This window comes from Chryseobacterium herbae (genome assembly GCF_025154075.1).
Classification (GTDB): domain Bacteria; phylum Bacteroidota; class Bacteroidia; order Flavobacteriales; family Weeksellaceae; genus Chryseobacterium; species Chryseobacterium herbae.
This window is the reverse complement of record NZ_JAOAMU010000003.1, coordinates 273713-331383: the sequence shown is the minus strand read 5'-3', so window position 1 is coordinate 331383 and position 57671 is coordinate 273713. Positions and strand designations below refer to the sequence as shown.

Genomic DNA, 57671 nt, shown 5'->3' with positions numbered 1-57671 from the left:
TGAAAAAGAGATGCATAAATAAAAAAGAGAAAGTAACAAGAGTTACCCTTGAAAATACAGCTCCTGTTTCTGAATGCTTCTTACTATTGAATGTGTAATCACTGAAGTGAAGAGCGCTGAACCTGCTATGCCAATGGGAGGTGGAATACCTGGAATGATGTAACGGTCAGCGACCGAGGCAAATTAATATACTAACCGTTCTATTTTATAGGGCGGTTTTTTTATGTATTAACTGTTTGAAAAAGGGAGAGGTCTTCAAATTAAGAAAGGGCTTTATATTTTATTATTTCACCACTAGTAGAAATACCTACATTCTTTTTGGGTAATAAATACGGTATTATAAGCGCTTACATTCCCTTAATTTTACAGATACAATAAAGAAATTCTTTTCTTAAACAGGTAAACCGAAAACTGTAGAGAGTAGGTAAAAAGTATTAAAACTCAATTATTATGGCAGGAGATGATAGCAGGATACATGGCTACAATGCCGTTTATCGCGTGCAACAGCCCCTTAAGTTTCACTCTTTTGAGCTGGATAGTAAGAACAAACCAAAAAATTTTATCTACCAAAAGATAACCGTTGATGGGCCCGGTGCTTTAGTTGATGATCATCAAGGACATATTGTACCCCAAAATACACTCAATCTTGTATTAAATCCTCTTATGAAGGATATGGCAACAAATTGTAATAATACTTCCCAGGTTGAAAATTTTATTAAGAATTCATGGATGCAGTCTGTTTATGATTATGGGAAAAAAATTGGTGCCCCCATGTTTATTTTTGATGATCATGATCCTGAAACTAAAGTAGGAGGTTTTTTCTCCATTGTGACCTGGAACCCGGTTAATATTTGCAGAGCCCCTGAAGATAAAAACAGAGGTGGCGTCCCTGGTGAAACTATCGATAATCAGGTTGAGCAATATCTTGCTAACCATCAGGCAGATCAAGGGGTTAATGCAGCATGGCTTTCAAGTTTGCAGTCTCTTATGAAGGATAGTAAAAATGTAGAGAAAATAAAAGATTATATTACGAAATGCTCCGATACCCTATCAGGACAGGTAAATAAAGGTATTGGCTATTATGCATTTCCCTGGAAATATGCTGGAAAAGTTTTAAGTCCGAAATAGACATTACAAATTTTATATCTGGAATGCTTCTTACGAGTGAATGTGTCATCACTGAAGTGAAGAGCGCTGAACCTGCTATGCCAATGGGAGGTGGAATGCCGGGAATCATGTAGCAGCGTGTCGCTGAGACAATTTAATATATCAACTGTTCTATTTTTATAGGGCGGTTTTTTTGTTTATTATATTTAAAAAGATTTATATAATATGGTTTTCCGTAAGGAACTTTTGTTTTAAAATTTTAATTTCGTAAAAACTTATAAAGAAATCATTCTAAAGCTTTTATCTTAAAACCTGATAATCAACAGACTGCCTTAAAAAAAACTATCAAAAAGTCTACAGAAAAAATTAATTCAATGAAAATTTGTCACATTATAGGTAAAAAAAAAGACCATTTTAGAAATAATCAATAATGGAATAAAAATTGAGAATACTAAAATGGTAATGAATTGAATACCTTTAAATTTCTGATATCCGAATTGAGACCTCAAATATAGGAAAATTTATAAAACTTCAATCACCGAGAAATCTCACTCGGATTGTTGAGTATAAAATATATCTTATGAAAGATACATTGTACTATTTAAGTTATGATTTGATCAAAAATAAAGATTATCAAACTTTGTACGCCGAATTACAAAAATATGGAGCAAAAAGAGTTTTAGAATCTGTTTGGTGTTTTAAATATTTTGACAATAGCACTGAGGCCTTGAGAGATCATTTTATAAAATTTATAGATAGTGACGATAGACTTTTGGTGATAAAATCAACTTATTGGGCTGGTAATAACCTTATGTTTAATCCAAATAATCTTTAAAATTAATAAGAGAGTCCTAAAAAGACTCTCTTATTTTTTTTGCAAGTACACTCCATACTACCTAACGAAAGGTTTCGTAGTTTTTTGTTTTTAATTTAAAGATCCCTTCATTTTTTAAACCTTAGTTATATACTAATAACAAATCTAAGTAATAACCTCCAATAAATACTCCCTATCTTTATAACTACTTAACTTAATTTATAATTTTGCATACATTAAAAAAGTTTGTATATTTATATATATAGCTATAATTAAAATAATTTGTATTCTAATATAATGACCATACAAGAACAATTAGACAAAAATAGAAGAACTGTTTCCTTTGATAATTATGATATTACAGTTCGTCAGCTTTATCTTATGATATCAGAAAAACAAATTGAGTTACAACCCGAATATCAAAGGCATTTTATATGGGATGAAACTCGCCAATCTCAACTTATTGAATCTATATTTCTAGGTATACCTGTTCCTAATTTATTTATGGCAACCAATAGTGATTCAACCTGGGAAGTTATTGACGGATTACAAAGATTGACAACTGTAGTTAATTTTATTGGAGATGAACCAACAAGATTAAGAACAAATGCTAAATCTCAAAAACTTAAACTCGCAGGCTTAGAAAAACTGAGCTCAATGAATGGTAAGTACTTTGAAGATTTACCAATGTCTGTTCAGCAAATGTTTTTTACAAGGCCTATTAGAGTTACTGTTTTAAATGATAAAAGTGACTTTAATGTACGTTATGATTTATTTGAAAGGTTAAATACTGGCGGTGTAATTTTACATCCACAAGAAATTAGAAACTGTGTTTATATAGGTGATTTTAAAGATTTCATAATTAAATGTAGTACTAATGAAGATTTTCTTGCATCTGTAAAAATGACTGAAACATCTGAAAGAAATGGTAATAGGGAGGAATTAGTTCTTAAATTTTTTGCTTATTTTGAAGATAGAAATCTTTTTGATCATAGTGTAAAAGAATTTCTAAACTCTTACATGGAGAAGAAAACTAAAAGATTTGACAATAAAAACGAACTAAAGAAAATATTTGATGAAAGTTTTAAAATAATAAATAGATTACTACCTAATGGAATTGTTCGAGGAAATAGAGTTAATATCACTCCACTAGTTCTTTATGAAGCTATCGCAGTTGGCGTTGCCGATCTTATTAAGGAAAATCAAGAAAATAGAATAACCGCTATAAAACTTCAAACTCTACTAAATGATAATATTCTTAAAAGCTTAACTACCGGTGCAACAAATTCAAGAAATAAATTGAATGGTAGAATTAATCATGTCAGAAATTTTATGTAAACTTTCCTAATGCCTTATAGAAATTTAATTTCAGATATTCTCGATAGGTTTAATGAAACCAATAGCCTTCTAAATATTATTAAGTCAAATGAATTGGCTGTAATACCTCCTGCCAATGAACCTATAGAAAATAAAATACTAAAAGGCCTTTTTTATGTTAGTTTATATTCTTGTATTGAGTATACATTTAAGGAATTATCTATAAGAACATTATCGTCAATTAAGAGTAAAAATATTCTTTATGGGCATTTCGAAAATAAATTTTTGACAATTGCTTTATCCTCTAGCCTTCAAACAATTCGCGATTGTAATTCTAAAAAATTCCTGGATAAAGCGTCAGATATCTTTCTATTATCAGAAAGTAATGATGTTGCCATTTTTAATGAAACATTTGTTGATCAATACTTACAAAATATTTGGGGTAAATCATTTAATCAATTAACAAAAACATTTGGCATAGTAACTTTTTTAATCACTCCAAGGGAGATTACAATTTTTGATGAAATTGTTGAAAACCGTAATATAGTTGCACATGGTAGAGAATTATCATCAACCATAGGTTCCAGCCCCAAGTATACTGATTTAAAAAGCAAATATGATATTATTTTTGATACGCTAAATAGATATGTTATTCACTTTGAAACATTCTACAACAATAAGGAATTTGTTAAAATAACAGAAAGGGGAAGCTATTAATTATATATAATAACCCTACAATGCAAGTCTCCCGACTTTGAGCCAATAAAATAAAAACAATCTAGTTAAAAATAAGCTCCAAAGTCTGAAGACTTCGGAGCTTGGTTATTATTCTATTTTAAAATCAAATAATTCTTGAGGATGAACTTCTATGCCTTTAGACAGTTTCTGTATGGTTGACATTCTTTTATCAAAGCAATTAATAAAATTTACACATCAACCCAAATCCACCAGCTCCGGCAAAGAAACCTCCAACGCATTGGCTATTTCAAGCAAAGTATAAAGTGTAGGATTTACTTTACCGTTTTCCAGTTTTTCAATAGCCTGACGATCTTTGTTACACGCACGGGCAAGATCAGACTGGCTCCAGCCCTTCTGCTGACGAAGCATAACAATTTGCTTACCCAATTCAATCTTTAATTTCGCTCTGGTCATAAACCAAATGTCAGCTAATTTGTTGACAAAATTGTCATATAAAAGATTGACAATTTAAAATTTCACAATACATTTGTCGCATAATTACACGACAAATGATCAATTCAAAAAAACTTAAAATCCATACGAGATATCAGGCAAGAACCTGTGGAATGATAACTACTGATAAAATGTGAAATAAGAATTGCATCATAAATCTTAGCTTATGATCATATTGAATTACAAACCCTATTGTATGAAACTAAACATAGTCGTATTTTGTTTCCCGTAATTTGCATAAGAATTGCTGAGAACGGATTTTAACAAAAACAAGTTTGTTTGTAGGCAACGGAGAAAGTATTTGATTATAAATAACTCTGTTTTAAACCAAATACAAACTACGATAGTGAAAAATATATGTGAGCCGAGTTTCGTAATTTTGCCCTTATATCATCATGTTTCCATCTTTGTAAAAAACTAAAAAAACCAATTGATTCATGATTAAATTATATACTTTAATAGCAACAGTACCACTATTCTTCCTTGGTTGTACAAAAAACGATATGAAATACAGTGTAGGTCAGGAATGGAAATACAAAACCCGTCCTATGGAAGAAAAGTCTACCCTTAAAATTTTAAAGATTGAGGAATATCCTGCAACTGGAAAAGTAATTCATATTTCCGTTAGTGGTCTGAAGATGAAAAACCCTAGCAGTCCTACAGGCTTTTCAGAAAATCTCAGTCATATTCCTATATCGGAAGAAGCTTTAAATAAAAGTGTCACCAAGTTACAAAATGATACCCGTAAAATACCCGACTCGCTTGAAACAGATGGATATTCTTATTGGAAAAAGGAATTTGATAAAGGAGATGCAGGAATATTTGCAATTCCGCTTTCTGAAATTGTAGACTCAATGGAAAACGCTATCATTTCAGGAAACTTTAATAAATAAAAGCATACTTTCCCTCGCTGGCGAAAGCATCTTAGTTATGGCCATTTAAAAACAAAAATTCTATTTAAAACGATCAATCAAAAATGAGAAAACTCACTATCCTACTAATTTTTATTTTCACAACTTCTTTAGTATTTGCTCAAAATCAAAGATTTACCTATGAATATTCTTTTAAAATGGATTCTTTAAACAAGGAAAACGTTGAAAAAGAAATCATGAATCTTGATATTACCAAAGAGGGTTCCAACTTCTACAGTGCCTTGTTAATCAGTAGAGATTCCCTTTTTAAAGCACAATTTGAGCGAGGAAAAGCTTCTCAATCTATGATCTTTGATATGAGAAAAGTTAAACAGACAAAGGTTAATTTCCGGGTTTCCAAGGACTATCCCAATTTAGAAACGATTTATCATACGTCTATCAGTGCCAGCAACATCGCTTTAAAAGAGCAGAATAAAATAAACTGGACTATTATTCCGGAAACAAAAACCATTGAAGGTTTTAAGGTTCAAAAAGCAACCACCACTTTTGGCGGAAGAAATTGGATCGCCTGGTTCACGAATGATATTCAAATACAGGACGGACCTTACAAATTTTGTGGTCTTCCCGGTTTAATTTTAAGTGTCGGAGATGATAAAGGGGATCATATTTTCAATCTGGTTGGAAGTAAAAAACTCAATTATGAGCCCTTAATAATCAGTTCAAGTATGAAAGAAATCTTTGTGACCAATGAAAAGTTTAATCAACTCTGGAGTGAATATAAAAAAGATCCCGCAAAAAACATAAGGGTCATGCACAGTTCCTCAGAAATGTCAGAAACCTTATTTTCTGATGCTAATGGAAGTCCACTTACAAAACGGGATCTCATTAAAGGAAAAGAACAGCGGGCACAGGAAAGTTTTAAGAAAAATAATAATTTTATTGAACGAGAATTGTATAAATAATAGAATTTCCCTACGCTGACATGGGAATTTATACTAACAATGAATGCTAAATTTGTAAGCCAAACGAAGTTTTAAATAGTACTTCTAGCTAATATTGTATTGGTAAAGATCAAGTCCAAATTTAGATCTGCAAAGTCTCTTCACATAGCACTAATAAAATAGTCCTAACCGTCAGTATAAATTGCATCAAACTTACAATAACAATGAAAAAACTCACATTACTTATTTTTATATGTTTAGCCCTAAATTTATTTTCACAAAAACTTCTCGTTAATGATTTAAAAATCGTTGATTACGAATTAATATCAGATAATAAAATTGAAATAAAATCTTATACAACAATAGATAAGAAAGGAAATTTAACTGTCTATTCAGATAGCTGGGATGGTAAAAATTATTTCCAATATCAATTAACTTTGGAAGAAATCAGCCAAATAAATTCGTTGGCAAACAAAAATATTGAATCTTTTGTCAAACAAAAACAACTCAATAAGAATGAATACTTCGCAGGAAACCCAAAATTTATTTCCTACACATTTAAAGGAAAAATTTACAGTCTTTGCTTTATTGAGCCATTTATGAATAATGAATTTATGAACATCATGAAAATTCTGAATTCAAAAATATACAAACATGATGAAAACGCTAAAATTCCATTGCTGACAAATGATTTCAAAAAAATTGAAACTGAAATTATCGAAAGAAGCAAAATAGACAATTACTTACCTACAAAAGCAGTTATTATTCAAAATTAGAAAAACAAGATTTAACTATGAAAAATGGATTCTATCTATTAATTTTCCTTTTAAGTTTAAACTCATTTGCTCAGGCTGGACCACCTCCGGTAGCCTATCCAACTGAAGAAAATAAAATTTTAATTGACAAACTGATTGAAACTGCTGATTTAAAAAAATATATTTATAATTACTTCATTGATAGAATAGATCTCGTATCAAGACTCGAAAAATGGGATAAAAACAAAAAGAATGAAATCATTAAAAGTATTCAACTTGAAAAAATGGATGATGCTATCTATAATTCATTCAGTAATTATAAAAAAGATGAATTACAAATACTAATTGATTCATTCACTAAATTGGAAGTAAAAAGAAAGTTGGATATTATTCCAATGCCTTTGATTTTACAAGTGAGAATGGAAGGATTTTCTAAATCATTGATTAAAGGTGACTACTTATATTTGAATGAAAAAAAGTAAAGCATTTCTGTAAAAACAAAAAAGAAATAGGGTAAACCTTATTCTTGTCTTTTGTAAAAAACAAAAAAACAATTGATTTATGAAATTATATGCCCTACTCCTTTCATTTTTGAGTTTATTGTCAGCTCACGCACAAATACTTCATTTTCAAAATCTCGCCAATATGTCTGCAGGCAGAGGTGCCACAACCAGTGTAATCGTGAATGATCATATTTATGTGAGCAATGGGTATCAGGAAAAAGCAAGTGATGCAAAGTATGTTGAAAAATATAACATTACCAATAACAGCTGGAGTGTTCTCAATTCTACGCTACTTCCCAAAAGATTTGCTAATTCAGAGACTTACAATAATAAAATTTATATTTTTAACGGTTGGGGAAACAGCCATCTTGAAATTGTAGACCTTGAAACCAATACAATAACGAAGGGGGCTGTTAATCATTCCTATACAGGGAATTCAGGTTCAGCAATCTATAATGGCAAGATATATGTGTTTGGTGGCAGCGGACTAAATGGAGCGGCAACCACTGTATTTTCTAATAAATTCCAGTACTATGATATTGCTTCAAATACCTGGAATCCATTACCCAATATGCCCACAGCCAGAGAAGCAAAAGGCAAAATTGTTAATGATAAGCTTTATGTCATTGGTGGTTTTAACGGGACCCCATCTCGTCTGATCAATGTATACGACCTCAATACTAATCTTTGGATCGATAAATATACGATGCCTGTTGGTATATCCGGACACGCATTAGCTGTAGCCGGTAATAAAATTTTTATTGTAGGCGGTTTTAATAATCAAACTTTCCTGGCCTATTTTGATACTGTAACCAATAAGTTACATCAGTTATCATCCAATATGATTCCCAGAAGACACGCTGCAGCGGAAGTATACAACAATAAGTTATACATCATCGGTGGAAGTACAACGTCTCTCACCAGCTCAGCTATTAAAAGCATACAAGCGGCAGATATTAACGAAAGTGTGCTTTCTACTAGTGCAGGCCAATGAAAATAAATACCTTTCCAGTTTCATAAAGCCTCCGTACTTTGTGCAATAAATAAATCTGTATAAAATATACTCTCAAAATTTCGTTATACTTAATAAAACCAAACTCCATGTTTAAGACTCCGGACATCCCCACTGACAATCTATACAAATTCATATCCATCTTTGGATTGGCCATTTTCGCACTAGCAATTTATATTTTCGTAAATAATCAACAATCCTTTGAGAACAGTATTATCAATAGTAACATAAATCATTCAAAAATTCTTTTGGAAAAATCTCAGAGTGATTCGAAAAGAATCATTCTGGACGAGAAAATTGAAATGCTTCGAATAAAAATAAAAGTCAATTACGGGATAGAAAATACTTTAAAAATCTCTGAACCGGAGTATTCAAAAATAAGTAACAAAGAGGATTTTGAAAAAGATTATGAAAAACTGAAAGCATTTGAACTAGATAATTTATTGTTGGGTGATAAAGCCTTTCATATTGAGAAAAATCTAAAGAAAAATCACGAAAATATTAATGTATATACAACGATTCCCATGCTCATCTTATCAGTCATAGGGATCGCATTAATGATTGCTGGATTTTCACTATGGTATAGCAGAACACAGAAATACTACGATAAGCAACTTAGACAGTAATTACTATACTAAAAAGCATTTCGCTTATCAACAATAAAAAATAGGTGAAATAAGATAAAGCCGTTCCATTTTCCAGAACGGTTTCTTTATTTTTACAACCACAAAAAAGTGAACAAGACATGAAAATAGAAACAAAAATTGATGAAGCCTTTAAAAACACTTTTCTACTGCCCAGAGAAAAAACAGTCACTCAATTCCTGATCGATGTTTTAAGTTCAAAATATAAATTCAGGGAAGATGATAAAAAAATTGAGGTAATCAGTTTGTACTATTATGCTTCAAGCCCGCTAAGCTTTTTATTTGCTTTGCCCAATTATGAATATTACTCTCCGGATAAAACTATTCAGATGGCAGAGCTTCATTTGAAAGAGCATTCCTTTGAAGACTACTCCTCTACTGATGTTCAGGAATTATGCAAAAAGGTGCTTAATGAAAATAATATTGATTATTCTGCCTATCTTGATGAAGATAATCAATTGGATTACGCTCATTATTGGGAAAACCAGTTCGGTTTGGAAAGTGACTTCCTAATGAACTGCTGGAGAAATGCCAAAGAACAAACCCAGTCTAAGATGATCGGATTTTTAGAATCTTCAGATGGTGCTGGTGGAGTGTTTGATATGGATAACGGCTTTGATTTTCCTTTCGATGTGGATATGGATGAGTATCTTCGGTCTCATGGATTTGTTATTGAAAAGGAGGCTTAAAAAACTTTAAAACACCAAAAAAAATGATCAACAAAGACAGTATAGAAATTCCAAAAGTTAACTTTGATTCCGAGGGAACATTGATAATTACGGCATCTGAAAAATCTTCCAATCATGATTTTGACTTTTATGAAGGGAAATGGAAACTGCACAATAAAAAGTTAAAAACAAAATTAGATCATTGCACAGAATGGATCGAATTTGAATCTACCCAGGAAATGTACAAGGTTTTAAATGGAATAGGAAACATAGACAATTATCTGGCAACCTTTGATGGAAGTCCTTTTGAAGGAATGTCTGTTAGACTCTTTAACCCAAAAACAAAATTGTGGAGTATTTATTGGGCTGATTCCAATGAGGGAGTTTTACAGCCGGCAGTTGTGGGTTCATTTGACAATCATATTGGACATTTTTTCACAAAGGATACTTTTAATGGAAAGGAAATCATTGTTGTTTTTCGCTGGGATGTAAGAGATCTTGAAAATCCTGTTTGGAGCCAGGCTTTTTCAGATGATCATGGAGAATCCTGGGAGTGGAATTGGTATATGTATTTCAGCAAATTTACCAGGCAGTAAAAACTGTCCCTGCAATGTAGAATCGACACTGCTCACACTAACTTTGACCGCTTGAACCTTGTTAAATATAAAAATTAACGTATATTTTGAATGAAAAAAATACTTCTAATTACTTGTATACTTTTAGTTCTGACTTTTCTTAACTATCCTGTTTTTGAAAGTGAAGGAATATCTTATCTCATTATTTTCATTTGTTTCGTTACTATTTGCTTTTCAGGCGCAAAATTATATTTTCCTAGTGACAAAGATGATTATGATTCTATTGAAAAAGAGATCGATGAACTGGAGCAATCGGATGGGAGTTTTCAATATACAAATGAAGGATTTTACAATAAGCAGAAGAACCCATTGGAGCTTATCAAGTGGGATGAAATTATTTCAGTACATTCATTTAGTATTCCAATTTCCAATCACAGAAGCGAAACAGGTCTGGAAATAATTACCGACAAAAATAGTTATGAATTCAATAGTTACACACTTGGAATAGAAAAACTAACCAATGAGCTGTATAATCATCTTCCGGATTGGCAATTAAATTCTCCCACTATTAGAATTAATAATCACGGACTAAAAAAAACAAAATTGTATGAAAGACACCATGAAAAAAACATTTGAATTCCTTAAACAACTTGAAAAGAACAACAACCGTGAATGGTTTACAAAGCACAAACCGGAATTTGATTCGGTGATCAAAAACAACAAAGTTTTTTTCACGGACATTTACAACGAGCTTCAGGAACATGATAACTTAAAAGGCATTCATATTTTCAGAATTTACAGGGACGTCCGTTTTTCTAAGGATCCTACGCCATATAAAAACAATTTCGGGGTTGGCTTTTCCCGTTCAAAACCGATGTTGAGAGGTGGGTATTATATTCAACTGGAGCCTGGAAACAGTTTTGTAGGTGGCGGATTCTGGGGTCCGGAAGCTAAAGATCTACTTCGTATTCGTAAAGAATATGAAATTAGTACCACAGAAATTGACAAGATCACCTCTGATGAAACTTTCAAAAAATACTTCGGCGAAATCGAAGGTGATGCTGTAAAAACAGCTCCGAGAGGTTTTGATAAAAATCATCCTGCCATTGATCTGATCAGAAAAAAACAATATGTTGTGATGAGGAAATTTACGGACAAGGAAGTTCTATCAGACAGTTTTCAGAAAGAAGTCCTTCTCACCTTATTGGCCATGCGTCCTTTCTTTAATTATATGAGTGAGGTCCTGACGACAGATTTAAACGGAGAACCTTTATTTTAAGCAGCAACCGTGTACAATATCAAAGCCGTTCTATTTTCCAGAGTGGTTTTTCGTTATATTTACTTTCCTTAAAATGAATTCATGAAGGCAAGATTTGACACCATCATCCTGTATGTTCAAAACGTTGAATTGCTTAAAAATTTCTATGTTGAACACTTCAGTTTAAAAGTAATTGAAGAAGATTCCGGCTGGGTTCTTTTGAATGCAGGAGCCGTCAATATAGGGCTTCATAAAATCGGGGATCTGTATCTAGAGGAAATAGAACCCGGTTATCAGTTTGATAATAATACAAAACTCGTTTTTGAAATTGATGTAGATATAGAATCGGCGAGGAATGAATTGATTTCAAAAAATACTGAAATGCGAGAGATCAAAACCTTCGAAAATTATAATTTCTGGCTATGCGACGGGACGGATCCGGAAGGAAATGTGTTTCAATTGAAGGTAAAAAAATAAAATTCAGAATCGCTGATGATATGGTTCAGCAATAGAACATCATTATACTATGAAAAAAATATTTGGACTTTTACTGTTTTTATTAGCATCTCATTTTGCATTCGCTCAAAAAACTTCTGAGATTGAGCAACAATTAAATACTGTTTTTCAAAAAATAAGTCCCGAAAACAAAGGTACTACAGAGGATTATGATTCTCTGTCTGCGGCCAATCTAAAATTTGAAAAACTGCTTCTGAAATATACCGGATCAAATTCCGAGACCTTACACTATGATTTCAAAGTTCTTAAAAAAAACGGATTAATCATGACCACTTCTGAAGATGGAAAGTTCAGGATTTATTCATGGGACACATGGACCGGTGGAACGATGCATTACTTTAGGAATGTTTTTCAGTATGAATCAAACAAAAAAGTCTATTCTGAAGCCACGGAAATAGAAACTGAAGGTGATGCACAATCTTTTTATTATCAGATGAATGATATCCTTTCGCAAAACAAAAAATATTATCTCGCTCAAAATAAAGCCATATTAAGTTCAGGATTGAGTTATCACAACATCAAAGTCTTTTCTATTGATGACGGAAAACTCAATCATAATGCAAAGTTGATCAAAACCCAAAGTGGAATTAAAAATCAGCTGGGCTATGAAGTGGATCTTACGGCATCCTCCAACAGGGATAATGAAATCAGCAATTATAATATTGAATATGATCCCAAAAACAAGATCATCAGTATTCCATTAATTCTTGAAAATTACAAAATCACCGATAAAAAAATCCGATATCAGTTCAAGGGTAAATATTTTGAGAAAATGTAATTATCCTGTATTAGACCAAGCTATTAATTATAAACTATGAAGATTGTTTTTAGAGAACCAGCCGAACCATTTACATTTTTCAGCTATTCTGATTTTCTAATTTTGATCATTATTAATCTGATTCTGTATATTCTGATCAAAAAGAAATGGCTTAAATTAAACAAAATAATTATTGGACTGTTTTTTCTCATTCTTGCTCCCGGAATTTCTACTCAAATTGAACTAAACAATGTCCACAATAAATTTGAAACCGTCGATGGGTTTAATGTTTTGTATCTACTCTTTAAAATTCCAATCTGGTGGATCATTGGAGTATTACATATTTGTTTGATTAATATAAAAATTAAAAATTATCACCAGGCAGAATAGTACCTCAACTAATACAATCATTCTTCACAATGCAGGAATTATTAAAGCAAATTGAAATAAAGAATTCATATCACGGGTTTAAAATATTAAATCCCGCAGCAGATAATAAAATAGTAGAACTGGAACATAAAATAGGATGCAAACTTCCCGAAGATTTCATTCAGTTTTATAGTTTATGTAATGGATTTGAGTGTTTGGAAGATATATTCAATTTTCTGTCTGTAGATACCATATTAGCGAATAATGATTATGGTGATCATTGGTTTTTGTTTGCTGAATATACGATCTTTTCAGACTCCTGGGGTTTAAGAAAAAACGAAAATGGAGACTTTGAATTTTTCAGTTCCATCCATACAATTTCTTCCAGTTCACTTATAGAGTTTCTGCAGGCATTCTCTAAGGGAAACGTTTTTGGAAATGATGGAATATATGATTGGGAAAAGAAATACACGAAAAACAATCCTACCATTCAGCCTTAATATCCTGACAGTATTTTAAAAGCAATTCACAAAAGGCCTTAATCATATCAACAAAACAATCGTTCTGAATATCAGAGCTGTTTATTTTTCAGAATCAGCTTATTTTACTTATTTTTATGTTCAATAACCCATTGATCACAAAATCATTATGCCTCATTTTATTATCGAATGCTCAAAGGATCTCCTTCAGCAAAGAACGGCGGACGAAATAATGGATACCATTTATAAATCGGCGGATTCAATAGGATTGTTTGCTCCCAATGACATCAAAGTCAGACTTCAGCCCTATGAATATTTTAAGCTTGGAGAGCAAAAGAATAACTTCCTGCATGTTTTCGGGTATATCATGGAAGGCCGCAATACGGAACAGAAGGCCGAACTGTCAAAGAAAATCTGTGCTCAGATAACCGTTTTATTTCCGGATATTTCTTTTCTATCTGTCAATATCAGTGAATTTGAATCTGCTACGTATTGCAACAAAGCACTCATCAATCCTGAAAATACAGATCAGAATCGTCATTTTGGATTGTAAAAACCTGGCTGGAAATGGCTGAATATGTAATATCTGTGTCTCTGAAGTTGTTTTTTAATAAAGCCCGTCATGAAAAATTTATACAGTCTCTGCCTTTTTCTTTTGATTTTTACTTTCTGTACTGCGCAGAAAAAGCCGTCACAGGAACTGCTCAAAACTCAAAAAGAATTAACTGAAAAACTGGTAGAAATCAGTAAAACAACAAGCTTTAACGGATTTGGAGTGGCACTCGTTAATGACCGGGAAGTTTTATATCAAAACGGTTTCGGAATCGCGCATGTAAATCCCGTTCAAAAGTACGATGAACATACGGTTCAGAATATCGCATCGGTCTCCAAAACACTTATCGGTATTGCTATTCTTAAAGCACAGGAACTGGGAAAACTGAAACTGGATGACCCAATCAATACATATCTTCCGTTCAAAGTAATCAATCCTAAATATCCCGATATTCCCATCACCATCAGACAACTGACCACACATACCTCTTCTATCAATGATAATAATGAATATATGACCCAAACGGTTGTATTAAAAGATACTGCTGATCTGGCAAAAAATCTGAAGATTGATATTTCCCCAACCAAATTCAACCCTCCTTCCTCTAAAATTTCCATTGAAGAGTTTTTGAATCATGTTCTCAGCGAAAAAGGAAAATGGTATTCGAAGGATATATTTTTGGATAAAAAGCCCGGCGAACTGTTTAATTATTCCAATATCGGAGCTACTTTGGCTGCTTTGGTGCTGGAAAAAGCGACAGGAATTCCTTACGATACTTTCACTACACAATATATTTTCAAGCCATTAAAAATGGATCATTCAGGCTGGAATTTTAAAACGATAAATTTTTCAAAATATACACGAACCTTTATCGATAAACAAACGCCTTATCCTTATTATTCACTCAACACCTATCCTGACGGAGGAATGCTGACCACTTCCGATGACATGAGTAAATACCTTCTCGAACTGATGAAAGGGTATTTTGGAAACGGAAATATTCTATCAAAAGAAAGTTATAAAGAATATTTTACACCCCAACTGAAAGCGGAAAACTTCCAGGACAGAAGCAACAGCGAATACAGCGATGAATATAATATGGGTATCACTATGGGATTCGGATCTACCGGAAATTTCGGACACACGGGCGGCGATCCGGGTCTGAATTCCGTGATCTGGTTTTTTAAAGAGAAAAAAATGGGCAGATACCTCATCGTAAATACTGACTGGGATAATAAAATTTCGGGGAAAGATCAAAAAGCTATCTATGATCTGCTTGATGAATATTTTATCAAATTGGACGCGATCAGCAGGTCTGAAAAGTAATCTTTTATTTTTAAAGGATTTTCATTCAGTTCAAACCGAAAAAGAAATACATTTGTATAAATAATCGTCTGATAACCAGACCTGAATATGGCCATTCATCAACTATATCATGTTTTCAAAGACTGGCGGAAACTATTTTTCTTTTTCGGCTGTAGTCTTACTGTGCTGATGATGGTGAATATTTATTTAGATTATTTATTAACACAGTTACAAAGCAGCTCTTTTTATTTCTCCGAATCGCTTCTTTTCAGTTCTTTCTGGCTTTTGTTTACCCCTTTGCTGTGTGTTCAGTTTTATCTGATCAAAAAAACAAAAAACCTTACACTGGGTCTGTTGATTATTAGTTCAGCTATTGTAGCTCATTTGACAATCTACCCTATCTTCATATGGTTCCTTTCAAAAATATTCTATGATCACACCTTTCCCTATGGGCAGACTTTTAGCTTTGGAATAACTGCTTACCTGATTAAAACCGTGCTTGTCTACAGTTCGTCTTTTATCATATTCACCATTTTAAAGAATAAAGTCCAGACTCATCAGCCAGCTCCTGAAGAAACGACAAAACAGAATACCATAACCTCCATGGTAGTTTCGGAAGTGAATCATAAAAAGATAGTCATAGAAGTCTGTGATATTTTTTATTTTTCTGCCAACTCTCCTTATATCAATATTCATCACCGTTCTAAAAAATATCTTCACAGTGACACCTTAAAATCATTGGAAACACAATTAAGCAGCGATCAGTTTGTTCGGATCCATAAATCTCATATTGTGAATATTCATCACATCATTTCTTACCAGTCCAGACAAAACGGGGATTATGATATTACGCTTTCAGACGACACGATCCTGAGAGTAAGCCGCAATTATGCAAAAGATTTCAAATCAAAACTGGAGAGCCTTCATCTTACCTCAAAATAAACTCGTCTTACTTCATTAAATTTGAAAATCAATGATTTAAGTGATCAATTTTGCAGAAAAGTTTAACACTATGAAAACATTGATTGTATACATTATGATGCTGATTCCTTGTTTAGGATTCATGAGCTGCAACGGACAGACCTCAGAAAAAAAGGGAAATACTAAAATGGTAGGTGGTGGTTGCGACGGCTGTGAAATTATGTACGTTGGAATGCCCAAAGAAATTCATTCCGAAGATATAAGTCCCGGCTGGAATGAAAAAGGTCAGAAATTAATCGTATCCGGAACCGTATTTCAGCAGGACGGAAAAACACCCGCCCCCAATGTTATTATCTATTACTGGCAAACGGATAACAACGGCTATTACTCACCCAGAAAAGGCATGGATAAACGGGCAGAACGTCACGGACACATCCGGGGATGGATAAAAACAGATGCAGCAGGAAAATACACCATTAAAACGATCCGTCCCGCGCCTTATCCCGGCCAGACGTTGCCAGCACATATTCATTTATCGGTAAAAGAACCCGATATTCCCAATGAATATTATACTGATGAAATCAATTTTGAGGATGACCAACTTCTTGTTCCTTATTTCAAAAAGTACCCACAGGAAAACCGTGGTGGAAGCGGCGTTGTAAAACCTTTGACGAAAGGTAATATTCAGATGGCAAAGCATAATATTATTCTTGGCCTCAACATTCCTGACTATCCTAAAAAATAATTTTCGCCCTATTTTTTTGTAATAATCTGAAAATAGTATACATTTGTATTATAATTAAATGAATATTCATTTAATTATAATTAACTGATAATAAAATAAATATGCGTAACCGGGATCTTAACAAAGAAAACAGTATAAAAGAGAAAGCTATTGAAATCATTGTAAAAGATGGATTGGATGGCTTTACGATCAATAAACTGGCGAAAGCGTGCAATATCTCTGTAGGGACGCCTTATGTGTATTATAAAGATAAAGATGATCTCATCCTGAAACTGGTTATTGAAGAAGGAAACAAAATGGAAACTGAAATCAATGAGGGATTTGATCCAAATTCTGCTTTTGAAGAAGGGATGCGCGTACAATGGACGAACAGATATAATTATGCTATCACAAATCCTTTGGTCCTTCCCTTCTTTGAACAGATCAACAATTCTCATTACAGCCATCAGTTTATTGAAATGTTTAATGAAAATCCGGGAACATTTATGAGCGAATTCAAGAACAATCTTTTACATTTTATCTCTAATTCCGTGAAGTGTGGAGAACTCGATGAATTGCCATTCGAAATTTTCTGGTCAATTGCTTTTGCCCCGCTACACAACTTATTACACTTTCATCAACAGGGAAGAAATATCAACGGGTTACCTTTTGTTTTGACAGATGAAATGGTATGGACTACCTTCGAAAAAGTCTGCAAAGCATTAAAAAAATAAAAAGTAGAATAATAAAAAAGTACAATGATATACTCATTTTTAATGATCGGCCAATCTAATATGGCAGGTCGCGGATTTCTTAATGAAGTCCCTCCTATTTATGATGAAAAGATAAAAATGTTGAGAAACGGCAAGTGGCAAATGATGGCAGAACCAATGAATTATGACCGTTCTACTTCGGGAATCAGTCTGGCTGCCAGTTTTGCTTCTTCATGGCGTTTATTCCATAATCAGAAAGATGATATTGCACTGATTCCGTGTGCGGATGGCGGTACAAGTCTGGACGATTGGTCGGTGGAAGGTCCATTGTTTCAAAATGCGGTTCTTCAGGCCAAAGCTGCACAAAAAATAAGCAGTTTGAGCGGTATTCTGTGGCATCAGGGAGAGAGTGACAGCAATGGGCAAAAACATCGGCTTTATATAGAAAAATTCGCCCTGATTATAAAAACTTTGAGAGAGGAATTGAATGCTCCGGATCTTCCGCTCATTATTGGAGGATTGGGAGATTTTTTACAGGAAGGCATGTATGGTCAGTACTTCAATGAACATCATGAAGTGAATGCAGCACTGATGCAGTTTGCAAAAGATCAGCAACACTGTTATTTTGTTTCTGCCAAAGGTTTGACGGCTAATCCCGACAACATTCATTTCAATGCTGTTTCCCAGAGAAAATTTGGGGTCAGATATTTTAAAGTCTTCCAACAAAAAACTCATATTTGGGAGGCATTACAAGATGAGGATCAGATCATAGAAACCATTCATCAAAAACCCTTGACGAAAAATGAAAAACACGAATTACTTCAGTATCAATGGGCAATGGGAACTATAAATGCGGATGAATTTCAGGCTCAGATAGCGAAACTTAGTTGATATTGGGTACGGGATACGAGGTGCGGGTTTGGGAGTTGGAGCGTTTTAGGGCTGGAGAGTTTCGGGATACGAGGTACGGGTTTTCTGATGCCTAAAATCTTCTACCATCCCTTCACTTGCGAAGCAAATTCACCATTCGCCATTCACAATCTTAAAAAGCTCAATAGTCTGACGTCTCACGTCTGACATCTGATATCTGATATCTGATATCTGATATCAAAAAAATCTTCACTCTTATTCTGAAAAAACAAAATTCAATGGGGATTTTATTTATTTTTATATCACCTAAATCAAACTAAATATTAATCATCATGAATTTAAAAACATTAATCAATCACAGTGTTCAGTACAATAATTGGGTGGTCAATAAGTACATTGACTGGCTTTCCACGAAGTCTGATGAACAGCTTAACCAGGAAGTTATTTCAAGCTTTCCGACGATCTTAACCACTTTACACCATATTTGGCAGACGCAGCAATACTGGTGGGGTTATATCGCAGAAAACGGTGATTTCGATTTTGCTGAAATTTCTGCGGCCAACACTAAGGAAGAGATATTCAACGGGATTAAAAACAATTCCCAAAAGCTGGTAGATTATGTGGAAAGTTTATCCGAAGAAGATTTAACGAAAACTGTAAAAATTGAATCTCCGTGGTTTCAGTGTGACTTTTCCAAGTATGAATATATCCAGCACGTGATTGTTCACGGAGCTTATCACAGGGGACAAATCGTAACGATGGGCCGAAACGTTGGGATTACAGATGCGCCTATGACGGATTATAATTTCTGGAATGTTTATAAAAGTTCGGAGGTAGAACAAAATTAAGACACAAAAGAGGCTTCAAACTTAACTTAGCAATCCATTAATGATCAAAAAAATACTTATCCTGTCTGCTGTCTATGCATTGCTCATTACAGGAATCACTTTAACAATGTCGCAAAAAGGGGACGGTTACCTGATTGCAATTGTTATTCTAAGCCTCATTTTCGCCTTTTTGGTGATTCGTATCGTGTATAAAAGAAATATTTCCGGGCTTAAAAAGGAAAATAATAACATAAATTACACTAATTCAGGGACTCAAAATTTAAACAAAATCTCAACCAAACCATTTCTGTTCGGACTTGAGAAGAATATTATTTCCGATCAGGAATTTTATTTTGACAATGAAAATTTTTACGCCGTTAATAGCCATCAACAGACCGCAAAATTTAATTTAAAAGATATCAATGAAATAAGTAAAACCTCCGTTCAAATTAATAACAGCCGTATCTGGCAGGTAAAAATCAACAATAACGGCGAAGAAATTGTCTTCAAATTCGCACACAACTACACCATCTGGAATAAAAATTTTCTTGAATTTTACCGGAAAATTGAAAAGCTGAATCCTTCTGCCATACAATCAAAATGGAGCATTTGGACCATGTAAAATCGATCCTCCATTATGTAAAATGAAAGTCAATCCTATTTTCTAAAAAATATCATATTATGAGTTCTAACCCTATTGAAGAAACTCCCATCTATTACCACGGCACCAAAGCAGATCTTAAAACCGGTGACCTCATCGAAATTGGTTTCAGTTCCAACTACGGTACAAAAAGAAAAGCGAAATATATTTATCTTTCGGCTACGCTGGAAGCAGCAACCTGGGGTGCAGAGCTGGCTTTCGGGGATGGGAAAGAAAGAATTTATATTGTAGAACCGACGGGACCTATTGAGGATGATCCCAACTTAACGGACAAAAAATTCCCGGGAAATCCTACAAAATCTTACCGTTCTTTACACCCGTTTAAAGTGGTTGGGGAAGTTACAGACTGGCAGGGACATTCACCGGAACAGCTGAAAACGATGAAAGACCATCTGGAAAAGCTGAAACAACAAGGTATTGAAGCTATTGAAGACTGATAATATATAACAAGAAAGATGACAGAATCCGAACTTTGGGAAAAAGAATTAACAACAATATGGGATCGGTTGCGAACCACTTCCAATGATGAATTCATTGACCAGATCAAAAAACATACGGACAAAATTTCTGCCGATGAACCGAATGGTATTGCAGATTTCGAAAGAGCCTGCGCGTACGACTCAACCGGTTTTGAAAAAAACGCGGAACCGCTTTACAGATCTGCTTTAGCTTCGGGGCTCACCGGATTAAGGAGAAGAAGAGCCCGAATTCAACTGGCAAGCACGTTGCGAAATAACGGAAAACTCCAAGAAAGCATTGAGATCTTAAGGGAAGAAAAGGAAAACTATTCCGATGAACTGGATGATGCTGTCCATGCTTTTCTCGCGCTTTCACTTTCATCGATTGATCAGGATAAAGAGGCATTGTCATTGGTTTTGGAGTCGTTATCAAAGCATTTGCCAAGGTATAATAGATCTGTGTATAATTATTCGAAGGAACTGATAAAATAAAAAACTATTGGATTCAATCCATAAAAAATAACCAATACATGTTTATACAGGAAGTATCAATAGATATCAATTCAAAAGTAAATAAAGATGAGCTTTTTCAGGAATTCAACTTACTGATGTCGTTTTATAGAGGCAATGGACAGACTCAGGGAAGGATTGAAAGTCAGTATATAAATAAAAACAAGATTGTTGCGTTGCCTTTTACGCTTGAAAAAAAATCATTGGATAAGAAAAATAATAACACTTATGTCACCAGGCAAATTGAAAAAATAGAAACATTAAGTAAATCTTCAATTTCAATTAAAACCGTTGGAAAGACCCTTGAAGATTATAAGGGAGGTTGTCAATGTAAAAAATCTGATTTTTTTATTTTGATAACCACTTACATCTCCATTGATTCTCCGATAACCTGTGGAAACTGTAATCAATCTGTTCCCTTGTATAAATTACCAAAATATCGTGATTTTGGATATATGCCGATCTTAAACTGGGAAACCAATTATCAGTCCTGTGACAGACTACAGATGAATTGTGAAGTTGGAGAACGTTGGTCGCTAAATCAAATGCAGGAACTGAACAGCCAGCTCTCAAAACAGGGAATTGAAATTTGTGAGAAACTTCAGGAACTGACAAAAATCCCAACATTTTATTTCCTCTATAACTACAGGAAGTACAAATCGGACCAATCCAATCGCCCTTGTCCAGGCTGTGGAAAAACATGGAATTTAAAAACTCCACATGATTATTTTTATGATTTTAAATGTGAAGACTGCAAAATAATATCGACTCTTTCTCCCAACTCTTAATGACAGGAACATGAATATATCTGTAAAAAATATTGCCCAAATTTTAACCGCTGTATTCCTCCTCTCCTGTGAAAGCGATAAAGAAAAACTTTCAAAAGCTGAAAAAGACTGTGCTGCACAAACCAAAATTGATGGCTTGCCTATTTCTTTCTTCGGATATTTTCCAAAAGATGCGGACAGCATTCATATTCAGATAAAAAGAGGAAATCAGATTTTTAAAAATTACGGCGACAAAATACCCGATCTTATTTCGGATTCCTTGAGGCATCAGAGAAATTATTTTCTAAACAATGAAATACTTTTAACGGATACCGTATTTATAAAAATCAAAAATGAGCCGGCTAAAAAGATTTATGGTTTTAAATATCTTGTCCGTAGTCATAATACCATGATGAATAAAGACTGGGGCTGTGATTTCTATGAACTCATTGTAGACGGCAAAATCAATCAGGGCGCAATGGTAGACTTTACCATTAAAAACTGGAAAATTATTGACAGAAAGGACTTCGGAAACTATTATCATAGAAGTCTAAAGTAGGGAAGCCTGAAGCTGGAAGAGTGAAGCTACTGAAAACCTAAAGTATAACTCCCACGTAGTTTTATTAATTTCAAGACCACTCCATTGAATTTTATGGTAAATATTAAAAATGAATCACTAATAGTAACTTCCCTCCTCCTGCTTCCAGCCCTGAACTCAGATTAAATTAATCCATACCAAAACTAACCCATTCTATTTCTTTTCGTAATTTAACACTCCGGAAAAAGTTCCGTCACACCAAAAAATCACATTATGAAAACTGCCGGCTATATCAAAATGAAGCTTTCTATTCTGCTATACTGTCTGTATTTTCTGTTCAACTCCTGTTCAGGACCGGAACCGGCATCAAAGATTACAGATATTTCTGATCTGAAAGCGGAAATCAGCATTTACCAAAAATTGACGGATGAAAATGACAACAGCATTTCTGTAGTCCTCCGTGATAAGAACGGTAAAATGTTCGGCAATGACTCTGTGAATATATGGGTGAATGGCAAAAAGGCAGAATACAAAATCGTACAAGAGTTGTATTACAACAAAAACTATCTGTACCATGCTGAAAAGATAGCCCCGGAAAATAGTCAATACGATCTTCAGATTCAATTGGCCAACGGTAAAAAATTTTTCCTGGGCAGTGTTCCTTCCCTGAAATTAAGCAGTGCAAGAAATATTATTTATGAAGAAGAAGCCTCTTTAAATAAGGATTTTTCTATTCACTGGTCTGGCCTTCAGGATGTCAATATGCTCTACTTATCTAAAAGTGTTAAAGTAGAGAACAAAGAGAAAAATAATATCGAAACGTTTATGCAACAGCCGGGAGACACCATCAAGATCGGTCCGGCAGGAGATTACACGCTAAAAAAAGAAGAATTCTTCAAACCTGGTGAAACGTTGGATATCCTTGGGTTTGAATTCACCGCTGAAAAAACCGGAACGATCAATCCTAAGCTGTTAAAAGGAAGCAGCATTAAGATCAGTGGAAACCATGACGAGCATGCAAACTTCAAATAAAAAAGTAATTTTTTTTTAAGACAGGATATTCCCGTATCGAGTATCTCAAACTTTATTTAAACATCAATTATGCAAAACACTACAATCCAGGAAGAATGGTTCTCAAAAGGGGAACGTTATGCAACAGAAATTAATGAAATGGTTGATTTCGGTGAAAAGAACGGCTGGGAAAACTGGAAAGGTGAAGAACCTGAAGACAAGAGATCAAATCTTGCGGAAAGCGTTTTTAATCTGCTTAAAACAGCCAATCAGAACGGAGATGTTGAAAATTTCAGAGCGAATTTTCCGCCGGCTCACACCCCTATCATTCCTTTACTAGAAAACAGGTCGCAGAGCATTGAGCAGCTTCATTTTATTTCCGGTGAAAAGATCGTTTTCATGACCGGAACTTCTTATGAAAAAAGACAGGCTTATCTGCTGGATCATGGTCAGGTGACTCAACTTGACGAAAATATTCAGGCCATTGGAAAATCTAAACAGAATGGTGTTTTTGCCACTGCAACTCCCGGTAAAATATCAATTTATAAAGGCTGGGAAGGAGAACTCATCAACGAATTTGAATTGAACCAAACTGCAGAATTAGGAATTACGGAACTTATCCCGTTCAATGATGGAAGCAAAGTTGTGCTGGTCACGTCATTCGGAATCTACCTGATCTCTCAAAAAGAAGAAAAACTGATCCATCCAATGAATGAAGATGACGAAGAAGACTGGACCCCGGACATTGATATGGAAAATGCCACCGTTTCTAATGACAATTCCTACATGGTGGTGGGAGACCAAAGCTATGATCACAGGATTTTAGATGCGGAAGGAAATACTTTAGGCTCGATCGGAGCACAATCCTCCTACCCGCATTTCTGTCTGTTTGCTAAAGATGACAGCCAGCTTATTACTAATTCATGCCACTTTTACAACGGGATTACCATAGGCATCAATTCCGATCAATATGAAGGTGCCGATATTGAAGCGTATACAGAAAGTGATGATTATACCATTATCGATGAGGAAATGAGAGTATATTCCGGTACAGCTACAAAAGAGTACTACATCCTGGGCGATGCTTACGGATACATTAAAGCATTTGATAAAGACGGAAATCAGTTGTGGAGATATTTCTTAGGTTCCTCGATCTCAGGAATGACCCTTTCGGATGATGAAAAAACACTTTGGGTAGCTGCGCATTCCGGGATTTTGCACCAATTAAAACTGGACAAAGGTCAAAGAGATACCCACACCATCGGAAACGGAAATCATTACGAAGAATTCAGGCTGCTGATCTGGAAAGACGAGCCACAGATCTGGAAGTGGTAAAATTTTATAACGCAAAAACGCTCTGCCTTCAGAGCGTTTTTTTATTTTTACAATAACTAAACCTAATAAATAAACATGAAAAAAGTAATTCTTGACCTGGCTGTTACTCTGGATGGATTCATCGAAGGGCCCAATGGAGAAACGGACTGGTGCATTATGGATGATGATATGAATTTTGACGGATTCCTCGACAGTATCGACACCATTTTTTACGGAAGGGTCAGTTATGATGCGTGGGGAAATTATCAGCCGGAAGACAATGCAGATGCTGAAGAAAAGAAACTCTGGGCATCTGTACATGCAAAAAACAAATATGTCTTTTCAAAACAGGTCAGAGAGGATTCCAAAGCGGTTTTTATCAACTCCGATATTGCTGAAAAAGTAGCAGAAATCAAAAAACAGGAAGGGAAAGACATCTGGCTTTACGGCGGTGCCAGTCTGATCAAAACCTTTATTCAGCTTCATCTTATCGATGTATACAGAATTTCTGTTCACCCTGTAGCTTTAGGAAGCGGAAAACCATTATTTGAAAATATGAAAGAGAGACTGGAACTAAAACTCACCGCTACCCATACCTTCCGATCCGGAGTGGTACAGCTCATCTATGTACCGAAACGCCCATAAACTAATCTTCATAAAGGCCCAATAATACCGGGATTTCAGCACACTTTGAAGATCTCTTTTTGTACATTAGCTCTTTAATCACAAACCGCCTATACAAACAGAAGAATATATTAATCATGGAAAAATACGCACAATCGTCAGACGGACAGAAAATTCATTATAAAGAAAGCGGTCAGGGAAATCCTACCTTATTATTTGTACACGGATGGCTCGGCAATGCAGAATGGTGGAACAGCCAGGAGGCCTATTTCAGGAATACCTATCACATTGTACAAATGAGTCTTGCCGGACACGGTCTATCCGATACATCCAGAAAAGAATGGTCGAGTGAGCTGTATGCGGATGATATCAAGGCAGTCGCTGATCAAATTGATTCATCAGAAATTATTCTTGTAGGACATTCGATGTCAGGAGCTTATGTTTTGGAAGCTTCTTTACAAATCCCTCAGATTAAGGCTCTTATTCTGATTGACACCATAAAAGACCTTGATGAAGCCTTTACAGATGAACAGGCTGAGCAATATCTATTTGTACACTACCGCAATGATTTTAAAAATGCGGTTGAACATATTCTTCCTCAATATCTTTTTGTGGAAAACACACCATCTGATGTACGAGAAAGGTTACTGAACGAGTTCCTTCAAAACACATCGGAAGCAGCCATTGATCTCCTCAGACCTTTGTATAAAAAAGATTTCAGGGAAATTGCTTCAAAAGTTCAGGTCCCGGTAAGAGCTATCAATTCAGATAATTCTCCTACGAACATTGAAAATAACAGAAAGTATTTAAAAGATTATAACTCCATTGAAATAGCCGGAACCGGTCATTATCCGATGCTGGAAAACCCGGAAAAGTTTAATCAATTGCTTGAACAGACGATCAAAGAACTGATTTGATTTATTCGCACTAATTCCCTATCATGCTTAATATGTCCACAAATAAAGAAGATCTTTCGCGAAAAGAAAGAACCGAGGAAATCCTCAAAAAAGAAGGGATTAAAATTAATTTCAACCTTCCCCATATAGAAACAGAAGAGGAAACGACCCTGAGAGCTTCTGAAGAAATAGCCAGAAGGCTCACTGTTCTTGCGGTCACCAATCTTATCGCTTTTGATTCCATCGAGCCGGAAGAGGCCATTGATTATCTTAAAGAATATCATCTCTGGGACTTTGTGACTCCGGACGAAAAGGATTTTCTAAATGATCCCACAGAACATAAAAAATCTCAGGAAAGCTGGAAATGTGAATGCATCTGGGTTTTATTTTGGGCCTTAAAAATCGTTGACACCCTACCCTTTCCTGATGAATTATGCGATCTGAATGATATTCCGGCAGAACATTATCCGGTGGGTGGTGACTTAGATCCCAATGATTTCATCAATGGACCGCATGAAGTCCGTTCAAAATCAGAAATCCTTGATGCGGCTGATTTGTACTACAGATATGATTGGGCCTGTGTAGATGCCCGTTTAAATAATATCGAAATGGAAACCATCGATCCGGGTATTGTGTATGAAAGACATTATGCCTTAAACTGGCTGATCACTTATATGGATCAGGATTGGGATGATGTTTCATGTGATACTTAATCTATTTCAGCTATGACTATGCAGGAAATCATTGACAAATTCAGCAGCCTTTCAGAAGGAAAACTCACCGCTCAGGAATGGCTGAGCTGGTTCAACGATCATAAAGATGATGTAGAAAAAATATGTGGAAGAACGGCCTTTCTTAAAATAAAACCTAGGGAAAGTTTCAGCGGGGTCAGAAATCTGTACATCGGACAGCTGGGCGCTTTTGACTGGCTGAAGTCTGTGAACATAAATGCTGATTTTTCCGATCTTTATAAAAAAGGCTGGGAAAGAGAATTTGATGATTTCTGTAAAGCAGAAAAACAAAAAGAAAAACAGCTTCAGAAAGACGTTGAAAGTAAATTCGGCTATTTAAAAGACAGTTATCCGAAGTTTTTCAGACAATTAACCAAATCGTACAGTGATTCTGACATCATCGAAGCCGGTGTACAGCAGGAATTTATCCAAAATAAAGAAATAGAACTTTCTATCCAACTTCCTGATGACCTTATAACATGGTACTGGAATGTATCCGTTTTACAATTAGAAGGGCTGGAAATGGATTGTAACGAATTATCTGTCGAAACTATTCAGAAAAAGCAATATCTCGTTCTGGGTGAATTCTGGCTGTATGGAGACGGAGATCAATTGCTATACAATCTGGAGAATCAAAATATTTACGTACTTGCCCACGAAAATGCACCTCCGAAAGTGATAAAAATCGCGAATTCACTGTCTGATTTAATAGAGAAGAAAATAGTCTTTTATTTAAAGGAATACGAATAAGAACAAAAAGATCAGCAAAATAAGTTCAACTAAAAAATACAATTTAGAATGTACCAATGGAATTATTTTTACGGAGCCATCATGCTGGACTCTGATTACAATGGATTTTTGGATTTCGTTCAGAATAAAATGGAGGACAAAAATTACTATTATTTTCATCCGGCCATATTTTCACAGGCTATTCAGGAATTTCCTTATTACTATGATAACATTCTTATTTCTTTTGGAAGAACAGCCAAATGGTTTCTTGAAACTGAAAATCAGCTCAATGAGTTTATACAGGAATTTGAAAATATACTGCATCATATAGATTTTCAGTACGTTCAGATAAAAGTAGGCGGAGTTTATTCTGATTACTCTTTCTTTTGGTTAAATAAGAAAAAAATCGTTAATACAACAGGAGGCAGCTTTGAGACCACCATGGAATATGTGATTGAAAACAAGATCCGTTTTTTTGAAAGTGAACATTTCTATTTTGGATTAGGTGAAATCAATCTGTCTACCGGATGGTGTGACAAAAGCTACGATGAAGATGATCTGAAATCTTTTGACCTTCAATATCCGGGATTTAAATATCCGGTTTAACCGATATTCTGTGCTATTCATTCTTCATCGATAAATACTATCAAAAATCCCTTCTCCAATTCAAAAAACTTCCCGAAATTTGCGGTCTGTGCGTTAAATATAATCAATGAAATAAAATTTTAAATCAAAACATACAGTAAAACTTAGTATAAGTTTTCTTCGGGGCAGGGTGAAAATCCCTACCGGCGGTTACAGTCCGCGACTCCTTTCTTCGGAAGGGACTGATTTGGTGAAATTCCAAAACCGACAGTTAAAGTCTGGATGGGAGAAGAAAATGAAACGGTCAGTAAGATTCCTTACGGGCTTATTGTGCCGTATTTCATTTCCATGTACCGAAGACTATTTTAACTTTTAAAAGTAAAATAACATGGAAAAATTATTAGAACAATTTGGAGCGACCTCCACAGAACGTGTAGAAAATGCACTTCTAAAACTACAACAGGGAAAAGGAATTCTTTTAGTAGATGATGAAAACCGTGAAAACGAAGGCGATATCATCTTTCCCGCATCCACCATTACAGAACAGGACATGGCACTTCTGATCCGCGAATGCAGCGGTATCGTGTGTCTTTGCATTTCGGAAGAAAAAAGCAAGCATTTAAATTTGCGTCCGATGGTGGAAACCAACAATTCAAAAAACCAGACCGCATTCACCATTTCTATCGAAGCCAAAGAAGGCGTTGAATCTGGTGTTTCAGCAAAAGATCGTGTAACAACGATCAGAACCGCCGTTGCAGAAAATGCACAGGCAGCACATATTGCAAGCCCGGGACACGTTTTCCCACTGATTGCCAAACAAGGCGGTGTTTTCGAAAGAAGAGGCCATACCGAAGGCAGTGTAGATCTTGTAAAAATGGCCAATCTTGGTGATGATGCCGTACTTTGTGAGCTGACCAATGAAGACGGTTCAATGGCAAGGCTGCCGGAAATCGTGAAGTTTGCATCCCTGAAAGAGATGAGCGTAGTCACTATTGAAGATATCCACGCGTACCGCAAAATCATGAGCAACTAGGAAGAATATATAACGCACAGAACAGCCATCCGATCATACCGGATGGCTGTTTTATTTAAATTATTCATTAAAAACAAGTTAACATAAAAACTAATATCTGTTTTTATTTATCTTAGTAAAAATTTTGACCATGAAAACATCACTACTCTTTTTGCTGGGTATTTCCGGCGCACTTTCCGCACAGATCACTCTGACCAAAGCGGCCAACGATCCTTTATCAGGCGATACTGCGAATCATTATACGGTAACGGGAACCGTCAACAATACCGCTACAGGAGCCAATGTTACCTTTTCAAACGGCAGTCTGGTACAGGGAACATCTTCTCCAACGGTCTATTCGACACCTTCTGCGGCAGAAATCACCACATTTCCGGGTTCTACCATCAAAATGGCTAGCGGGGCAACCACTATTTTTTATAAATCCTCAACTACCAAACTTGAAATCACCGGAGTAATCAATCCTGAAGCTACGCTGAACTTTTCTGTAGACAACGGTACATACATGAATTATCCTACCGCTTTTGGAGTTACTCAAACCGACAATGCCAGAGGAAATTTCACCTCATCTGTGGCTAATGGATTTTTCAGCGGGACAATGGGCACACTAGCCGATGCCCACGGAACGCTAATCATCGGCAGCAGAACTTATACGAATGTACTGAGAGTAAAATTTACACAGAATTTTAATTTATATTCTCCGTTTGATGTTGCCTTAACCAATCCGATCGGAACTTTTACCAATACCGCTTATTCTTATTATGATGGCAGTCACCGATATGCATTGCTGACGTCTACCAGCGGAAACATTTCGGTTCCTTTACTGGGTATCAATCAGTCTACGTCGAGTGCTGTGGCTCTGGGTGAGACCTTTTTAGGAACGGCAAATACTGCAAAAAAAGAAAATTTCACTGTTTATCCTAATCCGGCACAGGATTTTATCGGATTTAAAGGAAATACAGGAAATTATACAACAGCCAATATCTACAGTTTAGACGGAAAACTGATCAAAACATCAGATCTGAAATCCGGAAAAGTACAGATCTCTGAGCTTCCGACGGCTAATTATTTTATCCAGGTTTCCGGAAAAGATGCTAAGACAGAAACGGTGAAGTTTATCAAGAAATAAAACAAGATACATTACAAAAGCAAACAACCCCGTTCAGGATTCCTGAGCGGGGTTATTTTTATGAACTATTTAATCTTAAAAAGTAGCAGCCGGCGCTGTCGAGTTATTTAATTTCCTTTGTAAATCTGTCTTTTTCCCTTTTGAAAAATCATAGCTTAGTCCTAAAACAAACATGGATTTATTATTCATGATCTGCCCTACGCGGGAATAATTAACCAGACTTTCTTTTAAGCTTTTTGTTTTGTATTCGGAAGGCATTCCAATCCAGTACATTCCGGTTGAAAACGTCCATTCTTTATGTTTATAGTTGACAAATACATGATTTTGGTTTTCATTAATCACCAAAAAGGCACCACTCAGGCTGTACACGGGAATATTAAGCTGATATTCAAGGCTGAATGATTTATATTCGGAAGACAGGACAAAATTATTTCCTATATAATTATTTTTGATCAATGCTCCGCTACTGGTTCTCACGGTTTCTGAAGTTGGTGAAATGACTGCTTTCAATACCAATAATCTGTTTCCAAAAGGTTTATAAGAACCCGTTAACTGAGCTCCATATTGTTTAGAGTTCTGAGCATTTTCATATGTTAATGCATAACCGCCTAACGCAGCATCCATCACGTAAAACTGATTGATCGCGCGATTGGTATAATTGTAAAAAAGATTCGCATTAAAATCAAAATATTTATTGTTGAATGAATACGTTAAATTATTCCCCCATGTCTGTTGCGAGGTAAGAAAAGGATTTCCCCGCTGTACAATATTGGGAGCCTGCTGAACAACATTACTACTCAAAGCAGCACTAACCGGACTTTTGGGTTTATAGCTGCTTGAAAAACGGAGAGTTTGGTTGCTTTTCAGTTGATAACCCAAAATAATCTTTGGAACGAAAGACCATTCATCAAAAGTATTTTCTGCACTCTTATTGTGAATATTAATCAGTCCGGCGCCTATCCGGTAATTAAATTTCTTTACTTTTCCGGCAAATTCAGAATAGAGATACTGTTCAAGATAATTGACACTATACTCTGAAAAGCCCGATAAATTCGAGAGATCATTAGAAATAGAAGTATTGGAAACACGGTATCCTGATGAAAACTTGCCGGTTTCAAAATCATGGGTATAAGCCAGTTCTCCTACAAATCCGGTTTGTTTCGCTTTCAGATTCATATCATTATCAAAAACGGATTGACCCGAAGAAATGATCCATTCTTTGGCAAATTCAGAAGTATTGGTTGTAAAACGATTGGCCACAACATTTAAACTCAACTCATCTTTCTTACTGATATTCTTTGAAAAATATACATCCAGTGTAGGCGTTACATAATCTGATCCCCCATTTTTTAACATCTGATGCTCTTCAGAAAAGGCATCTTTGGTGAAAATACTTTGCCCGCTTCCTTTGAAGAAACTGCTGAGAATATCCATATTCAATTTCGCCTGAAAAGCATAATTGTCCGGAACCACACGTGTATAACGCAAAGCTAGATTTTGAAAAGTATATCCAAAATGATCTTTCCTCTCCTCATCCGAACGATAATGCTCTCCTCCTAACTGATAATCATAAATACTATGAACCCTCCTGTCATCATAATCTCTGAGATTGATAGAATATTCTAAACCGAAATCATTTTTCCCTTTTGTATAATTGGCATAGGCCGATCCGTTTATAAATCCGGTGGTCAGACCACTGCTCAGATCCGCACCAAAAACATATCCTGTTTCAGCGGAACGGGTTAACAGGTTGATAACAGTATCTGCTCTGGAAGCCCATCTTGCAGGCGGAATATCATAATACTCCACTTTGATCACTTCGCTTGGCTGTACACTTCGGATTTGCATATCTGTAGCTTCAATACCATTGATCAGAAATAATGTAGTTCCTCCTTTGATACTTTTAAGCGTATTGGAAACAGGATCAAGCTGCAGTTCCGGTAAGGTCTTTAACAAATCTTTTGCATAACGTGCTTTTTCCAGAGCTTCTTTATCAAAAGTATAAACTGCCTTATCCGCGAATTGTTTTTTACGCTGTGCTTTCAGAATGACTTCCTGGATTTCTTTGGTGTCAGACTGGCTGATCGTATCTTTTTTTACATTCTCCTGCGAAAACACCAAGGTTCCGGAAAGAAACAGTAAAGAACATATCACTTTTTTCATATCAGAAATAGAATTAGAATGTTTAAATAAGACAGCTGATATTCAATAATTATTACATACCTGACGATGCTATCAATTATTCTTATTATATTCCCATCGAATAACACAAACAACAATCATATCTTTATTTTTAAGTTAAATATCAAACCATATTTAAATTTTGGTAAATTTTTGCCCGTTTTTTGCTGATACCTTTCTACACCCACAAAATATAACCTCATGAAAAAGCTTCTCATCTTAATTCCCTGTTTCCTGCTTTCCGAAGTAGATGCACAGGAAGTTCAGGCTGTTCCCTCGGAAAAACTGAATATCATTAAGACCAACGTTACAGCGTACGCATTCAGAAATATCAACCTGTCTTACGAAAGAGCAATCACACAGTGGTTCTCTCTCAATATAGGTTTCGGAACAATGACACAGGGGAAAGTTCCCTTCATTAATGCTTTTTTGAAAGATGAAGATGAGAAAAGATTTCAGAATTTGAGGGTAAAAGCTACCAATTTCACCATCGAACCCAGATTCTACATCGGGAAAGGCTATGGAAAAGGATTCTATTTTGCCCCTTATTACCGGTATTCCGATGTCACATCCAACAGTTTTGATTTCTATTATGATTATGACGCTATTGACGGAAATACCTACCAGATCCCATTGAAAGGTCAGGGAAGCACAAGCGGAAACAGCGGCGGACTGATGGTTGGTGTACAATTTTTCTTAACCCGAAGCCAAAATCTGGTCCTTGATTTCTGGATTGCGGGAGCTCATTACGGAACGGGAAAAGGAGACTTCACGATGACCAGCGATTATGTCCTGACTCCGGAAATGCAGGCTCAGCTTAAAAAAGAAATTGAAAACCTGGATATTCCGTTTGTAGATTACACCGTAGAGACAAATGCCAATGGCGCTAAAGTAAAAGTGGACGGGCCGTGGGCTGGTTTCAGAAGCGGGCTCTCGATTGGATACAGGTTTTAAACCCATAATTAAAAATACCGTTCTTGATTTTCTGAACGGTTTTTTTATATCTTTAAACCGGATAACCGTTTATCCTGTTTAATACTTTCGCATGAAAATTCTCATCATAGAAGACCATAAAGATCTTGCGTCCAATATCACAGACTATCTTAAAAAAGAAGATTACGTCTGTGAAGTCGCTTCTGATGCGAAAGAAGCTATCGATAAAATAGAACTTTTTGAGTACGACTGCATTCTTCTGGACCTCATGCTTCCCGATGGAAACGGGCTGGATATTCTGAAACATATTAAAAACTATGCTCCCGGGGCCAGTGTCATTATTGTTTCTGCGAAAAATTCTTTAGACACCAAACTGACCGGACTGGATGACGGCGCCGATGACTATATCACCAAACCATTTTCACTACCCGAACTTCACTCCAGGATAAAAGCGGTGCTCAGAAGAAAAACACCGGAAGCCAACCGCATTCTAAGCTTCAATGAAATTAAGATTGATCTGGAATCTAAGGAATGCAGAATCAATGACCAACTGGTCAATCTTACAAAAAAGGAACTGAACCTGCTGATCTATTTCATCAACAACCAGAACAGAATGCTTTCTAAACAGGCTATAGCCAGTCATCTTTGGGGTGATTATACGTACAGCATTGACAATGTAGACTTTGTTTATCAGCATTTAAAAAACCTACGGAAGAAAGTGATTGATGCCGGTGGAAAGGATTATCTGCAAACTGTTTACGGATTGGGTTATAAATGGATTGATAAATGAATTTGAGCTTCCGTTTTGCCAGAGCATTTACCATATTGGTATTTTTCGTACTGATCACCGGTTTTGCGATTCTTTATTTTGCTTTTGAAAGAGCAACGATGCGTTCTGCTATTCTCAAACTTGAGGATTTAAACACTTATGTAGCCCGTAGATTGGAACAGGATCCTGCATATGACTATTTGAAATTCCATCACGGGCAGATTCAGGTGAAAATTCTTCCTGTAGATTCTAAAAATTTCAAGGAAAAAATCATTGAAGAGAAATACATCTGGAATAAAAGCATCCAGTCCCACATGAACAGAATTACGGTGACTACCTATCCTTTAATTAAGCAGAAAAGATACGCCATTACCAGTGTAAGATACATTACGATCATCGAGAATAATTTTCTGATGAGCATCATCATGGTTATTGCATGGATCATGGTTTTCCTGATCATTCTTACTATTATTGTGAGTATTCTGGTATCCAAAAAAATCCTTGACCCTTTTTATCATGCGATAGATGAAATCAAGAAATTCAGTCTGAGAGACAACCGCTCCATGGAGCTGATGAAAACGGAAACCGACGAATTCAAATCATTAAACAGGTTTTTGTTAAAAATGACAGAAAGCTCTAAAAAAGACTATCATCTACTGGAAGAACTTTCGGAAAATACGTCTCATGAATTGCAAACCCCACTAGCTTCCATCAAAGGGAAAATAGAACTACTGATGGACAGTGAGCTTTCGGAAAACCAACTGATCACACTTTCTTCTATGAATGATGAGCTGGACAGGCTTTCATCAATTAATCAATCTCTTATTCTTCTCGCCAAACTTGAGCATTTTGAAAAAAATGATTCCCAGCTTATCAATTTTTCGGAACTGCTAGAGGAAAGACTTCTCTATTTTGAAGACATTTTTGAAATACAGAATCTTACGGTAACGAAAGATATCCAACAGGAAGTTTATCTTAATTTTGATCAGAATCTTGCTACGATCGTCATCAACAACCTCATCAATAATTCCAAAAGACATAATATAGAAAACGGAGAAATAGCGGTAACGCTTACGGAAAGCTATTTGCAGATCTCCAATACGGGAAATCCTCCTACTGTTCCTACTGAAGAATTATTCCAGAGATTCAGGCGCGGAAACCCCAATCAGAATTCTATCGGGATCGGTTTGGCACTCGTGAAGAAAATTTTGGAGATTTATGACACTGAAATATTCTATCAATTTGAAAACAATCTTCATATTACAAGAATCAATTTCGTAAAATAAAATACTGAATTTCAAAAACATAACATCAAATGATTCAATTTTGTGAAAACTTCAGAATTTCTTCAGAATGTATGTATTGTTTAGGTGCAAATAAAAGCGCCAATGAAAAAACTACTTCTCATTTTCAGTTTTACGGTTATGCAATGTACATATGGCCAGGATACGGTGAGTATTAAGAAAAGTCCTGAAGAGGCTTCTTCTGAGAAAAATCCTTTAGATGTGGGAGAACTTAAAATTAACCTGAATGCTAAAGGTGACAAATGGCTGAAATTCGGTATTTCCAGTCAGATCTGGCTCCGCAGTATTGATAACAATCCCGGAACACTGGTGAACGGAGTTCCTCAGGAACAAACCTACGATGCAAGTATCAGGAGAATGAGGCTGATTATTCAAAGCCAGGTCACTCCTTTTTATTCTGTTTTTTTACAGATGGGAATTAATAATCAGAGTTTTATTTCAGGTGGTGGAACCGGTACCGGAAACAATGGAGCCGGAAAAAAAGCACCTTTCTTTTTTCATGATGCTTATAATGAATTCGCGATTATTCCAAGAAATGATTTCCAGACAGGAAAACCGAACAAAAACAATCTATACTTGGGCGCAGGACTCCACTCATGGAATGGGGTAAGTAGACTGACCAATGCCAGCACCACCAAAATGCTTGCTGGTGATATTCCCGTTTTCAATTTTCCAATGATAGAAATAGCCGATCAGTTTTCGAGACAGCTGGGAATTTTTGTCCATGGGGAACTGGATAGAATTAATTACCGTTTCAGTGTTAACAAACCTTTTGCGACCAGTTTGAAACCAGCCATCGGAGGTGCGGCTGTAGATAATAACCAAAGTGGAAAGCTGTCTTACTCCGGATATGCATTCTACCAGTTTTTTAACAAAGAAACGACGGTGACTTCTTTCCTTCCGGGAAATAATTTAGCTACAAAAAAAGTCTTGAATCTTGGAGCCGGTTTTTACACCAATAAAGAAGCAACGCAATCTCAACCTTCTGAAAATGTTTTCGAATCTCATGATGTCAATATTTTAGGTGCAGATGTTTATACGGAGCTTCCGGTAGGAGATAAAAGCAAGGAAATGGGATTAACACTCTATTCTGTTTTTTACAATTATAATTACGGTCCCAATTATTTAAGAGTAAGTGGTCTTTTGAATCCAGGAACTCCCAACGCAGATTTTATGGGACAAAAAGCATTGGAAGGTGCCGGAAACAACAGGGTTTTGATGGGAACAGGAAATATCTGGTTTTCGCAGATGGGTTTTGTGCTTCCGAAATTCAGTAAAATCCTGAAGGTTCAGCCATTTTTCAATTATGCCTTGAAAGACATGAAGGCGCTTAATCAAAGTGGAAGCTATTATGACATTGGAGCCAATTTTTATCTCTATGGTCAAAACGCAAGAATCGTTGCTCAATACAGCAGCAGACCGCTCTATGACATCACATCCAAAACAATTTTTGATAGAAAAGGTGAATTTTTGCTGTCTTTTCAGATCGTACTTTAAAAAATTTAATATCTTACTCATATGAATACTACTCAAATTACAACTGCTCAAAGGATCAAAGCCATTGTGGGCGGTTCCGTAGGAAACCTGGTCGAATGGTACGACTGGTATGCTTACGCTGCTTTTGCGATTTATTTTTCCAACTCCTTTTTCCCGGATTCCGACCTGAATGCACAACTGATGAATACGGCAGGAATCTTTGCTGTGGGCTTCCTGATGCGTCCTATCGGAGGCTGGATATTCGGAAGTATTGCGGATAAGATCGGGAGAAAAAAAGCAATGACACTTTCTGTTTTACTGATGTCTTTCGGTTCGCTCCTTATTGCACTTACTCCGACTTATAAGACTATAGGAATTTTAGCTCCTGCCTTATTATTAATTGCCAGACTATTGCAAGGCTTAAGTGTAGGCGGAGAATATGGTGTTTCTGCAACCTATCTCAGTGAAATGGCATCGGAAAACCGAAGAGGGTTTTATTCAAGCTTTCAGTATGTAACACTTATAGGCGGGCAGCTGATCGCATTGGGCATTCAATTGATTTTGCAAAAACTGCTTTTGACGGAAACTCAGCTTGAAGAATGGGGCTGGAGAATTCCATTCGTCATCGGAGCTTTGCTTTCTGTGATTGCTTTGTATTTAAGAGCCAATCTTCACGAAACGGAGGCTTTTGAAAATAAAAAAGAGGTTAACGATAAGAAAAAAGGAACGGTCACAGAGCTTCTGAAACATCCTAAAGCCTTACTTACGGTAATTGGACTGACGTTAGGAGGAACTCTGGCCTTTTACACCTACACAACCTATATGCAGAAATTTTTGGTGAATACCGTTCATCTTACCAAAGAACAATCTACCCTGATCTCATTTATTTCACTATTTATATTTGCGTGCCTGCAGCCTGTATTTGGAGCATTATCAGACAAAATCGGAAGAAGACCGTTGCTTTTAGGTTTTGGAATCCTTGGAACATTATTTACGGTTCCCCTTCTGACGGCTTTGAGCACAACCACATCGATGTGGACAGCATTTTTCCTGATTATGGCAGCCCTGATTATTGTCAGTGGCTACACTTCCATCAATGCTGTTGTCAAAGCGGAACTCTTTCCTTCTGAGATCAGAGCGCTTGGAGTAGGTCTTCCATATGCCCTTACAGTGGCTATTTTCGGAGGAACAGCAGAATATGTAGCCCTTTGGTTCAAGCAGGCGGGAACAGAACAGTATTTCTACTGGTATATCACCGGATGTATTTTATTCTCTCTGATCGTATATGCCGGAATGAAGGATACAAAAGAAAATTCCTCACTTGATAAAGATTAACATCAACAGCTATAAAAGCCGGGCGCCGCAGATTCTCTGCGGCGCCCATTTTATTTTTAGTGGTAAGCCTTTTTAAATTTCTCCACCATACTGTCCAGGTTATGACGCTGAACATACACGCTTTTTATATCCTGATATCTCGGTGACTTGTAAAAAACCTCGTGGAAATCCATGCTTCCGTTTCCTACTTTCACTACTTTCTGTACATCGATATTCAGTTTTTTTAGCTCGTCTTTAAAGACTTTAAATTCATCTTGTATATTGCTCATTTATATTTTTGGATTTTAGTTAAAAATTTCAACTTTACACTTCATACCCTTCGATAAGCTGGGGCATCTTCTTAATTAGTAATAAAATTAGTGAATTTTCCAATATAATCATCAGGTAAATACTATTTTTTTACTCAATTTGACGATTTTATACGGATTTTACATTTTTTCAGAATTATAAAATAATTTTAAAGCTCAGAAATTTAATAGAAAATATCTTTAAAAAGCCTATTAAATCAGGAAAAACCATTAAAAAAATAAATCTTTTTATGAATAATATAAAGCAGCTGTAACGTGCTATTTTACACCACTATTATCTGAAAATTTATCGTTAAATCTGCTGAAATAGAGCGAAGAGACCCGATTTTTAGTACATTATGGTTTATATCGAAGGTTTTCAGGAAGGAGAAAGATGATTGATCAATGTTTTTACTATTTGAAAATTAACTTGTTGGAGGATCACAATGGCGTAAGGATTAATAAAATATGGGTATTTTAAGACGCAAGAAAATCGAGATTTTCAGCAAAGATGATGATGAGATTGCTTCGTTCCTCGCAATGACAGAGGGTTGATAACTGTTTTAGAATAATAAAAAACTTTGCACCGCTGCCTTTTTACCAACATTCAGAAAATAATTTAAAACATTTTGTAACATTTTATAAAAGTCTGTCTCTAAAAGACATATTCACCTTAAAATTTTATAATCATGAAAAAATACAGAATCTTCTTTATCCTGATGTTAGTTTTTGCAGCAGCATGCAATATATTCGGACAGACAAAAACGTATCCTTTTGAAATCAAAAAAACTGGACACGGCAAACAGACCATTATTTTTATTCCAGGATTTGCTTCTTCGGGAGACGTTTGGAACGAAACAGTAACTCAATTTGACAGTCAATTTTCCTGCTATGTTTTAACGATGAAAGGATTTGCGGGAGTACCACCATTGGCAGATGCCAGTTTTAAGGACTGGGAAAAAGAAATTGCAGCTTATATCAAGGATCAGAAAATTGACAAGCCTGTCATCATTGGACACAGTATGGGAGGCGGTCTGGCTATGGCATTGGCTGCAGATTATCCGGAGCTTATTGCAAAAATAGTGGTTGTAGATACACTTCCGTGTCTGGCAGCATTATCGAATCCGAATTTTACCTCTAAAGAAAATAACGACTGTACCTCAACAATCAATACATTAAAAGCGATGAATGATGAACAGTTTAAACAAATGCAAACCGGCACTATTCCACATCTTGTAGCCGATCCAGCTATGCAGAAAACAGTGATTGACTGGAGCATGAAATCCGACCGGACCACTTTTGCAAAGATGTACTGTGATTTCTCCAATACAGATTTACGTGAAAAAATAAAAACGATTCAATGTCCTTCGCTTATCCTTCTGGAATCTTATTTTGTTAATTTTAAACCGGCTATTGAAAACCAATATAAAAATTTAAAAAATACAGATATGAGATATGCTTTAAAAGGGCTTCATTTTATCATGTATGACGACAAAGAATGGTATTTTGCACAGTTGAATAACTTTTTATCCTCCAAATAATGGTATTTGAAGATATATATGAACTGTACTGGCAGAAGATATTCCGTTTATGCATGGGATATGTCAACAATTCTGACCTGGCACAGGATCTCGCTCAGGAAACCTTCATTATTGTCTGGCGGCAGCTTCCGAAATTCAGGAATGAATCCAGCATTGGAACGTGGATCTTCAGAATTGCTTCGAATAACTGTTTAAAACAGATTGAAAAGGAGAAAAGATTTACTAAAGCGGAACTTCCCATTCATCTCGAAGAAAAAAAACAGGAATCTATGGAACCGCAGATCCAGTTGCTGTATCAGTTTATTTCGGAATTGCCTGAAACGGACAGGATCATTATCTCACTGGAACTGGAAGAAATAAGGCAGGCGGAAATCGCTGGTATCGTGGGACTTTCGGAACCTAACATAAGGGTAAGGATTCACAGGATAAAAGAAAAATTAACAAAAAGATTCAAAGAAAATGGCTACTAATATAGATTTTAAAAACCTCTGGAAGCAGCAGACTGCTGAGAAACCTAGTATAGAAGAACTGCTTGGAAGGCTTAAGAAATTTAAAAATGAGAACTTAAGAAAACTATTGATTACCAATGTTTTGCTGATCCTCACCAGCCTATTCATAGGATTTATCTGGTATTATTATCAGCCTCAGCTTATCTCAACCAAAATCGGAATTGTACTGGTTATTCTGGCCATGGTTATTTTCCTGTTTGCTTACAATAAACTGTTCAGTCCTATTTATAAACTCGACAGTACACAAACAAATGCTGAATATCTGCAGAGTCTGTATTCACTTAAGAGTAAGCAGAAATTTATGCAAACCACTATGCTGAACTTGTATTTCATCATGCTGTTCGCAGGAATCAGTCTGTATATGTATGAATACGCTTCAAGAATGGAGATGATTTATGCAGTTTTAACGTATGGGCTCACTTTTTTATGGATCGCCTTCAACTGGTTTTATCTTAGACCCAAAACCATAAAGAAACAGCAGGAAAAATTGAATGGACTGATTAATAAATTTGAAGAAATCAATGAACAATTGAAAGAATAATCAACAAAAAATACAAAGTTTTTTTGTTGAAAGCTACTTAATGTAATAAATTATACAATATTCATATAATTAAATATTACATTCATTTTTTAACAATAATTACATTAAAATAAAACTTTTATTTCATTATTAAATAGATTTTATTTCATATATCAATATTTTAATTTCTTTTTAATTATTTTTAATAACCAGAAAAATACCAATATGAATATTATGAAAAAACTACTATTTTTAATTACCTGTGGGGTTCTATGCTCCAATTTTCATTCGCAGAAGCTGGAATTCCAGGAGTGTGGAACGGATGAACTGATGCGGAAACATTATGAAAGGTATCCGGAACAGAAAGCTCAGGATGATGCTTTTAATTTAGAAATATCTAAACTGATCAAAAGCGGAAAATTTGCTAAGACCATCAACAAAAAACTAGTCTATGAAATACCTGTCGTGGTCCATGTAGTCGGTGACGGAAGTGCCATAGGAACGGTAAATAACAAATCCGACGCTGATATTATTGCATGGGTGAATTATTCAAACGGCGTTTTTTCCGGAAGTTCAACCAGCGGTATGTCCGGCACCAGTGCTGTGTTACCTGTGAAATTTGTTTTTGCCAAAGTGAATCCAAGCTGTGCCGCTACCAATGGGATTAACAGAATCAATGCCTCCCATCTTCCAAAATATGTAAGCGGAGGTGTCAATGATGACAATACCACCAATGCAGTAGCTGCTACCGAGATCACCGCCTTAGGGATGTGGGACACCAGCAAATATTACAATATCTATGTCGTGAAGAAACTAACTTCCAATGCAGGGGCCCTGAACGGATATGCTTACTATCCGGGAGGCAGCAAGGATTATTCTTTCATGGCCACAAGCGCTTCTGCAGTGAATAAACAAACGTTAGCCCATGAATTCGGACATGCGCTGGGACTTCGTCATACTCATGAAGGCTATACTGAATCTACAGGAGCTTGCCCTACCAATACTGATTGTACATTACAGGGAGATCTGGTTTGCGATACAGAACCTATGAAAAGTCTTTATCACTCGTCTGTGCCAAGCAGCTGCCAGACGGGACAGATTAATCCGTGTACCAGTGTGGCTTACGCGGGTGGTGAGAGAAACGTTATGGCATATACTTACTGCTTCAGAGACTTATTTACTTCCGGACAGACCGACCGGGCAACGGCACAACTCCTGCAGTACAGACAGTCTTTGATCAACTCCCCTGTTGCTTCTTCCACGATACCTAATAACAGCAGTGTCTTAACCTCCGCATGTGCTCCAACTTCTATCACAAATCCGGGAGGCACTAATCTTGGAATCACCTCTGTAAAATTTGGAGATATCAATAATTATTCTTCAAACTATAAACAGGCTTCCAATAATTTCTACGAAAATTTTACCGGAAATTACTGCGCAGGTGTTTCCAAAACCACGATTCCTGGTGGTACGGCAACAACCCTTACCGTTGCACCGGGAACCAGCAATTCGCATATTATCAAAGCTTATATCGATTATAACAATGACGGGCAGTTCAATGAAACGACTGAACTTGTCCTTAATCAAAGTGGCATCAGCAGCGGCTCTGTTGCGACGGCTTCTGTAACACCTCCTGCAACTGCTGTAGCCAACACCGCTTTAAGAATGAGAGTTATCGGTGAATTTAACGGAACAGCTGTTACGGCATGCTATACTCCAAAATATGGGCAGGTAGAAGATTATTCGGTGATCATTACGCGTCCCGGATTACTGGCTGTAGAAAATGTAACCAAGGTAAATACCGCAGAGATCATTAAAGATGAGAACGCTGTATACATAAAAAGTGATCTGAAAATATCTTCACTTCATATTTATGATGCTTCAGGAAGGCTGCTTACCGGCAGAACAGATATAAAATCTTCTGAATTCAGATTTCCTGTGAATGAAAAGAATACGATTTTAACGGTAACTGCGGTTCTGGAAAACGGAAAAGTGGTCACTAAGAAATTAAGATTCTAAGAAAACTATTCAAATAAAAAAGAGAGCTGCGAGGCTCTCTTTTTGTTTTATATACAAAATCAATTGATCTATGAATTCTGCTCTTCTTCTTCCAGTTCCACTTCATGTCTCAGCTGTGCTTTGTAGAGTGTTGAGTAGTATCCGTTCTTATCAAGAAGCTCTAAATGCTTTCCTTCTTCCACGATTTTGCCATGCTCCATGACAATAATTTTATCTGCTTTTTCAATAGTTGAAAGTCTGTGGGCAATGATAATGGAAGTTCTGTTTTTAGTAATTTTCTCTGTTGCTCTCTGGATCAGTTTTTCACTTTCATGATCTATCGAAGAGGTTGCTTCATCCAGAATCAGAATTTTAGGATCTGATAAATAAGCCCTTAGGAAAGACAACAGCTGTCTCTGTCCTAAAGAAATGGAGGAACCTCTTTCACTTACTACGAATTCATAGCCGCCAGGAAGCTGTTCGATAAATTCATCCACTTCAATTTCCCTGGCTCCTGCTCTTATTTTTTCCAACGTAATAGTATCGTCACCAAACGCAAGGTTTTCAAAAATACTTCCGTGGAAAAGAAACACATCCTGCAACACCACACCGATATGACTTCTCAGGTTATACAGTTCGTAATCCTTTAAATCAACATCATCAATAACGATTCTTCCGGAATTGATATCATAAAGTCTTGTGATCAAGCTGATAATCGTAGATTTCCCCGCACCCGTGGCACCCACGATAGCTACCGTTTCTCCCGGATTTACTTTAAAATCTATTCCTTTCAATACTTCCTGCTTTTCATCGTAGGCGAAACGTACGTTTTCAAATTCAATTTTACCGTCAAAGTGATCTTTCTTCACCGTTCCCGTATTTGGCATTGCGTAATCTTCATCCATCACCCCTAATACTCTTTCTGCCCCTACGATTCCCCTCTGGATATTATTGAAACGATCTGCAATCTGTCTTAACGGACGGATCAGCATAGAGATATATTGGATAAATGCAATAACAACACCGGCACTGATCGTGATATACCCGCCATAAAAAAGGATAAATCCGATGAATAATGAGGAAATCAATTCTACGACCGGAAAGAATAATGAGAAAATGAAAACCGTTCTCAATAAAGCACTTTTCAGGGTAATATTAATGTCATCAAATCTTTTAAATTCAGCACCCTGTCTGTTGAATACCTGAATAATAGACATTCCTGCCAGTCTTTCCTGAACAAAAGAGTTCTGATTCGCGGTCCAGGTTCTCTCGTCCCCGAAAGCTTTTTTCAATCTTTTCTGGAAAAATCTGGTGATCACCACCATTAATGGAAGGATCGCCAATGTAATATAACTCAGATGGACATTCGTACTGAACATCATTATTAGAACAAATACAATTCTAAGAATATCTCCAAAAACCATCAGGAAACCGTCGGTATAAACCGTGGCAATGGTTTCCACATCCCCAACAGCACGCGTCACAAGCTGTCCGATAGGCGTTTTGTCAAAAAATGAGGCTCTGAAATAGATCAGCTTCGCATACAGCCTCTCGCGGATATCACGGATAACGTTCTGCGAAATATAATTTGAAAAATAAACTAAGAAAAAGTTTAAAATAGTCTCTGCAAAAACCAAACCTACCAAAATATAGATATGCTTCATCATCAAAGCCTTATCCTGCAGCCTGGTAATATCATTATCCACCACTTCCATGGTAAGATAGGGCCTGTAGGTAGAAACTATGGACAGTATGACGGAAATTATCAAAGTAAGGATGAACCAGGAACGGAATTTCATTCCAATAAAGAACAGCCTCTTAACAATCTCCCAGGTATCTTGTTTTTTCATTGTACGAGTTGAAGAAAGAATTTAAAATTCTATGCAAAAATAAGACTTTATAATTTGACAGCCTTTACAACTTCATCAATTCGTTATAGAAAATTTCAGATAAGGGTTATTTACAGTATGAATATATTAAGCACAGTTTTTCAACCTTTTTTGCCACAGATTAAGTCATCCCGGTTTATAGTTTCTCCGGCTTATTCTAATAACTCCAAAAGTTGGCTGAGGCGCTCGAAGCCAACGTATCAGTGACTTCGAGAACCTCAGTCACCTGCCCTTGGTCATCTAAATTTTATAAATTCTTCTCCCCGATTTTTTCAATTTCCAAAGAAGGTTTATTCACATGTTCTTTTACAAATTTTCTTTCAAGAAGCTGATAAACGCCATATACGGCTGCAATGGAAATAATCCAGCTGATAATATTAACGATAGAAAACCCTGTATAGCTGACTTCCTCCAGAGAGTCCGGATCATTAATTCCCTGATAAATTCCATAAGAAAAACCAAAAAACAATTGCGTTCCCAGATACACTCCAATAGCGAAAAGCCCGTAGTGCCATTTTGTTTTTCCGAACCTTTCGGCAAGCTGTGCGTAATATCGGTAGGCTCCGATAAGAATAAAGATTGATAACATAATTCGTGTTTTATTAATAGCAGAAAACTCAGGCCTTTCCTGAATTCATCATACGTTCAGTACTTTTCTATTTCCACCAAAGAACACTTTATGCTAAAGAAAGGGAATGCAAAGAATCTTTTCATGGAAATAGTTATCCTGCTAAAATAGCAATTTTTTCCGTATTGTGAACAAACAGAGTACTATACAAAAAACGTTGAAATGATTATATGAGTTTTGTACCTTCCTGACTAAAATTCATAGCCAACATCTACAAGAAACAGTCCGTGTCCTGGTGCTGAAGTTCCGGCAGCATTGCGGTGTTTATCTTCAATAATTTTACGCAGATCTTCAGGTTTTATTTTACCACTTCCGATTTCCACCATGGTTCCTACAATCGCACGTACCATATTTCTCAGGAAACGATTGGCTGAAACCGTAAACTTAAGTTCTGTTCCATCCTGCTCCCACTCTGCTTTGTACATTTTACAGATATTGGTTTTGTTGTCCGTTTTTAATTTGGCAAAACTGGTAAAGTCCTCATATTCAAATAGAATTTTGCAGGCTTCGTTCATTTTGTGGATATCCAGCTGTCTTTTCCAGTGCTGCCAGGCAGATTCCTGCGTGAATGGATTTTTTGCCAGAGAAATATAATATTCATACGTTCTGTACGTCGCATCGAAACGGGCATGAAAGTCATCTTTGACCTTAAAAATCCTTTTTATACTGATATCGGGAGGCAGGAAGCTGTTCATCTTATAAGGAAGGTTGAGTGCATCCACTTCTTTCTCCGTATCGAAATGGGCAAATATTTTTTTGGCGTGAACACCGGTATCTGTCCTTCCGGCACCTGTTGTTTTGATCTCTTCCCTTAATATGGTGGAAAGCGCTTTTTCCAGTTCTTCCTGTACAGAAATGGCATCCGGCTGTATCTGGTAACCGAAATAATTTTTGCCATTATAAGAAAATTCAATAAAGTATCTCAATGCATTAAAAATAACTCCACAAAAATACTTTAATTTAATGAAATATTTGTTGAAAAGTCTTTGAGAATATTACACAAAATCCTTACGAAAATTCCTATTTTTGCAAACGTATGAAAAGATGGTACCTTTATCCTTTTTCCCTTGGTTATCATTTGGTAACGGGTATCCGAAACACAATGTATGATCTGGGAGTTTTTAAGACAACTAAGTTCAAGACTCCGATAATCAATGTCGGAAACCTTTCTGTGGGCGGAAGCGGAAAATCGCCTATGGTGATGTATCTTGCCCAATATCTGTCCAAACACTACAGGACAGGCGTCCTATCACGTGGGTACGGAAGACTGAGCAAAGGCTACGAAGTAACGAATTATGAAAGCAATTATAAAGTAGTAGGCGACGAAGCCATGCAACTTTTTGAACGTTTTAAAAACCGTTTCGTTATTGCTGTTTCAGAAGAAAGAGTTCCCGGCGCTAAAAAAGTAATCGAAGATATGGACCTGGATATTCTTGTTCTCGACGATGCTTTACAGCACAGAGCGATCAAAGCAGGATTCAATATTCTGATGACGGACTTTAATGATCCTTATTTCAAAGACCATCTTCTTCCTGCCGGAGATTTAAGAGAATCCCGAAATGGTTCCAGCAGAGCAGATATCATCATGGTCAGCAAATGTCCGGATGAACTTACCGAAGAAACCAAACGATATTATATTTCGAGGATAAGACCTTCCCACAACCAGAAAGTTTTCTTTTCCTCCATCGGCTACGATGAAAATGTGTACGGAAGAGAAAAAATGCTTCCGGATAACAACCTGAATTATTATGACATCCTCCTGATCACGGGAATTGCCAATCCGAAACCTCTTCTTGAGCATCTGGCAAAATTCTCACAGCGGGTTAAGCATTTAAAATTCAGAGACCACCATAATTTTACGGATGATGACATCAAAAAAATCATCGCAGAATATAAAAAATTAGGGGAATACAAACTGATCCTGACCACGGAGAAAGATTATGTACGTCTGAAAACTTTTGATTATCTTAGAGAAATTGTTTACTACTGGCCTATCAATGTCATCATTGATAAAAAGGAAGAATTCAACCAAATCATCTTAGATTATGTTAGAAAAAATTAAGCAGACTGCAGATTTCATTCACAATATTATCAAAGAAACTCCGGATTTTGCGATCGTTTTAGGATCCGGACTGGGAAAATTGCAAGACGAAGTGGAAGCCATTCACGTTCTGGAATATCCTGAAATCCCCAACTTCCCGCAAACGACGGTTGTAGGACATGGCGGAAAATTAATTTACGGAATCCTCGAAGGCAAAAAAGTTTTGATGATGAGCGGACGCTTTCATTACTACGAAGGCCATTCTATGGAAACCGTGACTTTTCCGATAAGGGTCTTCCATCTTTTGGGTATTAAAAACCTCATCCTTTCCAATGCCTGTGGTGGTGTCAATCCTGCTTACCGTGTGGCAGATATTGTTATTTTAAAAGATCATATCAATATGATGCCTGAACATCCGCTTCGTGGCAAAAATATTGAATCGTTCGGACCCCGTTTTGTGGATATGAGCGAGCCTTACAACAAAAAAATGATCGAAGTGGCTGAAAAGGCCGCTGCCGAACAGAATATTAAGATTCATCAGGGCGTTTATGTAGCTTTACAGGGACCTACCTTTGAAACTCCCGCAGAATACGGAATGATCAAAGCTATTGGTGGGGATATGGTGGGAATGAGCACCGTTCCTGAAGTGATTGTCGCCAGACATATGTCAATGGACGTTTTCTGTATCTCCCTGATTACAGATCTTGGCGGACCGGATATTGCCCTTGCCGTTTCTCATGAAGAAGTTCTGAATGCAGCCAATAAAGCTATGCCGAACGTGATTGCTGTAGTGAAAGGCCTTATCAGAAATTATCCATAGATCTTTATAGAAATTTTCGATCTCATAAATTTTTCCTAATTCATCAGAAATCAATCTCAGATTGCGTTTCATTGTTTAGATTTGTATAAATGAAATTGAAAGAATGAAAAAGTTAGCATTCATTTTTATGATCAGTGTTTTCGGGATGAGCTATGCACAACAGCAGCCGAAAGTACTCAAAACCTCTTTCTCCAAGGAAGCTTTAGTACAAAAGCTGGAAGATGAGGAAGGGAAAAATATTACCATTCAGCAGATTCTTGATCAGCATAAAGGAAAAGTTTTAGTGATTGATTTCTGGGCCGGATGGTGCAGAGACTGTTTAAAAGCGCTTCCGAAAGCTGAAGAACTTGAGAAAAACAATCCTAATGTAGATTTTGTATTTCTATCTCTGGAAAGATCAAAAGAAGGTTTTGACAAAAGTCTGGACCGATTCAATATGAAGGACAAAAACAATTACTGGTTTGCTTCAGGATGGAAAAATGATTTCAACAATTACGTTGACCTGAACTGGATTCCAAGATATATGGTAGTGGATCAGAAGTCTTCTATTGCAAAATATTACGCTATTTCTCCCGAAGATCCGGAGATTCAGGAAACCATAAACCGTCTTTCAAAATAATGATTACAAGAGAAGCTACAGAACAGGATCTGGAGGTCCTTTTAGAATTCGAGCAGGGAATTGTCCTTGCAGAAAGACCATTTAACAGCACGCTGCGTGATGGAGAAATTCATTACTACGATCTGCTTCAACTGATAAAGTCGGAGGATTCTTTAGTATTGGTAACGGAGGAAAATAACGAGATCATTGCATCCGGTTATGCTAAAATTAAGGAACCGGGAAATGATTATTCTAACTTTGACCGGTATGCCTATTTAGGTTTTATGTACGTAAAGCCCGAGCACAGAGGAAAAGGTGTGAACAAGCTGATTCTTGACGAACTGCTCAATTGGTCAAAATCCAAAGGTCTTTCTGAAATAAGGCTCGATGTATATTCCCAAAATGAATCGGCTGTAAAAGCCTATGAAAAAGCCGGCTTTGAGTCATTATTGGTTACGATGAGAATGAAAACCTGATTAGAATTTAATTCAAAATAAATGAATCCATATCTTTGCGGTATGGATTCTTCTTTTCCCACCCGTAAAATAATTCATGTTGATATGGACGCATTTTATGCTTCCGTAGAACAGCATGATGATCCTTCGCTTAAGGGAAAACCTATTGCTGTAGGAGGAGAACACCGTGGTGTAGTTTCCGCGGCGAGTTATGAAGCAAGAAAATACGGTGTACGCTCTGCTATGCCAAGCAAAACAGCCAAAGAGAAATGTCCGCATATTATTTTTGTTCCACCCCGTTTTGCACGCTATAAAGAAATTTCAAAACAGATCCGGGAAATTTTTCACGAATACACAGATCTTGTAGAACCTCTTTCTCTGGATGAGGCCTATCTGGATGTCACCGAAAATAAAAAAGATATAGAATCTGCCAATCAGATTGCTAAGGAAATCCGTCAGAAAATATTTGAACAGACCGGATTGACCGCTTCTGCGGGAATTTCAGTGAATAAATTCCTGGCAAAAGTGGCTTCGGATATCAATAAACCGAATGGACAGAAGACGATCCATCCTGATCGGATTGAAGGCTTCCTAGAAGAACTTCCCGTTGAAAAGTTTTATGGTGTAGGAAAGGTTACAGCTAACAAAATGTTTAGTTTAGGGATTTATAAAGGAAAAGATTTAAAGAAAAAATCACTGGAAGAACTGGTAAGGCTTTTTGGAAAATCGGGTGGTTATTATTACAATGTTGTTCGTGGTATTCATAATTCTGAAGTAAAACCTCATCGCATCCAGAAAAGTGTTGCGGTAGAAAGGACTTTTTTTGAAGATCTCTTTGATGATCAGGAAATTAATGATAAACTGGAACATCTGAGCCAGGAACTTCATCAGCGCCTGCAAAAGAATAATATCCTCGGAAGAGCTTTGACTTTAAAAATTAAATATAAAGACTTTTCACTCTTTACAAGAAGTTTCACGAAGGAAGACTATTTCACTTCCCCTGAACAGTATTTCAATACCGGAAAAAAACTTTGGGAGCTCAGACCTTTTGACAAACCGGTAAGACTAATGGGATTATCCCTTTCCCACCTCAACACGGAAGAGAAAAAACAGGTATCTATTCAACTAAAAATTCCGTTCGAAGAATTTGAAAATCAATAGATGATTTTTTTCACTATCTTGTAGGAAACCAACCAAATCACAGCCTATGAACACGACGATGATTCAATTTTTCCATTGGTATTCTGAAGGAAATGGAAAATTATGGAAAGAAGCAGAAAAACAGGCCGCAGATCTGGCAAAATTAGGAATCACTTCGGTATGGTTTCCTCCCGCTTATAAAGGCACAAACGGAGGCTACTCGGTGGGTTATGATGCCTATGATTTGTATGACCTTGGGGAATTTGATCAGAAAGGAAGTCTTCCCACGAAATACGGCACGAAGGATGATTATTTAAAAGCCATTAAAGCCCTGAAAAAACAAAATATCGGGATCATTGTTGATATTGTTCTGGGACACAAGGCCGGCGGCGATGAGCTGGAAAAATTTAAGGCTGTAAAAGTTGATGAAAACAACAGGGAAAAAATTATTTCAGATGTCATCGAAATAGAATCCTACACTCAATTCACATTTCCCGGAAGAGGAAAAAAATATTCTGATTTTGAATGGAATTTCAACTGCTTCAGCGGAGTAGATTTTGCCGAAGGTATGGATTCTCACATTTATAAGATACAGTCTGAATACGGTAATGATTGGGAAGAAATGATTGATGACGAGAAGGGAAACTACGACTATCTGATGTATAATGACATCGAGCATCGTAATCCATTTGTCCGTGAAGAACTCAACAGCTGGGCTGAATGGTATTTTAACCTGACTGATTTCGACGGGGTAAGACTGGATGCTTTAAAGCATATCTCCTTTGATTTTTATAAGGAATGGCTGACCATGCTCCGCTCCAATTCCGGAAAAAACATCTTTGCAGTCGGAGAATACTGGGCTCCGGGACAGCTGAATCTGCTTCAGAAATATATTGAGGTTACGGAAGGATGCATGAGCCTTTTTGACAGTTCGCTTCAGAATAACTTCCACACCGCTTCCAATGAAGGTGGTTCTTATGATCTCCGAAGAATTTTTGACGAAACGCTTACCCAGGCGGATCCTATGCATTCTGTGAGTCTTGTGGATAATCATGACACACAGCCTTTGCAGGACCTTGAAGCTCCGGTAGAATCATGGTTTAAACCATTGGCGTATGCTTTAATTCTGCTTCGGGAGAATGGCTATCCGTGTGTATTTTATCCTGATCTGTATGGTGCCCATTATACTGACAAAGGTGGAGATGGCAATGATCAGGAAATTTTTCTTGAAAAAGTAGATGGCATTGAAGAACTTCTTATTGCAAGGAAAGATCATGCTTACGGTGAACAAAGGGATTATTTTGAAGATGCCAACTGCCTCGGCTGGACACGTGAAGGAGATGATGAACATTCCGGATGTGCTGTGGTCCTAAGCAATAAAGAAGCTTACAGCAAGCCTATGGAAATGGGAAAACGCTATGCGGGTAAAAAATTCCATGATCTGCTTAAAAGACTAGAAGATGAAGTAATCATTGATGAGAACGGATGGGGAAATTTTCCGGTTCCTGAAGGAAATGTGAGTGTCTGGATTTCTGAATAACTTCTCAAATAAATAAAAAAACATACATGACCGGATGATCATCTCTTTGGTCATGTATGTCTTAAAATTGTACTGCTATAATAATTCTTTAGCAGTTTATATAGTGGCAGTTTTCCATATTAATGGCCCATTCACAGCAAAAGCCATCTTCGTTGGAAGTACAGCATACTCTGTCTCGGATAGGTCCTCCTCCTTTTAAATTCTTAAGTTCCTCCCGATTTAGTTTTCGTGCATTTGTTTTCATAGTTAGTATGTTTTAAGATTTGTTAATCAAATATAAATAAATAATCATCACATCATTAAAAATTACTCACAAATACATGATTTAGTCTATCAATTCCATAATAAAATAAGAATATAATCTGTAGAAGTTCGTCAAAAAACATCAACAGATTTAAAACTAAATTTTTCGGATTCTTAGTATTTCAGGTCTTTCTGATGTATCTGATATTTTTCCGGTTCTGGCAAATTCTGCCCAAAGCGTCCTCAACTTTTTACCATTTTCCTGAATATACTCCCATGGAATATCTTTCAGCAATTCCGCAGATTTCCAGGCTTCTTTATTCCCAAAGACCAAAGGAAGATCGATACAGTGTGCAGCCCCAATATGATTGTGCTCTGACTGTGAATGAATTCTGAACAGATAAACGTTTCCTCCTGCTTTGGCATAATTTTCAGCAAATTCTTCTGCCGGTTTTCCATAGATGAATTCCGTAGTTTTTCTTACCGCTTTATCTAAAATGATCAGGCCAAACCCTTTTCCGAAATATTTATTCAAAGCATCGGATGTTTTGAGGTAAAAAGCCGTTTCATTGTCGTTTAAACCAATCAGCACATCATATTTCCCTGCATTTGATTTCCACTTTTCCACCGCTTCATTTTCCTGACATAAAGGAGGAAAACCATATTGTGTTCCGAAAGGCATGGCTGCTTTCAGCCCGTATTTTATCACAGCCGGTACATGTTTCCGAGATTCTTCTGCCATTTTCAAAACATCTGTTTCGTCTTTAAGAAATTCTGTTTTCTTCAGAAACTCTGCAGACATTTTCTGCCGGCTGTGGCGCAGTCCCAAAGGTGCACTCTGGATAATTACCCGCTTAAACAAACCTTCAACACCATCTGAGATCATCAGATGAGCAATGGCATCACCGCCTGAAGACTGGCCTAAAAGTGTAATATCCTCAGGATCACCACCAAAATCTGAGCTATAGTTTTTGATCCATTTTAAAGCTTCGATAATATCAAACAAGCCCAAATTAGCTGATCTTTCTTCATCTCCTCCCAGAAAGCCAAAGAGCCCAAGTCTGTAGGAAACCGTAACAACAATGATTTGCTGTTCTTTTACCCATTCACTCGGATCAGAAGTGGGCAGGTCACCACAACCTATCTCATGGGAACCGCCATGGATCCATACAATCACGGGAAGTTTCTCATTGTCTGTAAAACTATCAGGACGGAATATGGAAAGAAACTGAGTAGATTCATCCGCATCAAAATCTTCAATATGAGTAGGACCAATCATCTTTTCCACCAACGGACTTATAACCTGTGGACAGACGGGTGTTTTATGGGGAAAGATAATTTCTGAAGCTGATGGTTGTTCGGGAACAGGTCTTTTAAACCTTTCTGAATGGGCATAGCGGATGCTTTTTGCTCTGATGATGCCGTTTTCTTTCAGTGCAATAATTTTCCCAAAGGAGGTCTGAAAAATGTGAGTCTTGGTCTGCTGAACTGTCATTTTAAAAACTTTGAAAAATTCTGTCTATTAAAATTAATTCAGTTTTTTGAAATGAGGAAATATTTTATGGTATTTAAACACAAATGACACTAATTTTTTACACTAATGTTCACAAATAAGTGAACCTGAATAAAATCGTGGTATTTGTGAAAATATTCGTGTTGCTTGTGTTTAAAACAATCAGTTTATTTAACACGAATGACAATAGTTTTTCCCACAAATTTCACAAATGATTGTGGATGAAAATTTTGATATTTGTGAAAACATTCGTGTTGTTTGTGTTTAAAACAATCAGTTTAGCATTTTATATTCACTTGGAGAAACGCCAACTTTGGCTTTGAATAATCTGGTGAAGTGCTGTGGATATTTAAACCCAAGGTCATAAGAAATTTCACTAATGGATTTTGACGGATTTAAGATTTGTTCTTTTGCCGCATCGATGAGTTTATTGTGAATAAATTCCTGAGCAGAAACACCTAGTTCCTTTTTGATCAGGTCTCCGAAGTAATTGGCTGATAAGTTGAGTTTTTCTGCAAAATAATTGACCATCGGGAAACCTATGTTTTTAGGATTGTCAGATTTGAAATAATCATCTACGAGGTTTTCAAATTTCCCGATCACCCCTTGGTTGATATGATCTCTGGTAATGAACTGACGGTCGTAGAAACGCATGCAGTAATTTAAAAAGAGTTCAATATTATTCACAATCAATGATTTGCTGTGCTTATCAATGGACTGTTCGAGTTCAAGTTTGATATTTTTAAAACATTCCAAAACAATTTCCCGTTCTTTTTCCGAGAGGTGCAGTGCTTCGTGAACGTCATAGGAAAAGAAACTGTAGTCTTTGATATTTTTGCCGAGATTGGTTCCTTTGATCAGATCGGGATGAAACAGCAAGGCATATCCACCGGGCTGTATGGACTTCCCATCATTGGTAACACCGCTTACCTGTCCGGGAGCGATAAAAACCAACGTTCCTTCCTGATAATCGTAGCTGTGCTTGCCGTAATGCATATCGCCACAGATCACATCTTTCAGGAAAACGGTATAAAAGGTATAGGTTCTCTTGTACTGACATATGGGATCGGATTTTGAAAAATCCACCACACTTACCAGCGGATGCAAGGTTTCATTGTTTACCATTTTATTGTAATCTGAAACACTCTTTATATTATCAACTTCCTGATCTTCCATTAACTATCTTTTTAAACGTATTCAAAATTACCACTTTCCTGCATACCTTGTATAGGGTCTGTAAAATTGGTAAGTATTTCGGTAATCTGTATAAGTAGTGTTTATCTAAAAGTATCGACTTTTGTACCGTTATGGAAACATTTAATACAAACATTTTTCCAAAAGGAGAAAAAGCTCCCGCAGCTTATTTTTCCGGAGGAACAGCCTGGGTGCAGATTCTAAAACCTAATGAAGATGACTTGAACTGCCAGATCGGAAACGTTTCTTTCGAACCCGGATGCAGAAATAACTGGCATTCTCACGGCGGCGGCCAGATTTTAATTGTAACTTCAGGAACAGGATTTTATCAGGAAAAAGGAAAACCGGCACAGGTTTTACGTCCAGGAGATGTGGTGAATATTCTTCCTGATGTCATTCATTGGCATGGTGCTGGTCCGGATAGTGAATTTACTCATATTGCCATCAATCCCAATACCCAAAACGGCATTGTGGAATGGCTGGAACCTGTCAATGATGAGGAGTACAATAATTTATAACTGAACTTAATTAACTTAAATCAAATAAACCAAACCAAACCAATGAGCACATTAACAGTAAAAGCCTTCGGGGCTGAGTCTACTACGGCAGACCTTAAAGAAATGACGATTGAAAGAAGAGCAACCACTCCCAAAGATGTAGAAATTGAAATTCTATACTGTGGAGTATGCCACTCTGACCTCCATACGGCAAGAAATGACTGGGGCGGATCTTTGTATCCTGTGGTTCCGGGGCATGAAATTGTTGGCAGAATTACCAGTGTAGGAAGTGAAGTTTCTAAATTTAAAGTAGGCGATCTTGCCGCAGTAGGATGTATGGTAGATTCATGCGGACACTGCGACAGCTGTAAAGAAGATCTTGAGCAATATTGCTTAAACGGATTTACAGGAACTTACAACGGAAAAGACAAGCATTTGGGAGGTCATACTTTTGGCGGATATTCTCAGAAAGTAGTTGTTGATGACCATTTCGTATTAAGCGTCCCTGAAAATCTTGACCTTGCTGCAGTAGCACCGCTTTTATGCGCAGGAATTACAACTTGGTCTCCATTGAGACACTGGAACGTTGGACCTAACTCTAAAGTAGCTGTTGTAGGACTAGGCGGATTAGGACATATGGCGATCAAACTGGCAAAAGGATTAGGCGCTGATGTGACTTTATTCTCTAGAACTCCAGGAAAAACGGAAGATGCGAACCAATTAGGAGCTGATCACGTGGTTATTTCTACCGATGATTCACAAATGGATACTGTAAAAGGAAAATTCGACCTGATCATCGATACGGTTCCTTATGAGCACGATATCAATCCTTATATGCAGACCCTTACTCTGAACGGAACTTTGGTTCTTGTAGGATTTGTAGGCGAATTCAGCGAAACTGAAGTGAGCACAAGACCAATGATTTTCCAACGTCGTTCGGTAGCCGGTTCATTGATCGGAGGTATTGCTGAAACTCAGGAATTACTTGATTTCTGCGGAAAGCATAATATCGTTTCAGATATTGAGCTGATCAAAATGCAGGATATCAATCAAGCGTATGAAAGAATGATCAAAAGTGACGTGAAATACCGTTTTGTGATTGATATGCAATCTTTGTAATTATTCGTATATTTTAACGGAAAGACTGCCTTTGGGTGGTCTTTTTTGTTTTTGGAATATTTTTTTAGGTTTTGGCTAAAGCCAATTTGGATGATTTAAAGTTTAAACGGGCTAAAGCCCGTTTCTATTGAATATTATAGTCAAACATTAAATACGCGTGGATAAATGATAGATTTTGGCTAAGGCCTGGGATCTTTCGTGCATTAAAAAAATGTGCTAAAGGCCGTTTCTATTGAATTTTATCTTGAAAACGTTAAATGCAATTGGATAGATTTTGGCTAAAGCCTTGAATATATTTTTCATTAAAAAACGGGCTAAAGCCCGCTCCTATTGAATTTTGTAAGCTTGTTTGAAATAGTTGAATCTTTCCATCATAGACCTTTATCATAAATACATTATACATTATACATTATACATTATACATTATACATTATACATTATACATTATACATTATACATTATACATT

65 protein-coding genes and 1 riboswitch (1 of these 66 cut by a window edge) are annotated in these 57671 nt (G+C 36.4%); of the genes, 56 read left to right on the top strand and 9 right to left on the bottom strand.

All coding sequences use genetic code 11. The features are described 5' to 3' along the window. The 5 genes from N0B48_RS11560 to N0B48_RS11540 all read left to right on the top strand — a co-directional run. On the top strand, window positions 1–22 hold the 3' portion of the coding sequence (locus tag N0B48_RS11560; protein ID WP_259838949.1) for a DUF6090 family protein. The gene continues 686 nt to the left of window position 1, outside the view; 22 of the gene's 708 nt are visible here — the last part of the coding sequence; its start codon lies off the left edge, out of view; the stop codon is at window positions 20–22. 428 nt (window positions 23–450) lie between these two features. Continuing rightward, window positions 451–1128 carry a hypothetical protein gene (locus N0B48_RS11555; protein WP_259838948.1) on the top strand — a complete coding sequence of 226 codons (678 nt, stop codon included), beginning with the start codon at window positions 451–453 and terminating at the stop codon, window positions 1126–1128. A 559-nt stretch (window positions 1129–1687) separates the two neighbouring features. Then, window positions 1688–1942: a hypothetical protein gene (locus tag N0B48_RS11550; protein WP_259838947.1), complete on the top strand. Its 255-nt coding sequence runs from the start codon at window positions 1688–1690 to the stop codon at window positions 1940–1942. Window positions 1943–2218: 276 nt separating this feature from the next. Then, window positions 2219–3259 carry a DUF262 domain-containing protein gene (locus tag N0B48_RS11545; RefSeq protein ID WP_259838946.1) on the top strand — a complete coding sequence of 347 codons (1041 nt, stop codon included), beginning with the start codon at window positions 2219–2221 and terminating at the stop codon, window positions 3257–3259. A 9-nt stretch (window positions 3260–3268) separates the two neighbouring features. Then, a complete protein-coding gene (locus N0B48_RS11540) occupies window positions 3269–3955 on the top strand; it encodes an MAE_28990/MAE_18760 family HEPN-like nuclease (protein WP_259838945.1) in 687 nt (228 codons plus the stop codon). Between the two features lie 216 nt (window positions 3956–4171). Here N0B48_RS11540 and N0B48_RS11535 read toward each other — a convergent pair whose 3' ends face one another. After that, entirely contained in the window at window positions 4172–4390 is a 219-nt protein-coding gene (locus N0B48_RS11535; protein WP_072921517.1) for a helix-turn-helix domain-containing protein, read from the bottom strand. A gap of 476 nt (window positions 4391–4866) precedes the next feature. Here N0B48_RS11535 and N0B48_RS11530 point away from each other — a divergent pair, with 476 nt between their 5' ends. From N0B48_RS11530 to N0B48_RS11365, 34 genes are all read left to right on the top strand, one after another. Then, window positions 4867–5322, top strand: a complete 456-nt coding sequence (locus N0B48_RS11530) for a hypothetical protein (RefSeq protein ID WP_259838944.1) — start codon at window positions 4867–4869, stop codon at window positions 5320–5322. An 83-nt stretch (window positions 5323–5405) separates the two neighbouring features. Further along, window positions 5406–6263: a GLPGLI family protein gene (locus tag N0B48_RS11525; RefSeq protein WP_259838943.1), complete on the top strand. Its 858-nt coding sequence runs from the start codon at window positions 5406–5408 to the stop codon at window positions 6261–6263. Between the two features lie 203 nt (window positions 6264–6466). Further along, the gene (locus N0B48_RS11520; protein WP_259838942.1) at window positions 6467–7018 is read left to right on the top strand and encodes a hypothetical protein; all 552 of its coding nucleotides are present in this window, start codon (window positions 6467–6469) and stop codon (window positions 7016–7018) included. A gap of 17 nt (window positions 7019–7035) precedes the next feature. Continuing rightward, window positions 7036–7479, top strand: coding sequence for a hypothetical protein (locus tag N0B48_RS11515; RefSeq protein ID WP_259838941.1), 444 nt, complete (start codon window positions 7036–7038; stop codon window positions 7477–7479). A gap of 79 nt (window positions 7480–7558) precedes the next feature. Next, a complete protein-coding gene (locus tag N0B48_RS11510; protein ID WP_259838940.1) occupies window positions 7559–8494 on the top strand; it encodes a Kelch repeat-containing protein in 936 nt (311 codons plus the stop codon). A 107-nt stretch (window positions 8495–8601) separates the two neighbouring features. Continuing rightward, window positions 8602–9138, top strand: a complete 537-nt coding sequence (locus tag N0B48_RS11505) for a hypothetical protein (protein ID WP_259838939.1) — start codon at window positions 8602–8604, stop codon at window positions 9136–9138. A 119-nt stretch (window positions 9139–9257) separates the two neighbouring features. Further along, on the top strand, window positions 9258–9845 hold the full coding sequence (locus N0B48_RS11500) for a hypothetical protein (protein WP_259838937.1): 588 nt from the start codon (window positions 9258–9260) through the stop codon (window positions 9843–9845). Window positions 9846–9868: 23 nt separating this feature from the next. After that, complete coding sequence (locus N0B48_RS11495; RefSeq protein ID WP_259838935.1) at window positions 9869–10420, top strand: hypothetical protein; 552 nt, start codon at window positions 9869–9871, stop codon at window positions 10418–10420. Between the two features lie 90 nt (window positions 10421–10510). Next, a complete protein-coding gene (locus tag N0B48_RS11490) occupies window positions 10511–11035 on the top strand; it encodes a hypothetical protein (protein WP_259838933.1) in 525 nt (174 codons plus the stop codon). Continuing rightward, a complete protein-coding gene (locus N0B48_RS11485; protein ID WP_259838932.1) occupies window positions 11019–11678 on the top strand; it encodes a DUF2461 domain-containing protein in 660 nt (219 codons plus the stop codon). Before N0B48_RS11490 ends, N0B48_RS11485 begins: the two co-directional genes overlap by 17 nt. 81 nt (window positions 11679–11759) lie before the next feature. Beyond that, complete coding sequence (locus tag N0B48_RS11480; RefSeq protein WP_259838931.1) at window positions 11760–12134, top strand: VOC family protein; 375 nt, start codon at window positions 11760–11762, stop codon at window positions 12132–12134. Between the two features lie 49 nt (window positions 12135–12183). Beyond that, window positions 12184–12951: a hypothetical protein gene (locus tag N0B48_RS11475; RefSeq protein ID WP_259838930.1), complete on the top strand. Its 768-nt coding sequence runs from the start codon at window positions 12184–12186 to the stop codon at window positions 12949–12951. A gap of 398 nt (window positions 12952–13349) precedes the next feature. Next, on the top strand, window positions 13350–13799 hold the full coding sequence (locus tag N0B48_RS11470; protein WP_259838929.1) for an SMI1/KNR4 family protein: 450 nt from the start codon (window positions 13350–13352) through the stop codon (window positions 13797–13799). A 148-nt stretch (window positions 13800–13947) separates the two neighbouring features. Beyond that, window positions 13948–14331: a 5-carboxymethyl-2-hydroxymuconate Delta-isomerase gene (locus N0B48_RS11465; protein ID WP_259838928.1), complete on the top strand. Its 384-nt coding sequence runs from the start codon at window positions 13948–13950 to the stop codon at window positions 14329–14331. Window positions 14332–14400: 69 nt separating this feature from the next. Then, a complete protein-coding gene (locus N0B48_RS11460; protein WP_259838927.1) occupies window positions 14401–15657 on the top strand; it encodes a serine hydrolase domain-containing protein in 1257 nt (418 codons plus the stop codon). An 87-nt stretch (window positions 15658–15744) separates the two neighbouring features. Further along, window positions 15745–16578, top strand: a complete 834-nt coding sequence (locus tag N0B48_RS11455; RefSeq protein ID WP_259838926.1) for a LytR/AlgR family response regulator transcription factor — start codon at window positions 15745–15747, stop codon at window positions 16576–16578. Window positions 16579–16648: 70 nt separating this feature from the next. After that, complete coding sequence (locus tag N0B48_RS11450) at window positions 16649–17302, top strand: dioxygenase family protein (protein WP_259838925.1); 654 nt, start codon at window positions 16649–16651, stop codon at window positions 17300–17302. Between the two features lie 101 nt (window positions 17303–17403). Next, window positions 17404–18015, top strand: coding sequence for a TetR/AcrR family transcriptional regulator (locus tag N0B48_RS11445; RefSeq protein WP_259838924.1), 612 nt, complete (start codon window positions 17404–17406; stop codon window positions 18013–18015). A gap of 24 nt (window positions 18016–18039) precedes the next feature. Beyond that, window positions 18040–18885, top strand: coding sequence for a sialate O-acetylesterase (locus N0B48_RS11440; RefSeq protein WP_259838923.1), 846 nt, complete (start codon window positions 18040–18042; stop codon window positions 18883–18885). A gap of 311 nt (window positions 18886–19196) precedes the next feature. Further along, window positions 19197–19712: a DinB family protein gene (locus tag N0B48_RS11435; protein WP_259838922.1), complete on the top strand. Its 516-nt coding sequence runs from the start codon at window positions 19197–19199 to the stop codon at window positions 19710–19712. A 40-nt stretch (window positions 19713–19752) separates the two neighbouring features. After that, window positions 19753–20313, top strand: coding sequence for a hypothetical protein (locus tag N0B48_RS11430; protein WP_259838921.1), 561 nt, complete (start codon window positions 19753–19755; stop codon window positions 20311–20313). Window positions 20314–20372: 59 nt separating this feature from the next. After that, a complete protein-coding gene (arr, locus tag N0B48_RS11425) occupies window positions 20373–20789 on the top strand; it encodes an NAD(+)--rifampin ADP-ribosyltransferase (protein ID WP_259838920.1) in 417 nt (138 codons plus the stop codon). Window positions 20790–20807: 18 nt separating this feature from the next. Next, the gene (locus tag N0B48_RS11420; protein ID WP_259838919.1) at window positions 20808–21302 is read left to right on the top strand and encodes a tetratricopeptide repeat protein; all 495 of its coding nucleotides are present in this window, start codon (window positions 20808–20810) and stop codon (window positions 21300–21302) included. A gap of 38 nt (window positions 21303–21340) precedes the next feature. After that, on the top strand, window positions 21341–22108 hold the full coding sequence (locus N0B48_RS11415; RefSeq protein WP_259838918.1) for a DUF2310 family Zn-ribbon-containing protein: 768 nt from the start codon (window positions 21341–21343) through the stop codon (window positions 22106–22108). 10 nt (window positions 22109–22118) lie between these two features. Then, window positions 22119–22646, top strand: coding sequence for a hypothetical protein (locus tag N0B48_RS11410; RefSeq protein WP_259838917.1), 528 nt, complete (start codon window positions 22119–22121; stop codon window positions 22644–22646). A gap of 252 nt (window positions 22647–22898) precedes the next feature. Next, the gene (locus tag N0B48_RS11405; protein ID WP_259838916.1) at window positions 22899–23657 is read left to right on the top strand and encodes a hypothetical protein; all 759 of its coding nucleotides are present in this window, start codon (window positions 22899–22901) and stop codon (window positions 23655–23657) included. A 69-nt stretch (window positions 23658–23726) separates the two neighbouring features. Then, a complete protein-coding gene (locus N0B48_RS11400) occupies window positions 23727–24971 on the top strand; it encodes a hypothetical protein (RefSeq protein ID WP_259838915.1) in 1245 nt (414 codons plus the stop codon). A 75-nt stretch (window positions 24972–25046) separates the two neighbouring features. Next, window positions 25047–25595, top strand: a complete 549-nt coding sequence (locus N0B48_RS11395; protein ID WP_259838914.1) for a dihydrofolate reductase family protein — start codon at window positions 25047–25049, stop codon at window positions 25593–25595. A 116-nt stretch (window positions 25596–25711) separates the two neighbouring features. Continuing rightward, window positions 25712–26491 (top strand): alpha/beta fold hydrolase, encoded by a 780-nt coding sequence (locus tag N0B48_RS11390; RefSeq protein ID WP_259838913.1) that lies wholly within the window; start codon window positions 25712–25714, stop codon window positions 26489–26491. A 32-nt stretch (window positions 26492–26523) separates the two neighbouring features. Continuing rightward, window positions 26524–27183, top strand: a complete 660-nt coding sequence (locus N0B48_RS11385; protein ID WP_259838912.1) for a DUF4272 domain-containing protein — start codon at window positions 26524–26526, stop codon at window positions 27181–27183. A gap of 18 nt (window positions 27184–27201) precedes the next feature. Beyond that, complete coding sequence (locus N0B48_RS11380; RefSeq protein ID WP_259838911.1) at window positions 27202–27951, top strand: hypothetical protein; 750 nt, start codon at window positions 27202–27204, stop codon at window positions 27949–27951. A 48-nt stretch (window positions 27952–27999) separates the two neighbouring features. Next, the gene (locus N0B48_RS11375) at window positions 28000–28536 is read left to right on the top strand and encodes a hypothetical protein (RefSeq protein ID WP_259838910.1); all 537 of its coding nucleotides are present in this window, start codon (window positions 28000–28002) and stop codon (window positions 28534–28536) included. Between the two features lie 151 nt (window positions 28537–28687). Next, window positions 28688–28813, top strand: a riboswitch (FMN riboswitch). A 90-nt stretch (window positions 28814–28903) separates the two neighbouring features. Then, window positions 28904–29548, top strand: a complete 645-nt coding sequence (gene ribB, locus N0B48_RS11370; RefSeq protein WP_259838909.1) for a 3,4-dihydroxy-2-butanone-4-phosphate synthase — start codon at window positions 28904–28906, stop codon at window positions 29546–29548. A 130-nt stretch (window positions 29549–29678) separates the two neighbouring features. Further along, window positions 29679–30674: a T9SS type A sorting domain-containing protein gene (locus N0B48_RS11365; RefSeq protein ID WP_259838908.1), complete on the top strand. Its 996-nt coding sequence runs from the start codon at window positions 29679–29681 to the stop codon at window positions 30672–30674. Between the two features lie 75 nt (window positions 30675–30749). Here N0B48_RS11365 and N0B48_RS11360 read toward each other — a convergent pair whose 3' ends face one another. Then, window positions 30750–32837, bottom strand: coding sequence for a TonB-dependent receptor plug domain-containing protein (locus N0B48_RS11360; RefSeq protein WP_259838907.1), 2088 nt, complete (start codon window positions 32835–32837; stop codon window positions 30750–30752). A 219-nt stretch (window positions 32838–33056) separates the two neighbouring features. Here N0B48_RS11360 and N0B48_RS11355 point away from each other — a divergent pair, with 219 nt between their 5' ends. From N0B48_RS11355 to N0B48_RS11335, 5 genes are all read left to right on the top strand, one after another. Next, window positions 33057–33809: a DUF3575 domain-containing protein gene (locus N0B48_RS11355; protein WP_259838906.1), complete on the top strand. Its 753-nt coding sequence runs from the start codon at window positions 33057–33059 to the stop codon at window positions 33807–33809. 91 nt (window positions 33810–33900) lie between these two features. Continuing rightward, on the top strand, window positions 33901–34578 hold the full coding sequence (locus N0B48_RS11350) for a response regulator transcription factor (protein ID WP_034723455.1): 678 nt from the start codon (window positions 33901–33903) through the stop codon (window positions 34576–34578). Continuing rightward, complete coding sequence (locus tag N0B48_RS11345) at window positions 34575–35843, top strand: sensor histidine kinase (RefSeq protein ID WP_259838905.1); 1269 nt, start codon at window positions 34575–34577, stop codon at window positions 35841–35843. Before N0B48_RS11350 ends, N0B48_RS11345 begins: the two co-directional genes overlap by 4 nt. Before the next feature lie 102 nt (window positions 35844–35945). Next, the gene (locus N0B48_RS11340; RefSeq protein ID WP_259838904.1) at window positions 35946–37358 is read left to right on the top strand and encodes a porin; all 1413 of its coding nucleotides are present in this window, start codon (window positions 35946–35948) and stop codon (window positions 37356–37358) included. 21 nt (window positions 37359–37379) lie between these two features. After that, the gene (locus N0B48_RS11335) at window positions 37380–38672 is read left to right on the top strand and encodes an MFS transporter (RefSeq protein ID WP_259838903.1); all 1293 of its coding nucleotides are present in this window, start codon (window positions 37380–37382) and stop codon (window positions 38670–38672) included. A gap of 56 nt (window positions 38673–38728) precedes the next feature. Here the strand turns inward: N0B48_RS11335 and N0B48_RS11330 are convergent, their stop codons facing one another. Beyond that, entirely contained in the window at window positions 38729–38941 is a 213-nt protein-coding gene (locus N0B48_RS11330) for a hypothetical protein (RefSeq protein ID WP_034723449.1), read from the bottom strand. A 707-nt stretch (window positions 38942–39648) separates the two neighbouring features. On the opposite strand from N0B48_RS11330, the gene N0B48_RS11325 reads away from it, so the two are divergent. From N0B48_RS11325 to N0B48_RS11310, 4 genes are all read left to right on the top strand, one after another. Next, complete coding sequence (locus N0B48_RS11325; RefSeq protein WP_259838902.1) at window positions 39649–40500, top strand: alpha/beta fold hydrolase; 852 nt, start codon at window positions 39649–39651, stop codon at window positions 40498–40500. Then, a complete protein-coding gene (locus N0B48_RS11320) occupies window positions 40500–40970 on the top strand; it encodes an RNA polymerase sigma factor (RefSeq protein WP_259838901.1) in 471 nt (156 codons plus the stop codon). The genes N0B48_RS11325 and N0B48_RS11320 overlap by 1 nt, the downstream gene beginning before the upstream one ends. Next, window positions 40960–41550 (top strand): hypothetical protein, encoded by a 591-nt coding sequence (locus N0B48_RS11315; protein ID WP_259838900.1) that lies wholly within the window; start codon window positions 40960–40962, stop codon window positions 41548–41550. Before N0B48_RS11320 ends, N0B48_RS11315 begins: the two co-directional genes overlap by 11 nt. Window positions 41551–41763: 213 nt before the next feature. Continuing rightward, entirely contained in the window at window positions 41764–43548 is a 1785-nt protein-coding gene (locus N0B48_RS11310; RefSeq protein ID WP_259838899.1) for a GEVED domain-containing protein, read from the top strand. Between the two features lie 68 nt (window positions 43549–43616). Here the strand turns inward: N0B48_RS11310 and N0B48_RS11305 are convergent, their stop codons facing one another. From N0B48_RS11305 to truA, 3 genes are all read right to left on the bottom strand, one after another. Next, window positions 43617–45377: an ABC transporter ATP-binding protein gene (locus tag N0B48_RS11305; RefSeq protein ID WP_259838898.1), complete on the bottom strand. Its 1761-nt coding sequence runs from the start codon at window positions 45375–45377 to the stop codon at window positions 43617–43619. Window positions 45378–45663: 286 nt separating this feature from the next. Continuing rightward, window positions 45664–46005: a hypothetical protein gene (locus tag N0B48_RS11300; protein ID WP_259838897.1), complete on the bottom strand. Its 342-nt coding sequence runs from the start codon at window positions 46003–46005 to the stop codon at window positions 45664–45666. Between the two features lie 230 nt (window positions 46006–46235). After that, the gene (truA, locus tag N0B48_RS11295) at window positions 46236–46970 is read right to left on the bottom strand and encodes a tRNA pseudouridine(38-40) synthase TruA (protein ID WP_259838896.1); all 735 of its coding nucleotides are present in this window, start codon (window positions 46968–46970) and stop codon (window positions 46236–46238) included. 110 nt (window positions 46971–47080) lie between these two features. Between truA and lpxK the strand changes: the two genes are divergently transcribed. The 6 genes from lpxK (at window position 47081) to N0B48_RS11265 (ending at window position 52638) form a co-directional block, all read left to right on the top strand. Beyond that, window positions 47081–48106, top strand: a complete 1026-nt coding sequence (gene lpxK, locus N0B48_RS11290; protein WP_259838895.1) for a tetraacyldisaccharide 4'-kinase — start codon at window positions 47081–47083, stop codon at window positions 48104–48106. Next, on the top strand, window positions 48090–48905 hold the full coding sequence (locus tag N0B48_RS11285) for a purine-nucleoside phosphorylase (protein WP_259838894.1): 816 nt from the start codon (window positions 48090–48092) through the stop codon (window positions 48903–48905). The genes lpxK and N0B48_RS11285 overlap by 17 nt, the downstream gene beginning before the upstream one ends. Before the next feature lie 103 nt (window positions 48906–49008). Then, entirely contained in the window at window positions 49009–49524 is a 516-nt protein-coding gene (locus tag N0B48_RS11280; RefSeq protein ID WP_259838893.1) for a TlpA family protein disulfide reductase, read from the top strand. Then, a complete protein-coding gene (locus N0B48_RS11275) occupies window positions 49524–49979 on the top strand; it encodes a GNAT family N-acetyltransferase (RefSeq protein ID WP_259838892.1) in 456 nt (151 codons plus the stop codon). The genes N0B48_RS11280 and N0B48_RS11275 overlap by 1 nt, the downstream gene beginning before the upstream one ends. Before the next feature lie 42 nt (window positions 49980–50021). Continuing rightward, window positions 50022–51119: a DNA polymerase IV gene (dinB, locus tag N0B48_RS11270; protein WP_259839236.1), complete on the top strand. Its 1098-nt coding sequence runs from the start codon at window positions 50022–50024 to the stop codon at window positions 51117–51119. 46 nt (window positions 51120–51165) lie between these two features. After that, complete coding sequence (locus tag N0B48_RS11265; protein ID WP_259838891.1) at window positions 51166–52638, top strand: alpha-amylase; 1473 nt, start codon at window positions 51166–51168, stop codon at window positions 52636–52638. 88 nt (window positions 52639–52726) lie between these two features. Here N0B48_RS11265 and N0B48_RS11260 read toward each other — a convergent pair whose 3' ends face one another. The 3 genes from N0B48_RS11260 to N0B48_RS11250 form a co-directional block, all read right to left on the bottom strand. Continuing rightward, complete coding sequence (locus tag N0B48_RS11260; RefSeq protein WP_259838890.1) at window positions 52727–52882, bottom strand: hypothetical protein; 156 nt, start codon at window positions 52880–52882, stop codon at window positions 52727–52729. Between the two features lie 156 nt (window positions 52883–53038). Next, window positions 53039–54376, bottom strand: a complete 1338-nt coding sequence (locus N0B48_RS11255; RefSeq protein WP_259838889.1) for a carboxylesterase family protein — start codon at window positions 54374–54376, stop codon at window positions 53039–53041. A gap of 291 nt (window positions 54377–54667) precedes the next feature. After that, entirely contained in the window at window positions 54668–55570 is a 903-nt protein-coding gene (locus N0B48_RS11250; protein ID WP_259838888.1) for a helix-turn-helix domain-containing protein, read from the bottom strand. A 131-nt stretch (window positions 55571–55701) separates the two neighbouring features. Here N0B48_RS11250 and N0B48_RS11245 point away from each other — a divergent pair, with 131 nt between their 5' ends. Beyond that, window positions 55702–56106 (top strand): cupin domain-containing protein, encoded by a 405-nt coding sequence (locus tag N0B48_RS11245; RefSeq protein ID WP_259838887.1) that lies wholly within the window; start codon window positions 55702–55704, stop codon window positions 56104–56106. Window positions 56107–56148: 42 nt separating this feature from the next. After that, window positions 56149–57204: an NAD(P)-dependent alcohol dehydrogenase gene (locus tag N0B48_RS11240; protein ID WP_259838886.1), complete on the top strand. Its 1056-nt coding sequence runs from the start codon at window positions 56149–56151 to the stop codon at window positions 57202–57204. Window positions 57205–57671: the final 467 nt, after the last annotated feature.

What these genes read in the sequence shown, in the direction of transcription:
- N0B48_RS11555 (WP_259838948.1), top strand. Translation starts at nt 451, where the DNA reads ATGGCAGGAGATGATAGCAGGATACATGGCTACAATGCCGTTTATCGC.
- N0B48_RS11550 (WP_259838947.1), top strand. Translation starts at nt 1,688, where the DNA reads ATGAAAGATACATTGTACTATTTAAGTTATGATTTGATCAAAAATAAA.
- N0B48_RS11545 (WP_259838946.1), top strand. Translation starts at nt 2,219, where the DNA reads ATGACCATACAAGAACAATTAGACAAAAATAGAAGAACTGTTTCCTTT.
- N0B48_RS11540 (WP_259838945.1), top strand. Translation starts at nt 3,269, where the DNA reads ATGCCTTATAGAAATTTAATTTCAGATATTCTCGATAGGTTTAATGAA.
- N0B48_RS11535 (WP_072921517.1), bottom strand. Translation starts at nt 4,390, where the DNA reads ATGACCAGAGCGAAATTAAAGATTGAATTGGGTAAGCAAATTGTTATG.
- N0B48_RS11530 (WP_259838944.1), top strand. Translation starts at nt 4,867, where the DNA reads ATGATTAAATTATATACTTTAATAGCAACAGTACCACTATTCTTCCTT.
- N0B48_RS11525 (WP_259838943.1), top strand. Translation starts at nt 5,406, where the DNA reads ATGAGAAAACTCACTATCCTACTAATTTTTATTTTCACAACTTCTTTA.
- N0B48_RS11520 (WP_259838942.1), top strand. Translation starts at nt 6,467, where the DNA reads ATGAAAAAACTCACATTACTTATTTTTATATGTTTAGCCCTAAATTTA.
- N0B48_RS11515 (WP_259838941.1), top strand. Translation starts at nt 7,036, where the DNA reads ATGAAAAATGGATTCTATCTATTAATTTTCCTTTTAAGTTTAAACTCA.
- N0B48_RS11510 (WP_259838940.1), top strand. Translation starts at nt 7,559, where the DNA reads ATGAAATTATATGCCCTACTCCTTTCATTTTTGAGTTTATTGTCAGCT.
- N0B48_RS11505 (WP_259838939.1), top strand. Translation starts at nt 8,602, where the DNA reads ATGTTTAAGACTCCGGACATCCCCACTGACAATCTATACAAATTCATA.
- N0B48_RS11500 (WP_259838937.1), top strand. Translation starts at nt 9,258, where the DNA reads ATGAAAATAGAAACAAAAATTGATGAAGCCTTTAAAAACACTTTTCTA.
- N0B48_RS11495 (WP_259838935.1), top strand. Translation starts at nt 9,869, where the DNA reads ATGATCAACAAAGACAGTATAGAAATTCCAAAAGTTAACTTTGATTCC.
- N0B48_RS11490 (WP_259838933.1), top strand. Translation starts at nt 10,511, where the DNA reads ATGAAAAAAATACTTCTAATTACTTGTATACTTTTAGTTCTGACTTTT.
- N0B48_RS11485 (WP_259838932.1), top strand. Translation starts at nt 11,019, where the DNA reads ATGAAAAAAACATTTGAATTCCTTAAACAACTTGAAAAGAACAACAAC.
- N0B48_RS11480 (WP_259838931.1), top strand. Translation starts at nt 11,760, where the DNA reads ATGAAGGCAAGATTTGACACCATCATCCTGTATGTTCAAAACGTTGAA.
- N0B48_RS11475 (WP_259838930.1), top strand. Translation starts at nt 12,184, where the DNA reads ATGAAAAAAATATTTGGACTTTTACTGTTTTTATTAGCATCTCATTTT.
- N0B48_RS11470 (WP_259838929.1), top strand. Translation starts at nt 13,350, where the DNA reads ATGCAGGAATTATTAAAGCAAATTGAAATAAAGAATTCATATCACGGG.
- N0B48_RS11465 (WP_259838928.1), top strand. Translation starts at nt 13,948, where the DNA reads ATGCCTCATTTTATTATCGAATGCTCAAAGGATCTCCTTCAGCAAAGA.
- N0B48_RS11460 (WP_259838927.1), top strand. Translation starts at nt 14,401, where the DNA reads ATGAAAAATTTATACAGTCTCTGCCTTTTTCTTTTGATTTTTACTTTC.
- N0B48_RS11455 (WP_259838926.1), top strand. Translation starts at nt 15,745, where the DNA reads ATGGCCATTCATCAACTATATCATGTTTTCAAAGACTGGCGGAAACTA.
- N0B48_RS11450 (WP_259838925.1), top strand. Translation starts at nt 16,649, where the DNA reads ATGAAAACATTGATTGTATACATTATGATGCTGATTCCTTGTTTAGGA.
- N0B48_RS11445 (WP_259838924.1), top strand. Translation starts at nt 17,404, where the DNA reads ATGCGTAACCGGGATCTTAACAAAGAAAACAGTATAAAAGAGAAAGCT.
- N0B48_RS11440 (WP_259838923.1), top strand. Translation starts at nt 18,040, where the DNA reads ATGATATACTCATTTTTAATGATCGGCCAATCTAATATGGCAGGTCGC.
- N0B48_RS11435 (WP_259838922.1), top strand. Translation starts at nt 19,197, where the DNA reads ATGAATTTAAAAACATTAATCAATCACAGTGTTCAGTACAATAATTGG.
- N0B48_RS11430 (WP_259838921.1), top strand. Translation starts at nt 19,753, where the DNA reads ATGATCAAAAAAATACTTATCCTGTCTGCTGTCTATGCATTGCTCATT.
- arr (WP_259838920.1), top strand. Translation starts at nt 20,373, where the DNA reads ATGAGTTCTAACCCTATTGAAGAAACTCCCATCTATTACCACGGCACC.
- N0B48_RS11420 (WP_259838919.1), top strand. Translation starts at nt 20,808, where the DNA reads ATGACAGAATCCGAACTTTGGGAAAAAGAATTAACAACAATATGGGAT.
- N0B48_RS11415 (WP_259838918.1), top strand. Translation starts at nt 21,341, where the DNA reads ATGTTTATACAGGAAGTATCAATAGATATCAATTCAAAAGTAAATAAA.
- N0B48_RS11410 (WP_259838917.1), top strand. Translation starts at nt 22,119, where the DNA reads ATGAATATATCTGTAAAAAATATTGCCCAAATTTTAACCGCTGTATTC.
- N0B48_RS11405 (WP_259838916.1), top strand. Translation starts at nt 22,899, where the DNA reads ATGAAAACTGCCGGCTATATCAAAATGAAGCTTTCTATTCTGCTATAC.
- N0B48_RS11400 (WP_259838915.1), top strand. Translation starts at nt 23,727, where the DNA reads ATGCAAAACACTACAATCCAGGAAGAATGGTTCTCAAAAGGGGAACGT.
- N0B48_RS11395 (WP_259838914.1), top strand. Translation starts at nt 25,047, where the DNA reads ATGAAAAAAGTAATTCTTGACCTGGCTGTTACTCTGGATGGATTCATC.
- N0B48_RS11390 (WP_259838913.1), top strand. Translation starts at nt 25,712, where the DNA reads ATGGAAAAATACGCACAATCGTCAGACGGACAGAAAATTCATTATAAA.
- N0B48_RS11385 (WP_259838912.1), top strand. Translation starts at nt 26,524, where the DNA reads ATGTCCACAAATAAAGAAGATCTTTCGCGAAAAGAAAGAACCGAGGAA.
- N0B48_RS11380 (WP_259838911.1), top strand. Translation starts at nt 27,202, where the DNA reads ATGCAGGAAATCATTGACAAATTCAGCAGCCTTTCAGAAGGAAAACTC.
- N0B48_RS11375 (WP_259838910.1), top strand. Translation starts at nt 28,000, where the DNA reads ATGTACCAATGGAATTATTTTTACGGAGCCATCATGCTGGACTCTGAT.
- ribB (WP_259838909.1), top strand. Translation starts at nt 28,904, where the DNA reads ATGGAAAAATTATTAGAACAATTTGGAGCGACCTCCACAGAACGTGTA.
- N0B48_RS11365 (WP_259838908.1), top strand. Translation starts at nt 29,679, where the DNA reads ATGAAAACATCACTACTCTTTTTGCTGGGTATTTCCGGCGCACTTTCC.
- N0B48_RS11360 (WP_259838907.1), bottom strand. Translation starts at nt 32,837, where the DNA reads ATGAAAAAAGTGATATGTTCTTTACTGTTTCTTTCCGGAACCTTGGTG.
- N0B48_RS11355 (WP_259838906.1), top strand. Translation starts at nt 33,057, where the DNA reads ATGAAAAAGCTTCTCATCTTAATTCCCTGTTTCCTGCTTTCCGAAGTA.
- N0B48_RS11350 (WP_034723455.1), top strand. Translation starts at nt 33,901, where the DNA reads ATGAAAATTCTCATCATAGAAGACCATAAAGATCTTGCGTCCAATATC.
- N0B48_RS11345 (WP_259838905.1), top strand. Translation starts at nt 34,575, where the DNA reads ATGAATTTGAGCTTCCGTTTTGCCAGAGCATTTACCATATTGGTATTT.
- N0B48_RS11340 (WP_259838904.1), top strand. Translation starts at nt 35,946, where the DNA reads ATGAAAAAACTACTTCTCATTTTCAGTTTTACGGTTATGCAATGTACA.
- N0B48_RS11335 (WP_259838903.1), top strand. Translation starts at nt 37,380, where the DNA reads ATGAATACTACTCAAATTACAACTGCTCAAAGGATCAAAGCCATTGTG.
- N0B48_RS11330 (WP_034723449.1), bottom strand. Translation starts at nt 38,941, where the DNA reads ATGAGCAATATACAAGATGAATTTAAAGTCTTTAAAGACGAGCTAAAA.
- N0B48_RS11325 (WP_259838902.1), top strand. Translation starts at nt 39,649, where the DNA reads ATGAAAAAATACAGAATCTTCTTTATCCTGATGTTAGTTTTTGCAGCA.
- N0B48_RS11320 (WP_259838901.1), top strand. Translation starts at nt 40,500, where the DNA reads ATGGTATTTGAAGATATATATGAACTGTACTGGCAGAAGATATTCCGT.
- N0B48_RS11315 (WP_259838900.1), top strand. Translation starts at nt 40,960, where the DNA reads ATGGCTACTAATATAGATTTTAAAAACCTCTGGAAGCAGCAGACTGCT.
- N0B48_RS11310 (WP_259838899.1), top strand. Translation starts at nt 41,764, where the DNA reads ATGAAAAAACTACTATTTTTAATTACCTGTGGGGTTCTATGCTCCAAT.
- N0B48_RS11305 (WP_259838898.1), bottom strand. Translation starts at nt 45,377, where the DNA reads ATGAAAAAACAAGATACCTGGGAGATTGTTAAGAGGCTGTTCTTTATT.
- N0B48_RS11300 (WP_259838897.1), bottom strand. Translation starts at nt 46,005, where the DNA reads ATGTTATCAATCTTTATTCTTATCGGAGCCTACCGATATTACGCACAG.
- lpxK (WP_259838895.1), top strand. Translation starts at nt 47,081, where the DNA reads ATGAAAAGATGGTACCTTTATCCTTTTTCCCTTGGTTATCATTTGGTA.
- N0B48_RS11285 (WP_259838894.1), top strand. Translation starts at nt 48,090, where the DNA reads ATGTTAGAAAAAATTAAGCAGACTGCAGATTTCATTCACAATATTATC.
- N0B48_RS11280 (WP_259838893.1), top strand. Translation starts at nt 49,009, where the DNA reads ATGAAAAAGTTAGCATTCATTTTTATGATCAGTGTTTTCGGGATGAGC.
- N0B48_RS11275 (WP_259838892.1), top strand. Translation starts at nt 49,524, where the DNA reads ATGATTACAAGAGAAGCTACAGAACAGGATCTGGAGGTCCTTTTAGAA.
- dinB (WP_259839236.1), top strand. Translation starts at nt 50,022, where the DNA reads ATGGATTCTTCTTTTCCCACCCGTAAAATAATTCATGTTGATATGGAC.
- N0B48_RS11265 (WP_259838891.1), top strand. Translation starts at nt 51,166, where the DNA reads ATGAACACGACGATGATTCAATTTTTCCATTGGTATTCTGAAGGAAAT.
- N0B48_RS11260 (WP_259838890.1), bottom strand. Translation starts at nt 52,882, where the DNA reads ATGAAAACAAATGCACGAAAACTAAATCGGGAGGAACTTAAGAATTTA.
- N0B48_RS11255 (WP_259838889.1), bottom strand. Translation starts at nt 54,376, where the DNA reads ATGACAGTTCAGCAGACCAAGACTCACATTTTTCAGACCTCCTTTGGG.
- N0B48_RS11250 (WP_259838888.1), bottom strand. Translation starts at nt 55,570, where the DNA reads ATGGAAGATCAGGAAGTTGATAATATAAAGAGTGTTTCAGATTACAAT.
- N0B48_RS11245 (WP_259838887.1), top strand. Translation starts at nt 55,702, where the DNA reads ATGGAAACATTTAATACAAACATTTTTCCAAAAGGAGAAAAAGCTCCC.
- N0B48_RS11240 (WP_259838886.1), top strand. Translation starts at nt 56,149, where the DNA reads ATGAGCACATTAACAGTAAAAGCCTTCGGGGCTGAGTCTACTACGGCA.